The organism is Furfurilactobacillus rossiae DSM 15814, from assembly GCF_000428925.1.
In the GTDB taxonomy this organism is placed as follows: domain Bacteria; phylum Bacillota; class Bacilli; order Lactobacillales; family Lactobacillaceae; genus Furfurilactobacillus; species Furfurilactobacillus rossiae.
The window spans coordinates 230,686-288,356 of sequence record NZ_AUAW01000001.1 but is presented as its reverse complement, the minus strand read 5'-3'; the positions used below and the strand labels follow the sequence as shown (position 1 = coordinate 288,356).

55 protein-coding genes, 1 tRNA gene, 1 other RNA gene, 1 pseudogene and 1 riboswitch (2 of these 59 only partly in view) are annotated in these 57,671 nt (G+C 42.9%); of the genes and pseudogenes, 25 read left to right on the top strand and 33 right to left on the bottom strand.

Annotated elements, in window-relative coordinates; all coding sequences use genetic code 11:
• From G400_RS0101500 to G400_RS0101465, 8 genes are all read left to right on the top strand, one after another.
• A protein-coding gene (locus G400_RS0101500; protein WP_017261879.1) for an iron-sulfur cluster biosynthesis family protein crosses the window boundary here: on the top strand, positions 1–23 show its end. It extends 340 nt beyond the left edge of the window; the window shows 23 of its 363 coding nt (coding positions 341–363); its start codon lies beyond the left edge, outside the window; the stop codon is at positions 21–23.
• A 60-nt stretch (positions 24–83) separates the two neighbouring features.
• Positions 84–533 (top strand): peptide-methionine (R)-S-oxide reductase MsrB, encoded by a 450-nt coding sequence (msrB, locus tag G400_RS0101495; RefSeq protein ID WP_017261878.1) that lies wholly within the window; start codon positions 84–86, stop codon positions 531–533.
• Between the two features lie 23 nt (positions 534–556).
• Entirely contained in the window at positions 557–1,105 is a 549-nt protein-coding gene (msrA, locus tag G400_RS0101490; protein WP_017261877.1) for a peptide-methionine (S)-S-oxide reductase MsrA, read from the top strand.
• Between the two features lie 64 nt (positions 1,106–1,169).
• Positions 1,170–1,274: riboswitch (TPP riboswitch) on the top strand.
• Positions 1,275–1,417: 143 nt separating this feature from the next.
• A complete protein-coding gene (thiM, locus tag G400_RS0101485) occupies positions 1,418–2,221 on the top strand; it encodes a hydroxyethylthiazole kinase (protein WP_017261876.1) in 804 nt (267 codons plus the stop codon).
• Between the two features lie 11 nt (positions 2,222–2,232).
• A complete protein-coding gene (gene thiD, locus G400_RS0101480) occupies positions 2,233–3,042 on the top strand; it encodes a bifunctional hydroxymethylpyrimidine kinase/phosphomethylpyrimidine kinase (protein WP_026017142.1) in 810 nt (269 codons plus the stop codon).
• A gap of 7 nt (positions 3,043–3,049) precedes the next feature.
• Positions 3,050–3,700 (top strand): thiamine phosphate synthase, encoded by a 651-nt coding sequence (thiE, locus tag G400_RS0101475; protein WP_017261874.1) that lies wholly within the window; start codon positions 3,050–3,052, stop codon positions 3,698–3,700.
• A 91-nt stretch (positions 3,701–3,791) separates the two neighbouring features.
• Positions 3,792–4,061, top strand: a complete 270-nt coding sequence (locus G400_RS0101470) for a hypothetical protein (protein WP_017261873.1) — start codon at positions 3,792–3,794, stop codon at positions 4,059–4,061.
• 73 nt (positions 4,062–4,134) lie between these two features.
• Positions 4,135–4,207, top strand: a tRNA-Ala gene (locus G400_RS0101465).
• A gap of 166 nt (positions 4,208–4,373) precedes the next feature.
• On the opposite strand, the gene G400_RS0101460 is transcribed toward G400_RS0101465, so the two are convergent.
• Positions 4,374–5,996 carry a peptide ABC transporter substrate-binding protein gene (locus tag G400_RS0101460; RefSeq protein WP_017261872.1) on the bottom strand — a complete coding sequence of 541 codons (1,623 nt, stop codon included), beginning with the start codon at positions 5,994–5,996 and terminating at the stop codon, positions 4,374–4,376.
• 442 nt (positions 5,997–6,438) lie between these two features.
• On the opposite strand from G400_RS0101460, the gene G400_RS0101455 reads away from it, so the two are divergent.
• The 6 genes from G400_RS0101455 to G400_RS0101430 all read left to right on the top strand — a co-directional run bounded on the left by G400_RS0101455 (position 6,439) and on the right by G400_RS0101430 (position 12,033).
• Entirely contained in the window at positions 6,439–6,987 is a 549-nt protein-coding gene (locus G400_RS0101455; protein ID WP_017261871.1) for a GNAT family N-acetyltransferase, read from the top strand.
• Between the two features lie 209 nt (positions 6,988–7,196).
• Entirely contained in the window at positions 7,197–8,414 is a 1,218-nt protein-coding gene (locus tag G400_RS0101450) for a bacterial Ig-like domain-containing protein (protein WP_017261870.1), read from the top strand.
• A 227-nt stretch (positions 8,415–8,641) separates the two neighbouring features.
• Positions 8,642–9,556 (top strand): ABC transporter ATP-binding protein, encoded by a 915-nt coding sequence (locus tag G400_RS14225; protein WP_017261869.1) that lies wholly within the window; start codon positions 8,642–8,644, stop codon positions 9,554–9,556.
• Between the two features lie 226 nt (positions 9,557–9,782).
• Positions 9,783–10,286, top strand: coding sequence for an ABC transporter permease (locus tag G400_RS14220; RefSeq protein ID WP_017261867.1), 504 nt, complete (start codon positions 9,783–9,785; stop codon positions 10,284–10,286).
• Entirely contained in the window at positions 10,283–11,431 is a 1,149-nt protein-coding gene (locus tag G400_RS15600) for a sensor histidine kinase (RefSeq protein ID WP_017261866.1), read from the top strand. The genes G400_RS14220 and G400_RS15600 overlap by 4 nt, the downstream gene beginning before the upstream one ends.
• The gene (locus tag G400_RS0101430) at positions 11,428–12,033 is read left to right on the top strand and encodes a response regulator transcription factor (protein WP_017261865.1); all 606 of its coding nucleotides are present in this window, start codon (positions 11,428–11,430) and stop codon (positions 12,031–12,033) included. Before G400_RS15600 ends, G400_RS0101430 begins: the two co-directional genes overlap by 4 nt.
• Positions 12,034–12,149: 116 nt before the next feature.
• Here G400_RS0101430 and G400_RS0101425 read toward each other — a convergent pair whose 3' ends face one another.
• Positions 12,150–14,396: a beta-glucosidase gene (locus G400_RS0101425; RefSeq protein ID WP_017261864.1), complete on the bottom strand. Its 2,247-nt coding sequence runs from the start codon at positions 14,394–14,396 to the stop codon at positions 12,150–12,152.
• A gap of 42 nt (positions 14,397–14,438) precedes the next feature.
• On the bottom strand, positions 14,439–15,617 hold the full coding sequence (locus G400_RS14210) for an MFS transporter (RefSeq protein WP_017261863.1): 1,179 nt from the start codon (positions 15,615–15,617) through the stop codon (positions 14,439–14,441).
• A gap of 229 nt (positions 15,618–15,846) precedes the next feature.
• Here G400_RS14210 and G400_RS15595 point away from each other — a divergent pair, with 229 nt between their 5' ends.
• Positions 15,847–17,052 carry a helix-turn-helix domain-containing protein gene (locus tag G400_RS15595; protein ID WP_017261862.1) on the top strand — a complete coding sequence of 402 codons (1,206 nt, stop codon included), beginning with the start codon at positions 15,847–15,849 and terminating at the stop codon, positions 17,050–17,052.
• A 93-nt stretch (positions 17,053–17,145) separates the two neighbouring features.
• On the opposite strand, the gene G400_RS0101410 is transcribed toward G400_RS15595, so the two are convergent.
• The 5 genes from G400_RS0101410 to G400_RS15590 form a co-directional block, all read right to left on the bottom strand.
• Positions 17,146–17,511, bottom strand: coding sequence for a VOC family protein (locus tag G400_RS0101410; protein WP_017261861.1), 366 nt, complete (start codon positions 17,509–17,511; stop codon positions 17,146–17,148).
• A gap of 298 nt (positions 17,512–17,809) precedes the next feature.
• The gene (locus tag G400_RS0101405) at positions 17,810–18,313 is read right to left on the bottom strand and encodes a hypothetical protein (RefSeq protein WP_017261860.1); all 504 of its coding nucleotides are present in this window, start codon (positions 18,311–18,313) and stop codon (positions 17,810–17,812) included.
• Between the two features lie 71 nt (positions 18,314–18,384).
• Positions 18,385–18,870 (bottom strand): hypothetical protein, encoded by a 486-nt coding sequence (locus G400_RS0101400; protein WP_017261859.1) that lies wholly within the window; start codon positions 18,868–18,870, stop codon positions 18,385–18,387.
• 533 nt (positions 18,871–19,403) lie between these two features.
• Positions 19,404–19,607, bottom strand: coding sequence for a helix-turn-helix transcriptional regulator (locus G400_RS0101385; RefSeq protein ID WP_017261856.1), 204 nt, complete (start codon positions 19,605–19,607; stop codon positions 19,404–19,406).
• A gap of 156 nt (positions 19,608–19,763) precedes the next feature.
• Positions 19,764–20,696 (bottom strand): helix-turn-helix domain-containing protein, encoded by a 933-nt coding sequence (locus G400_RS15590; RefSeq protein ID WP_017261855.1) that lies wholly within the window; start codon positions 20,694–20,696, stop codon positions 19,764–19,766.
• 112 nt (positions 20,697–20,808) lie between these two features.
• Between G400_RS15590 and G400_RS0101375 the strand changes: the two genes are divergently transcribed.
• Positions 20,809–22,311, top strand: coding sequence for an ATP-binding cassette domain-containing protein (locus G400_RS0101375; protein WP_017261854.1), 1,503 nt, complete (start codon positions 20,809–20,811; stop codon positions 22,309–22,311).
• Between the two features lie 68 nt (positions 22,312–22,379).
• On the opposite strand, the gene G400_RS0101370 is transcribed toward G400_RS0101375, so the two are convergent.
• The 3 genes from G400_RS0101370 to G400_RS0101360 all read right to left on the bottom strand — a co-directional run bounded on the left by G400_RS0101370 (position 22,380) and on the right by G400_RS0101360 (position 24,213).
• On the bottom strand, positions 22,380–22,829 hold the full coding sequence (locus G400_RS0101370) for a universal stress protein (RefSeq protein WP_017261853.1): 450 nt from the start codon (positions 22,827–22,829) through the stop codon (positions 22,380–22,382).
• Positions 22,830–22,975: 146 nt separating this feature from the next.
• Complete coding sequence (locus G400_RS0101365; RefSeq protein ID WP_017261852.1) at positions 22,976–23,314, bottom strand: DsrE family protein; 339 nt, start codon at positions 23,312–23,314, stop codon at positions 22,976–22,978.
• A 50-nt stretch (positions 23,315–23,364) separates the two neighbouring features.
• The gene (locus G400_RS0101360; protein WP_017261851.1) at positions 23,365–24,213 is read right to left on the bottom strand and encodes an aldo/keto reductase; all 849 of its coding nucleotides are present in this window, start codon (positions 24,211–24,213) and stop codon (positions 23,365–23,367) included.
• Between the two features lie 130 nt (positions 24,214–24,343).
• Here G400_RS0101360 and G400_RS0101355 point away from each other — a divergent pair, with 130 nt between their 5' ends.
• Entirely contained in the window at positions 24,344–26,017 is a 1,674-nt protein-coding gene (locus G400_RS0101355; protein ID WP_017261850.1) for a glycoside hydrolase family 30 protein, read from the top strand.
• Positions 26,018–26,086: 69 nt separating this feature from the next.
• Here G400_RS0101355 and G400_RS0101350 read toward each other — a convergent pair whose 3' ends face one another.
• Both G400_RS0101350 and G400_RS0101345 read right to left on the bottom strand, forming a co-directional pair.
• Positions 26,087–26,605, bottom strand: a complete 519-nt coding sequence (locus G400_RS0101350; RefSeq protein ID WP_017261849.1) for a DNA-3-methyladenine glycosylase I — start codon at positions 26,603–26,605, stop codon at positions 26,087–26,089.
• Between the two features lie 62 nt (positions 26,606–26,667).
• Entirely contained in the window at positions 26,668–27,537 is an 870-nt protein-coding gene (locus G400_RS0101345) for an aldo/keto reductase (protein ID WP_017261848.1), read from the bottom strand.
• A gap of 193 nt (positions 27,538–27,730) precedes the next feature.
• Here G400_RS0101345 and G400_RS0101340 point away from each other — a divergent pair, with 193 nt between their 5' ends.
• Positions 27,731–28,411, top strand: a complete 681-nt coding sequence (locus G400_RS0101340) for a YoaK family protein (RefSeq protein WP_017261847.1) — start codon at positions 27,731–27,733, stop codon at positions 28,409–28,411.
• A gap of 168 nt (positions 28,412–28,579) precedes the next feature.
• On the opposite strand, the gene G400_RS0101335 is transcribed toward G400_RS0101340, so the two are convergent.
• From G400_RS0101335 to G400_RS0101315, 5 genes are all read right to left on the bottom strand, one after another.
• Complete coding sequence (locus tag G400_RS0101335) at positions 28,580–29,035, bottom strand: hypothetical protein (RefSeq protein WP_152323441.1); 456 nt, start codon at positions 29,033–29,035, stop codon at positions 28,580–28,582.
• Between the two features lie 62 nt (positions 29,036–29,097).
• A complete protein-coding gene (locus G400_RS0101330) occupies positions 29,098–29,511 on the bottom strand; it encodes a hypothetical protein (protein ID WP_017261845.1) in 414 nt (137 codons plus the stop codon).
• A 665-nt stretch (positions 29,512–30,176) separates the two neighbouring features.
• The gene (locus tag G400_RS0101325; RefSeq protein WP_017261844.1) at positions 30,177–30,692 is read right to left on the bottom strand and encodes a hypothetical protein; all 516 of its coding nucleotides are present in this window, start codon (positions 30,690–30,692) and stop codon (positions 30,177–30,179) included.
• 830 nt (positions 30,693–31,522) lie between these two features.
• Complete coding sequence (locus G400_RS0101320; protein ID WP_017261843.1) at positions 31,523–32,401, bottom strand: DegV family protein; 879 nt, start codon at positions 32,399–32,401, stop codon at positions 31,523–31,525.
• Positions 32,402–32,563: 162 nt separating this feature from the next.
• Positions 32,564–32,995, bottom strand: a complete 432-nt coding sequence (locus G400_RS0101315; protein WP_017261842.1) for a MarR family winged helix-turn-helix transcriptional regulator — start codon at positions 32,993–32,995, stop codon at positions 32,564–32,566.
• A 206-nt stretch (positions 32,996–33,201) separates the two neighbouring features.
• Between G400_RS0101315 and G400_RS0101310 the strand changes: the two genes are divergently transcribed.
• On the top strand, positions 33,202–34,908 hold the full coding sequence (locus tag G400_RS0101310; RefSeq protein ID WP_017261841.1) for an NFACT RNA binding domain-containing protein: 1,707 nt from the start codon (positions 33,202–33,204) through the stop codon (positions 34,906–34,908).
• Between the two features lie 94 nt (positions 34,909–35,002).
• Here G400_RS0101310 and G400_RS14195 read toward each other — a convergent pair whose 3' ends face one another.
• From G400_RS14195 to G400_RS0101275, 7 genes and pseudogenes are all read right to left on the bottom strand, one after another.
• Positions 35,003–37,591, bottom strand: a complete 2,589-nt coding sequence (locus tag G400_RS14195) for an ATP-binding protein (RefSeq protein ID WP_017261840.1) — start codon at positions 37,589–37,591, stop codon at positions 35,003–35,005.
• The gene (locus G400_RS0101300; RefSeq protein ID WP_017261839.1) at positions 37,591–38,670 is read right to left on the bottom strand and encodes a carbamoyl phosphate synthase small subunit; all 1,080 of its coding nucleotides are present in this window, start codon (positions 38,668–38,670) and stop codon (positions 37,591–37,593) included. Before G400_RS0101300 ends, G400_RS14195 begins: the two co-directional genes overlap by 1 nt.
• A 33-nt stretch (positions 38,671–38,703) precedes the next feature.
• Positions 38,704–39,240, bottom strand: a complete 537-nt coding sequence (pyrR, locus tag G400_RS0101295) for a bifunctional pyr operon transcriptional regulator/uracil phosphoribosyltransferase PyrR (RefSeq protein WP_017261838.1) — start codon at positions 39,238–39,240, stop codon at positions 38,704–38,706.
• 15 nt (positions 39,241–39,255) lie between these two features.
• Positions 39,256–40,182, bottom strand: coding sequence for an RluA family pseudouridine synthase (locus tag G400_RS0101290; protein ID WP_042655411.1), 927 nt, complete (start codon positions 40,180–40,182; stop codon positions 39,256–39,258).
• Positions 40,183–40,387: 205 nt separating this feature from the next.
• Positions 40,388–40,834: pseudogene (gene lspA / locus G400_RS0101285) on the bottom strand (signal peptidase II); the annotation flags it as partial.
• A 48-nt stretch (positions 40,835–40,882) separates the two neighbouring features.
• A complete protein-coding gene (locus tag G400_RS0101280) occupies positions 40,883–42,547 on the bottom strand; it encodes a formate--tetrahydrofolate ligase (protein WP_017261835.1) in 1,665 nt (554 codons plus the stop codon).
• 63 nt (positions 42,548–42,610) lie between these two features.
• Positions 42,611–42,991: an EbsA family protein gene (locus G400_RS0101275; RefSeq protein WP_017261834.1), complete on the bottom strand. Its 381-nt coding sequence runs from the start codon at positions 42,989–42,991 to the stop codon at positions 42,611–42,613.
• Between the two features lie 58 nt (positions 42,992–43,049).
• Between G400_RS0101275 and G400_RS0101270 the strand changes: the two genes are divergently transcribed.
• Together G400_RS0101270 and G400_RS0101265 are read left to right on the top strand one after the other, a co-directional pair.
• Complete coding sequence (locus tag G400_RS0101270; RefSeq protein ID WP_017261833.1) at positions 43,050–43,457, top strand: ribonuclease HI family protein; 408 nt, start codon at positions 43,050–43,052, stop codon at positions 43,455–43,457.
• A 325-nt stretch (positions 43,458–43,782) separates the two neighbouring features.
• Positions 43,783–44,061 (top strand): hypothetical protein, encoded by a 279-nt coding sequence (locus G400_RS0101265; protein WP_017261832.1) that lies wholly within the window; start codon positions 43,783–43,785, stop codon positions 44,059–44,061.
• A gap of 258 nt (positions 44,062–44,319) precedes the next feature.
• On the opposite strand, the gene G400_RS0101260 is transcribed toward G400_RS0101265, so the two are convergent.
• The 4 genes from G400_RS0101260 to G400_RS0101245 all read right to left on the bottom strand — a co-directional run bounded on the left by G400_RS0101260 (position 44,320) and on the right by G400_RS0101245 (position 47,112).
• Entirely contained in the window at positions 44,320–45,468 is a 1,149-nt protein-coding gene (locus G400_RS0101260; protein ID WP_017261831.1) for a THUMP domain-containing class I SAM-dependent RNA methyltransferase, read from the bottom strand.
• A 206-nt stretch (positions 45,469–45,674) separates the two neighbouring features.
• Positions 45,675–46,053, bottom strand: an RNA gene (gene rnpB, locus G400_RS15985) — RNase P RNA component class B.
• Between the two features lie 25 nt (positions 46,054–46,078).
• Positions 46,079–46,483, bottom strand: a complete 405-nt coding sequence (gpsB, locus tag G400_RS14190) for a cell division regulator GpsB (protein WP_017261829.1) — start codon at positions 46,481–46,483, stop codon at positions 46,079–46,081.
• A 68-nt stretch (positions 46,484–46,551) separates the two neighbouring features.
• Positions 46,552–47,112, bottom strand: coding sequence for a DUF1273 domain-containing protein (locus G400_RS0101245; protein ID WP_017261828.1), 561 nt, complete (start codon positions 47,110–47,112; stop codon positions 46,552–46,554).
• Positions 47,113–47,483: 371 nt separating this feature from the next.
• On the opposite strand from G400_RS0101245, the gene recU reads away from it, so the two are divergent.
• Together recU and G400_RS0101235 are read left to right on the top strand one after the other, a co-directional pair.
• On the top strand, positions 47,484–48,098 hold the full coding sequence (gene recU, locus G400_RS0101240) for a Holliday junction resolvase RecU (protein ID WP_017261827.1): 615 nt from the start codon (positions 47,484–47,486) through the stop codon (positions 48,096–48,098).
• Positions 48,099–48,116: 18 nt separating this feature from the next.
• Positions 48,117–50,414 carry a transglycosylase domain-containing protein gene (locus G400_RS0101235; protein WP_017261826.1) on the top strand — a complete coding sequence of 766 codons (2,298 nt, stop codon included), beginning with the start codon at positions 48,117–48,119 and terminating at the stop codon, positions 50,412–50,414.
• 79 nt (positions 50,415–50,493) lie between these two features.
• On the opposite strand, the gene G400_RS0101230 is transcribed toward G400_RS0101235, so the two are convergent.
• The 4 genes from G400_RS0101230 to G400_RS0101215 all read right to left on the bottom strand — a co-directional run bounded on the left by G400_RS0101230 (position 50,494) and on the right by G400_RS0101215 (position 56,110).
• Entirely contained in the window at positions 50,494–51,219 is a 726-nt protein-coding gene (locus G400_RS0101230) for a DnaD domain-containing protein (RefSeq protein WP_026017139.1), read from the bottom strand.
• Between the two features lie 174 nt (positions 51,220–51,393).
• Positions 51,394–52,689, bottom strand: coding sequence for an asparagine--tRNA ligase (gene asnS, locus G400_RS0101225; protein ID WP_017261824.1), 1,296 nt, complete (start codon positions 52,687–52,689; stop codon positions 51,394–51,396).
• A 24-nt stretch (positions 52,690–52,713) separates the two neighbouring features.
• Complete coding sequence (locus tag G400_RS0101220; protein ID WP_017261823.1) at positions 52,714–53,214, bottom strand: cell wall elongation regulator TseB-like domain-containing protein; 501 nt, start codon at positions 53,212–53,214, stop codon at positions 52,714–52,716.
• A gap of 88 nt (positions 53,215–53,302) precedes the next feature.
• Positions 53,303–56,110, bottom strand: a complete 2,808-nt coding sequence (locus G400_RS0101215) for a helicase C-terminal domain-containing protein (protein ID WP_017261822.1) — start codon at positions 56,108–56,110, stop codon at positions 53,303–53,305.
• A 199-nt stretch (positions 56,111–56,309) separates the two neighbouring features.
• Here G400_RS0101215 and mvk point away from each other — a divergent pair, with 199 nt between their 5' ends.
• On the top strand, positions 56,310–57,248 hold the full coding sequence (gene mvk / locus G400_RS0101210) for a mevalonate kinase (protein WP_017261821.1): 939 nt from the start codon (positions 56,310–56,312) through the stop codon (positions 57,246–57,248).
• Between the two features lie 60 nt (positions 57,249–57,308).
• On the top strand, positions 57,309–57,671 hold the beginning of the coding sequence (gene mvaD, locus G400_RS0101205) for a diphosphomevalonate decarboxylase (protein WP_017261820.1). 618 nt of this gene lie beyond the right edge of the window; only the first 363 of its 981 coding nucleotides appear in the window; it begins with the start codon at positions 57,309–57,311; the stop codon falls past the right edge of the window.

Here is a 57,671-nt window from a genome sequence, read left to right as displayed (position 1 = left end):
TGTCTGGTTCAACAGCAGAATAGTCGCACAAACATCATCAGCACTCGGCAATGTTGATTTACAAGGAGAAGGAGACCTGACAATTGGCAAAAGACAAACAAGCAAACATTGATAGATTAAGTCCAGAAGCATACGCCGTTACCCAGGAAGCCGCCACCGAACGGCCGTTTTCTGGTAAGTATGACGCCTTCTATCAAGATGGCATTTACGTTGATATTGTCAGTGGTGAACCGTTATTTTCCTCAACGGATAAATATGATGCCGGTTGTGGCTGGCCGTCATTCACACATCCGATAACGAAAGGAACGTTAGCGGAGCATCGTGACCAATCATTGGGCATGGAAAGAACAGAAGTCCGCAGTAAGGAAGCGGATTCTCACTTGGGTCACGTGTTCACGGACGGACCTCAAACAGAGGGTGGACTTCGCTACTGCATTAACTCGGCGGCTCTGAAGTTTATTCCGGCAGACGAATTGACACGCAATGGTTACGAAAAATATGCTAAACTGTTCCCAAACGTTAAGCAGGTTTAATAATAGTGATGGAGGCGCATTAAATGGCAGAAGAGACGGCAATTTTTGCAGGTGGTTGTTTTTGGTGTATGGTCAAGCCGTTTGAAACGGTAGCTGGCATCAATAAGGTGGTATCAGGTTATACCGGTGGACATGTGCCTAATCCAACATATGAACAGGTATGTAGCCATACAACTGGGCATACAGAAGCAGTTAAAATTTGGTTTGACCCAGAAGTAATGTCCTACGACAAACTGGTTCAAATCTATTGGCAACAAACGGACCCTACAGATGCGATGGGTCAATTCCAGGATCGTGGTGATAGTTATCGTCCCGTTATTTTTGTCAAAGATGAGACACAACGTCGAATTGCAGAGGCTTCCAAAAAGGCACTAGCTGAATCCGGTCGTTTTGATGCACCAATTGTGACGCAAATTGAAGATGCCAAACCATTTTATCCGGCGGAAGATTACCATCAGGATTTCTATAAAAAGAATCCGTTGCGTTATGCAATGCAGGAGAGTGGCGGCCGTGAAGCCTTTATTGATAAGAAATGGAAGACAGCTGAACCGACCTCAAAAACAACTGACTAATGTTAATAAACGTAATCTTACTTCTAATTAGAATACCGAGTATGCTAAAATAATGTCATGTAAACTATTCCACTAGGGGTGTTCGGCAATTGCTGAACTGAGACGATAGATATCGGACCCTTCGAACCTGTAAGTTGAGACTTGCGAAGGAAAGTGGCCAGTGTGTGATTGTTTTTTAGGCACTGAACCTTTTTCCTATGGTTCAGTGCCTTTTTTGTCGCCGTTTAACGTCGCTGTCTATTTATTGAGTTTCTGATCAGTATCATCAATATTAGTTACTGTTTGACACCATTATCGAATTGGAGGATCACAATGAACTTGTCTTTATTGGAAACCATCCGGAAAACTAACCCTGTTGTTTTTACTGTTGCTAACAGTGTCACGATTGCGGAAGTGGCAAACGCCGTTAACGCTATCGGTGCTTCTCCCATTATGTCAAAAGCTAAGGAAGAGGCCGGCGATTTGGTGGGGATTGCTGGCGCAGTTGCGTTAAATTTAGGTACTTGGACGCCTGATCAAATTGGCCAAATGGTGACTGTTGGCAGCCTGGCCAATCAGCATCAACGGCCGGTTGTGATCGATCCGGTAGCGGTTGGGTTACCAAGCCGCCGCCAACAGTTTGATCGACTAATAGCCAATACCCAGCCAACAGTTATTCGAGCAAACGCAGGAGAAATGGCAGCATTGTCAGGAGATTTATCTAACAGTAAGGGAATTGACGCTACGGGTGCTGTGTCTGATCCTAAACGCATTGTTCAGGCTGTGGCACTGCATTATCATTGTGTTGCTGTGATGACCGGAGCTGTCGATTGGATCAGCGATGGTCAGCAGACAGTCAGTCTTCATGTCGGAACACCATTGTTTGCGACGCACGTTGGTTCAGGAGACATGCTTAGCAGCGTTTTAGCTGCATACTTAGCAGTGGAGCCGAATGCGATGACGGCTGCAGTGACTGGTACTGCCATTTTTGGTGCAACCGGTCAATGGGCAGTTAACCAAGCTGATCTAACACTTATGCAGCCTGGTTCGTTTGGTATCGCCTTGATGGATAGTTTTAGTCAAGTGACAGTAGAAGCGCTGTTACCATATCTTAAAGATAAGGTCGTAGATGAATAATGACAGAACAGATGACATCACAATTTCCACAAGCGCTTTCCATTGCAGGATCTGATTCCGGTGGTGGCGCAGGCATGCAGGCCGATTTAAAAACAATCCAAGAACGGCACGTTTTCGCAACAACAGTTTTAGTGGCTATTACCGCCCAAAATACCTTGGGTGTGCAGGACTTCATGGCTTTGCCAACCAAAATTATTGACGAACAGTTTGTTTCGTTAGATGCTGATTTGGCCATTAAGGCTTGTAAGACTGGCATGCTTGCTGACACTATCCGTGTTCATAATGTTGTTGAAAATCTAACCCGTTATGACTTTGGTCCACTCACGGTTGATCCAGTGATGATTGCTAAAGGTGGTGCGCCATTATTAGCCGAAGATGCTATTGCAACTGTTAAAAAGGAACTAATTCCGTTAGCCACCATCGTGACACCAAATCTACCTGAAGCTGAGGCGCTGACGGGGTTAACCATTAAAAATGATGCCGACATGCAGCGCGCCGGACAACAATTGCAGGCGATGGGGGCCAAAAACGTGATGGTCAAAGGTGGTCACGAAGCGGATCCGACAACGGCCAGTGATTTTGTTTTACTTGAAAACGGGCGATCTTTTTGGCTGAGAAGTCCACGCTTTGATACGCACAATACGCACGGTACCGGCGACACGCTATCTGCTTGTATCACTGCAGAATTAGCTAAGGGTAGCGACATTGAAACGGCCATTCGGACTGGTAAAGCCTATGTTAGTGCCACAATTGCACAAGGTATCAAAGTGGGTCACGGTCATGGTCCGCTTAATCACTGGGCTGTGGTATCGGAGGAATAAACAAGCGATGAAATTTCAGAAAGAACAATTAGCAGCCTATTTTGTTGCGGGTTCTCAGGACATGATTGACGGCCGCCAACTGCCAGATGTTTTAAAAACGGCCATTGCTGGCGGTATCACGGCTTTTCAATATCGTGAGAAGGGTCCTCAAGCGCTTTCTGGTGCCGCCAAATTGAAATTGGGCGGCATATTAAGAGAGTTATGCAAACAAGCTAAGATTCCGTTTATCGTTGATGACGACGTTGAACTAGCGAGACAGCTCGATGCCGATGGGGTCCATGTTGGACAATCGGATGAGGCAATTGCTAAGGTCATCGACGAAGCACCAGACATGATTATTGGTTACTCGTGTCACACACTTGTCCAGATTCAAAAGGCTAATGTGCTCTCTGCCGTGGACTACATCGGTAGCGGTCCAATTTTTCCAACCATTTCCAAAGCTGACGCAGATCCGGCCGTTGGAACTGGCGGGCTGACAAAACTGGTTAATGCATCAGTGAAACCCATTGTTGCAATTGGTGGTATTAGTCTGGCTAACCTTGATGAAATTAAGGCTACTGGCGCGGCAGGTGCCGCAGTCATCAGTTTATTAACGAGGGCTAAGGATATCAAAAGCGCTGCAACTACTATTCGACAAGCCTTTTCAAACAAATCTTGAGCCTTGTTTATGAACGTACTTCTACGCTTGCAACACTCTGTGAAAATCGCTACACTAAGTGACGTTTATAAAATCCTTTGGAGGCAGTGAAATGAAAAACAGACCTAAACCAATAAATCCGGCAATGCCGACAAATATTGCGGTGGTAATGCTTACTTTAGGCGTTCTTGTTGGTGGAATTATTGGCTGGCTACTGCCAATCCCATTTGACGGTTCATTTATCTTAGGTGTGGTTAGCATGTTGATTTTTGATTTTGCCTTTTTGGTTATTTACCGACGCGTAACGATTGCCAAACAAAAGGCAGCAAATGCACAATTGGCCGCTATGCAGTCAACTAACCAACCTGCTGAAAAAAAGTAGACTGGTAGATTGCGGTGTTACTAAGTTGTGCTATGCTTGACTGTGAAATAACAGCAGAAATGGCTGTTATTTTGGGCCCGTAGCTCAGTTGGGAGAGCGCCTGCTTCGCATGTAGGAGGTCGACAGTTCGAATCTGTTCGGGTCCATAAAAGTCTTATTAAGAATCAACATGAAATGCAAAGGCATCCTGTTCCCAGAAATTTAGGAACAGGATGCCTTTGTGTTAGGATGGCTTTTAAAGTTTTTGGAACACAAGCTCATTCATTGTCGTTGGTCCTACGTAAGTCAGTGCTACAACCAGTTTAGGTGTGCTCACTTAAGTTCAACATTCTGGTAATTGTAATTAACTCCCGCACTACTGTAAACCAAATTGCGAATGTTGCTACGTTGAAGCGTACCGCCAACCGATGAGCTCCAGAAAAGCGGCACAATACCAACTTCTTTGGTCAGAATGCGTTGGGCATTTAAGAGGTCTTGATAACGGGCGTTGCCATTTAAGGCGTCTTGGCCGGCGGCTAAATCCATATCGTGATCAAACGCTGTACTCGTCCATTTTGCGTTAATTTGTTTATTTTGACTTTGAAAAAGCGATAAGAAGGTTGTCGGGTCGTTAAAATCGCCATTCCAAGTTAAAATCGTGGCGTCATAATTACCCGAAGTAATGTCACTTAACTGCGCCTTTAAGGGAACTGTTTGGACATTAACCGTTACGTGAGGCAGTTTTTGCCACTGGGATTGAAGATATTCTGCCAGCTGTTTGCCGTTGTTTTGATCATTCGCTAATAGCGTAATGTTCAGATTTTGTTTGCCACTTTCTTTGAGACCAGTTGCCATAAGTTGTTTTGCATGTGCCATATCATATGTGGTCACTGCGGTCACCGCTGCTTCACTGGCAAAATCCTTATGTGTCGATGGATTGGTAACCAGTTTTGCCGGGGTAAAGCCAGTTGCGGGAGTAGAACCGTCTTGCAACGTATTCTGCGTTAGCTGCTGGCGGTTAATCGCATTTGACAAGGCCTGGCGCACAGATTGGTTTTGTAGTGGTGACTTTTTTGTTTGATTAAGGCCAACAAAGCCAGAGGCCGCACCACTGCGATATTTATAATCGGCTGCCTGCTTTTCATTAGCGACTTGTGTGCCAGACAGCCTGACAAGGTCGGCTTTGCCTGTCTTATACAGGTTTAATGCCGTGCTTGGGTCTTTGACAACCGTAAAGTGAATACTGTTTAAATGCACAGTACGTTTGGCCCAGTAAGCATCATTGCGCTTAAGTGTCCACGTATTATTGGTACCGTGCCAGCCAGTTACTTTAAAAGCGCCGTTGTAAACTTGATGTTGAGCGGTTAGACCGTATTGCTTACCATATTTTGTGACAACTCGATGATCCTGAGGGAGAAACTGTGGCATTGTTAATAGTTGCTTGAAATAAGGAATCGGTTTATCGAGAATAACCAACAAGTGGTAGCGTGATGTCGCGTGAACGCCTAAACTTTGAACTGGGGCCGAGCCTTTTTGAATCTTATCAGCGTTGTGTACGCCAGAAAACAGGTAAGCATACTGAGAAGCCGTTTTAGGATCATTGGTTCGCTGCCATGCCTGCACGAAATCCTTTGCCGTTACAACATCACCATTTGACCAATGCGTATTGTGCCGGAGTGTGAAGTTCCATTGAAGACCATTTTTCGAAACGGTTGTGTGTGTCGCAAGTGCCTGCGCTGGTGTGCTGTTGGTTGTTTTGTAAAGGCCAGTCATAGTGTTGGCCAATGCGGTGTGAGAAGTGCTGTCCGTAGCCTTTGATGGATCCAAAGTGATCATCTCAGTGGGTGAAACGACGGTCATGGTTTTCTTACTCGTGGTATTACGATGGCAGGCTGCTAAACTCGTGGCCGTTAATAATGAACTGACAATTAATGCAATTTTTGTAAAGCGTTTCATGAATATCTTCCCCTATGAAAGTTTTGATTAACCCAGTAAAAAAGACAGCCCACGCGGACTGTCTTTGGTCAAAAAAACACCAAGTCCGCGGTTTGATACCCATGCAGACTTGATGTCTAAAGCACATCAATGAATAAGCCGGCACGGATACAATTTGAGTATCACACTCAGATTGCATCCGTGTTAACGGCGGTTACGCAACCTGATTACCAGCTTTGCCAAGTATTGAGTTGTTGTGCGCAACGGTTCATGACGCACTTCCTTTCACTTAAACTGTCTTTTTTAACTGGTAACTACGATACAGAATTAAAGATAATCTTGTCAAGTACGTTTGCTAAACAATTTTCTCTAAAAACGATTTAAAATAATCAGAAAAGCTAATTTGACAGGTATTTTTATGGTAAATTGAAAGCCATAAAATGTTTTTATTGAGGGGATAAACATGTTTACACATCAAATTGATGCTCATTTGGCCTTGAAATTATTAAGCACTGAAGATGCCGAGGACTTAATCACCTATATTGCGGAAGATCGCCAGGAACTTAGAAAGTGGATGACGTGGGCAGATAAAATGCAATCTGTTGAGGACGAACAAGACTTTATTCATTATGCCCGTGGTCGTTTTGCTGACAACCTAATGTTGCCATTGACAATCGTCATGGATGGCAAGCCGATTGGCAGTTTAGATTTGCATGAGATTGATAACGTTAACCGGCATGCGTCGATCGGCTATTGGCTAAGTTCTCAGTATCAAGGACAAGGTATTATGACCCGGTCCGTCGAACGTTTACTGACAATTGGGTTTGATGAATTCAATTTACATAAAATCATCTTAACCGCCGATGTGAATAATAAGGCTAGCCAGGCCGTTGCTGAAAGATTAGGTCTTCACCAAGAGGGAACGATGCGTGATCAGGAAATTATCAATGGTCAATTTTGTAGCTTTGTTCAGTATGCAATGTTAGAAGATGAGTGGGCGAATGAAGATTAAATTTAAGGGCATTTAGTGCCTTTTTAACTTCTTTCAGCCAAGTTATCTAGTAACCCCATATCGCATTAACATCACCACCTTTAGTGAATTTTGTGATAAAGAAACATAAATGCTTTAATAGGGCTGTTCAACGCCGTTTTTATTGAGTACAATAGTTTTAGAAAATCTTAATGATTCCAGTTTGCGATAAATGTTTAGGAGTGAGCCCCATGATTGAACCACATCGAAAAACAACTGAACAAAGGGATTCACAGGCACAAAATCAGTTACGTGTGATTACCAATCAGGCCACTGTCATTGCGCAAGACCAAACGACCTATGTAGGTGGACCTCACTACGGTAAGACAAGTTTTGTTAAGGCTGTCTATGACGCTACAGGTCAGGCCGTTGATCCAGCAAAAGTTCAAGTTGATCTCACCAACGTCAACTGGGACCAACCGGCCGATTACCGGATTAATTTGCAGTATACCAATCCTGGAAAAACGGTGTCTGCGACTGCACATTTACATATTTTTGCGTTGGATGGCCGTGACATTACTATTCATGCCGGCGAGCCAATACCTGACAAAACTGCTTTTATAAAACGACTAGTGGATCCAGGTCACATGGCTAACGCGACCCAGAATGTCAAAATTAAATTTGACGATGGTGAGCCTAACATTATGGCAGACAACAGTTACGGGTTAATGCTGACGTATACCGTTAATGGTGTCACAGCTGGTGCGCATCAAGTCCTCCATATTTTAGAAAATATGGTTCACGTCAACACGGCCAACCAGACCACCTATGTGAATGGTCCACGTACTAATCCTGACCGTTTTGTTCAACATCTGTATGATGCGGATGGTAACGCCATTGATATTGAAAAGGCAATTGTGGATATGTCAAAGGTCAACTGGCAGAAGGCTGGCCGGTATCCGGTTACTGTTCGTTACACGGATCATGGCAAAAATGTCTTTGTAACGGCCTACGAAAATGTCTTTTCACTATCTGCTCATAATCAGATTATCGTTGCTGGTGATGGCGACCCAATTCCCGCTCGTTACGTGGCAGATGCGAAGGATCAGTATAATCGTGATCGATCTCGTTGGACGGCCATGAGTTATGACGATCCAACAGCCAATCATAAATTGCCAGGGACGTACAACGTTACGCTCAGCTTTGAAGTTAATGGTTCCACGGCTACGGTGCACCCAACTTTACAGGTTCTGCCCGAAATTTTACGACCACAGGGTAGCGCAGATAATTTAACGATTCACATGCAGAGTCAATCAGCCCGTGAAAATACATCCGCCACCTCACAGGCGGCTGGCGTTCGTCACGGATTACGACACATGACGACTGGTTCACGAGTGGCTAATAATGCAGCCAAGGAAGCTGAAAAGAAAACGCGTGGTTTTTGGGCTCGTTTGTTTGGTCGCAAATAAGTTTCACAGCGCAGTGAGTCATTTGATCGTTTATAAGCTTTAGATAGGCGTTATTTTAAAACAAAAGTTAGCATCGCACCGATTAGTTTAACTAATTGGTGGGGTGCTATTTGTGGTTTCATCAGTTGAAGTGACATTTGTCATATAATGTTGTGACATGTACTTCTATTTTTCGACTTGTGAAGTAACTAAACTAAGCTCATCAAGTAAAAGAGATGGTGAGCAATATGTCGTCAATAATTGAACTAAAGAATGTTTCAAAAAAGTTCAAACAATTATCAGCAATTAGTAACGTTAATTTAAGCGTTGATGAAGGCGAAATCATTGGTTTGGTCGGAGAAAATGGTGCAGGTAAAACAACCTTAATTAACCTAATTTTGGGACTTCAAAAGCCTGACACCGGTCAGATTAAGGTTTTTGGCACGAATCCAGGAACCACCGTTTGCCGTAATCAGATTGGGGCCATGCTTCAGGAAAATGTAAGCATTAAAAATTTACATGTTGATGAAAGTTTTCAGCTTGTTCGAAGCTTTTATACGCATCCATTATCATTGAAAAAATTGTTAACATTAACCGGGTTACGCGAGTTCAGACACCATAACATGAGTGCTTTGTCCGGTGGTCAGCGGCGGCAATTAGCATTTGGTATCGCACTGGCCGGTAATCCACGTGTCATCTTCCTCGATGAGCCAACCGTTGGATTGGACAGTATTGCAAGGACACAATTTTGGCAGAGCATTGAGCAACTCAGGCATCAAGGAAAGACAATTTTCGTGACTAGTCATTATTTGGAAGAAATCGAAGCTGTTGCAGAGCGACTACTAATTCTACAACACGGCAAAATTAAGTTTGACGGTCCATTAGATGCACTGACGTCTTTATATAGTGGGGCAACAGCCACATTTGAATCGGAATTAGCTGTTAATTACTTTAAAACATCCCCGTTGGTTCTTGAGGCTAAAAAACACGGCGATAAAATCACTTTAAAATTGAGCGATGGGGATCTCTGGCTACTTGAAAGCCAACCTTTTCTTGATAGAATCCATCGTTTATCGTTAATGCCTAATTCGTTAAACGAAATTTTTACTGATGTAACACAAACTGGAGGACGCAATCATGAATCAGCTATGCACGCAAACTAAGTACGCAATCAAACGAGAACTGCTTCGTAATCCCAGATTTTTTCTTTTTAATCTCGCAATGCCAGCGTTTTTTTATATTTTGTTTACCAAAATTCTTGTTCAGGGAAGTGCGAGTGAAAAACAACAATTTAACTTAAATTATATGGGTAGCATGATTGCCTACAGTGTTCTCATTAGCATGATTTTTTCAGTTTCGGCTTTTTTAGCGTAAGATCGCCAAGAAAACATGCCAACTTTATTGGCCATTACACCAGCAAAACAACTATATTATTATGTAGGACTGATGCTGACGATGACAGTGATGAACATGCTATCGGCATCTGTAATTCTTACTATCGCGACTATTATTAATGGTGTTCATTTGACACTAAGTTCACTACTTTTAATAGTCGGATTATCCGCGCTAGGTGGGTTACCATTAATGCTGATTGGCGTCCTTGTTGCTAAATCAGGAAGACCATCATCGGTCAATAGTTTATGCAACCTGATTGTCTTTCCAATGGCAATTATCAGCGGTCTGTGGTGGCCTATCGGGCTATTGCCACATTGGATGCAACAAATTGGTAAGCTCATGCCCACATATGCAGTTAATTCTTTGTTGAATGTGGTCACTAAGCAAATGAACTTTAGTTGGTTCTTCATCGTTATTTTAGCAGGCTGGACAGTGGCACTGCTAGCCATCATATGGCTGTTATCGAGGGTCAAAAACGACAGGAGTATTCAAGCATGACCTTTTTACGGCGTTATATTTTGTTTCCATCTAGATTTGGGTTTTACCCTTATTTTTGGTTGATTTTTCTAAGCTATCCAATTGCAATTGGTTTCGCAGAGACCGGCATTCGGCGGGTACTTACGTTATTTTTTCTAGCAATTTTCTTTTTGTGTTATCGAAACAGCTACGAAATCACCAAATTACTGCCATGGTCAATCGCCGGTCAATTAATTGTGTGCGTGTATATGATGTTAGTGGAAAACTACATGGCGCTATTCATTTTCATTGCGTGGGTAGTTGGTTCCTTACCGTTCACGAAACGAGTTCGTTGGCGCTATTTAACGGCTTATTATGGCACTTTCACGGCTTCGGTGATTGCTGCAGTTACGAAACTTGTCGCGGTGACGCCGCATTTTCAACTCACTGATCGGCTTGATTTACTTGTCCTGCTAGCGTTTGCCTATGGTTCACCAATTGCAGCAATGTCAGTGATGAGAACTGCTGACAAATCGCGTGCAATCCAGCAAACTAATGAACGCTTGGAAAACTTCATTCGACAGAATGAGCGGAATCGAATTGCTCAGGATTTACATGATACTTTAGGGCAGTCATTTTCAATGATCACCATTAAGACAGAATTGGCAAGAAAATTACTCAAGGTTGCGCCTGAAAAGGTTGATGAACAGCTTAACGATGTTGAAAATGCCTCACGAGATAACTTGCAACTTGTTCGTTCAATCGTCAACGATTTGCGACAGTTGAACATTGCTGAAGTCATTATTAATCAAAATCGCAATTTGCAAGATGCCAATGTTACACTTTTGACTATTAACGAATCAATTAGTAATACTTGGCCGCGTCAATTACAAATTACTTTAGGTGCTGTTATTCAAGAAGCAATCACAAATATTATTCGTCACGCGCATGCTGATCATTGCTGGCTGACGTTTGGACAGCGAGCAAATTTGTTAACAATTTCAATTCGTGATAACGGAAAAGGCATCCACAAACCACGTGAAAACAGTTCAGGTATAAGCGGTATGATCAAACGAATGGAAACGATTAACGGAACCCTGGATGTTGCTTCTTCATCTGAAGGGACAACCTTGACCATTTCCTGTCCCAAACCTAAGACAAATAAGGAAGAGGAGCTTCAATCATGATTCATCTATATCTGGCAGAAGATCAAGGTATGTTGAATACAGCGTTAACCACCATCTTAAATCTTGAATCTGACATAACAGTGGTCGGTTCAGCGGCGGATGGTCAAACTGCGCTAAATGAAATTCGCCTCAAACACCCTGATATCGCGATTCTTGACATCGAAATGCCTAAACTTAGTGGTTTAGACGTGGCAGATCAGTTAAAGAATGATCAAAGTGCCACTAAATCGCTCATTTTAACAACGTTTGCCCAGCCAGCTTATTTTAAACGAGCATTGGCGGCTGATGTAGCCGGTTATTTGCTTAAAGACAGTCCTAGTGATGACTTAGTGGAAAGTATTCACAAAATTATGGCTGGTCAAATCATTTATGCGCCAGAGTTGGTCCACGGCATGTATACTGCTTCGCAGAATCCTCTGACTAAACGAGAATTGGAAGTTCTTAGTGCTGCTCAAAACGGTGCTTCGACGATGGAAATTGCTAGGATTGTTTCCTTGTCACCTGGAACCGTTCGTAATTATATGTCAGCCGTTCTAAGTAAATTGGGCGCGCATAATCGACTAGACGCTATTAATATCGCCAAGACAAATAAGTGGCTGTGAACAATCAAAAGTCAAAAATGGACAGAAAAAAGCATCCAATTAATTTACTTGATTCAAATAACAGTAAATCAATTGGACGCTTTTAACTTTTGGGTTTATTGATTGCGATTGAAGATTTATTTTTTCAAAGCCGCATTGCTTTGATCGATGAAGGCTTGAACAGCCGCGACGGGGAAGCCGCCAGCAACTAACGCTCGCAGTGGCGTATTAAACAACATCTGTTGGTCAGCAGCACTAGCATCGTCCTGGTTAGTAAATTGTGCTAACTGTTCGCCAAACATCTGCATTAACACAGATTTTGTCGTTTCGTTTGCCAGGAGAACGTTAAGGTACGTATCCATGTTGACAACAAGCGGCTGACTAGCGAAGTGTTTGATGGTTAACTGTTTGGTTAGCGGTAAATCACGCGAAGAGGATCCAACCGCAATTTCGTACAGACCATTGTCAGCCTGCCAAGTCATGTTGTCAGCATCGAACCAACTGAAATCACGAGCATGCAAGGTGAAGGTAACCATTTTAGATTTGCCGGCAGCAACCGCAACTTTATCAAACTGCCTTAGTTCACGAACTGGTTTCTCAACCGGACTGACGAGGTTACTAATGTACAATTGCGGCACTGTAGAACCGTCAACTGAACCAGTATTTTTAACGGTCGCGGTAACCTGCAGATTATCCTCCTGCCAATCACCAATCACTAAATCACTAAATTCAAACGTGGTGTAACTGAGGCCAAAGCCAAATGGAAAGGCAACAGCTTGATGATGCAGATCATAATAGCGATAGCCTACGAAAATGCCTTCGTGGTAGTGCTCGTGCTCGTTACTCTGATCAAATGTGCCATAGCTTGGTGTATCAGCCAGTTTAACTGGAAAGGTTTCCGCTAGTTTTCCACTTGGATTAACGTGACCGGTGAGGATATCAATTGTTGCTTCACCAACGGCTTCACCAGCCAAGTAAGTTTCGACGATCGCATCAACCTGATCTCGCCAGGGCATTTCGACTACTGAGCCATTTGCGAGAACAACACTAACATGAGCAACATGTTGTGCCAACGATTGAATTAAATGCGTTTGATTTTCTGGCAATGATAGGTTCGTTTTATCGAAGCCCTCTGATTCATCATCGTCACGATAGCCTACAAAGACAACAACCTGATCAGCATGTTGTGCCAACTCAATTGCTTGCTTTTCGCGCTCTTCATCAATCGCCGTTTTTGATAACTCGTAGCCGGAGGCAAACTGAACGTCCAAGTCTGCTTGCTTCGCTGCTTCTAGAGCTGACACAACATGGTCTGGCGTGACATGTGAGCTGCCTGAGCCCTGATACCGCGGTTGTTCTGCCATTGCGCCTATAAAGGCAACCGATTTGCCTGACTTTAATGGCAATACATGGTCCTTGTTCTGCAATAACACAATGCCGCCATCAGCAAGCTTTCTTGCAAATTCATGGTGTTCCCCACGATCATACGGAACCTGAGCAGACTTTTTATCTAACAAACTAACGACCATGGCCAACACTCGACCGGCTGAAAGATCTAGTTGTTCATCTGTAATCGTGCCAGCTTTAACAGCATCGACGATTTCACTAGTTGAGGCATCACCTTTACCAGGCATTTCAAGGTCCAAACCAGCTTGAAGGGAAGCAACGTGATCAGCTACAGCCATCCAGTCTGACATGACGACACCGGTAAATCCCCATTCCTGACGTAAAATATCGGTTAACAACCGCTCGTTTTGGACATTGAGGACGCCATTGATTTTGTTATATGACGCCATTACAGCTTCGGGGTGTGCTTGCTTGATGATGCGTTCAAACGGCGCTAAATAAATTTCTCGAAGTGTGCGCTCATCCATATCAGAAGAATTAGTGAAACGGTGGTTTTCACGATTATTGGCCGCAAAATGTTTAACGGTAGCGCCAATACCCTTATCATGCAAACCATTGATATAAGCGGTACCAATTTCACCGGCTACGAGTGGGTCCTCTGAATAATACTCAAAATTACGGCCCCCGAGTGGCGAACGTTTGATGTTTACACCTGGTCCCAAAAGTAAGCTAATGTTTTCAGCTTGAGCTTCTTCACCTAAATGTTGACCTAAATCACGTGCCAACGAGCGATCAAAAGTGCTAGCGACGAGTGCTGCCGAAGGATAGGAAATTGCCTTGACGCTCGCGTTAACACTAAGCGTTTCGCCTTCCTTGGGTATTTGTTTACGCAAACCAGCTGGGCCATCAGTCATCATGATGGCGCTGATGTTAGCCGCGTCTACGGCGGCAGTAAACCACATGTTTTTTCCGCTTACCAGTGCGGCCTTTTGTTCAAGTGTGAGTTGATCAAGCACAGCCAAAACCTTTTTATCCATAATTTGACGCCTCCAAAAATATGTTTAATTAGACAAAGTTTATTACTGAACGTCTGATTGCGGTTTTTTCGGATGATGAACTAACCGACCAACTACAACGATGACGCCGATAATGAGAAACGCGATGCCAGAAATAGTGAGGTTAAAGCTGGGTGTCGTGTTATGAAACAGATTGGCAACCAGACCCCAGAAATAAGGTGCAATGAATGACGCAATGTTAATGCCGATCAGCATCATGGAGGATGCTAGTGTAGCCGAATTAGCCGGTGCAACATCGGCCACCCGGCCAAATAGATAGGGGCCAACAAAAGCAGAAGTAATGCCTAAAAGGGCAGCAATGACAAACGTTAACCACAGCGTTCTGGATAGCGCCAAACCGACAATTAAAATTCCAGTCAGCAATGCGCTACCAGGCAGGACAGACCTTGCAATCCGTTTGTACACTGATCCATACACCAAACCGCCAAGCATTTGACCGCCGCCGACAATGGCTAAAATGAGGCTACCCTGGGCGGCTGTTCCGTATCCACCAGCAATAATTAAGGTTGATGCTTTAAGTGTAACCAACGTGAACAACATCATGATTAGAAACCATAACAATGAGTATCCAATAACGGCTCGGTTAATAGATTGTTTTGGTTGGTCCTCATCGCCTTGTTGATGCCGATCACTTGGTACCACTAACGCAAACAGGGCCAAAATCAGGAACGAAATTCCGTAAACGATAAAGGTAGCATGCCAACCCATTGGCGTTAGCTGAGCAACGACTAGGAAAAACAAGATACTGCCAACCGCCGTTACTGCACCTTGAAATCCAAGTAGGGTTGCACGCTCATCGCCCTCATAATAGATGCTAAAAATACTATAGGCAATAGAATTGAACAGTCCTAAGCCTGCACCAAATCCTAGTCTGGCCGCTAAAATGACCCAGTAGCTATTGGTAAACATTGGTACAATTCCGGCGACTCCGGTAATTAGTAGGCCCAAAAGCACAGTATTTTTCATTCCGATATGATCGCTAATTGTCGAGCTAAAAATGACGAATATTAATACGGTAATACTTGGTGCAGTGATGAGACCCTCAACAGCGGCGTGGCTAACGTGGGGCAGACTGGCTTCCGTCAATGGAATAACGCCAGCAACTGCATTTGCAGCCACTAACACAAGCGAAATCGACAGGATTGCAACCTTAAACAGCCAGCTTTTTGGTGAATGAACCATGATGACCAACTCCTTTAGTATAATGACAACAACGCTAAACACTTCTGTAAGCAGGTACACGAATGGTCTAAAATGGTAACGCTTACATTTGAACTCATTTTATCAACTATTGTCGTAAAAACTGGTAAAATATCTTTGAAAAAAGCACTATTGGAACATTATTTTTTAAATTGGTTTGGTTAGTATTTAAGAATAGCAAACAAACAACGCGACTTAGAAGGAAATAAACATGAATCAAAAACAAACAGCCCAAGTGTTAGCCAATTTTTACGCCTTATCGGACCTTGCCGTCAGTAAAATTACCGGTAAAGGTCGCTGGCTCAGTGCAGGTAACGAGCGTTGGCACGAACTGCGAGATTATCAATTTGAAACGCTTAATCGCATCATTGATAATCGAACCCAACTAATCTATTTTGCTGGCGACCATGGCGAGCAATATCTGTGGTGTCAACGACGCAAGGAGGATGGTATCCTCATCGGCCCGTTTATCAATTCAACAAACGTCGGGCACAAACTAAAAAGGGTGACTGGAGAAGAAATGCACCAGTCACCCTCATTAGCCGAACAATTTGATTATTTTTCTCACACTTATAATGGCCTATTGCCAACGGTTATCAGCCAAGCGCAATTAATCGCTAGCGTGGAACTACTTCTGACTGCATTGTTTGATCAAAAAACGGTCAATACGTTAATTCATCAGCTGACTAGCGGACTTCGTTTGCCACAACCCAAGGTCGACACTACAGTTAAAGATGCATCTTCCTTACAATCGGACCGTGCCTCCTATCAGGCTGAAACTGCCCTCTATAACACGATTAGGGCAGGGCAGGATGATCAGGTCATCGTTGCTTTCCAACGATTCTCCAACAGTGGCAACCCCGGCTTAGTTGTTCCAGGTAATCAGCTACGCAATGAAAAAGACTTAGCCATTGCGGCTACCACGTTAGCAACTAGGTCAGCCATTCAGGGTGGCTTATATGCAGATAGCGCGTACGCCATTAGCGATAAAACGATTCAGATGATTGAGGCCCAGACGAAAACGAAGGATGTTGTTGGGATTTTAATGACCCAAATGATTCGTTTTGCTAAAGAGGTTCGTTCAGCAAAGCAGCACCATTATTCGAAAGACATCAATGCAATCACAGCTGAAATATATGCTCATCGGGATACGGGCATTCGACTGACCACTTTAGCTGCGCAACAGCACAAATCCGCCAAGTATTTAGCAAACCGTTTTCACAATGAAACAGGTCGAACATTTATGAATTATCAAAATCAGTTCAGGCTAACGTTTGCTCAAGAGCAACTGACAACCACTTCGACCAGCATTACTGATATAGCGGCAATGATGAACTTTGAAGATGCCAGTTACTTCACGAAGTGGTTTAAACGATTGTGTGGTCAAACACCTAGACAATATCGTCAGCAACACTAAACTGTGACTTAAATTAAATCGAATAGAGAAAGTTTAACTAGTTGTATTGTACAACTAGTTATGTTAAAACACGTTGCCGTAATCCGAGCGTCATTACTGATTCAACTGCTCAGCAACCACAAAGAAATGGCCTTCTGGATCGGCAAAATTAAATGTTCGCATGCCATTATTAACGATGATATGACCGGTGTTGGGTAATCTTTTGTGAAGTTGCTCAAATTCATCACTGAATAGCATTAATGATGGCGTTGTAAGTGATACTTCAGGCGAATACCGTTTGATGAACGACGTTGTAAATAACGAGATTTCAAGGGCTGAAGTGAATCGTAAGACAATATTTTGACTGTTGTCAGGCATTTCATTTGTTTCAGCAATTTCAGCGTGGAAATACTTGTGCCAGAAATTAGCACAGACAGCAACATTAGTTACATAAAGCATGATGCGATTTTTAACGATCATAATTAAACCTCCGAAAAATTGATTAGATGACGTGACGGTTGTGTCAAAAATTTAGACATATGGACGGCAAAGTGTTCGTGAATCTAAATGAAGTATACGAGACATGAACAGTTACTGTCGAACGATGCGTCTAAAAGACAAGACATTGAGGTTCAAGAGCATGGTTACGTTATTTGAAGAGCTTCTTTTACTACTTTGTATAATATATATTATGTAAACTAGAAAGCAAAAATAAAAGTCAACAGTCTTTTTACCCCATTTTTCTCGAGGTTTACGACAAGGCCTGTCGACTTTTTTGTTATTCTTTATCTAACTTAAAATAAACAATTACATATGACCATTCGCTAATTAACAAACCAACCGCGATGATACTTGTCAGCATAGCTGCCATCAGTATCACAGATATATGAATTGTCGAACCTGCGTTGATAATGCTACCTAATGTTAGCGGAACTGCAACCATAACAATCAACGCAAATAATGTTGTCACACGAGCACTGACATATTGCGCAGTTAACATTAATCGCCATTCGCGCTCATCATTATGAAACATGTCTACTGGTTCACCGTTCTCTTTAACATCAAAAATTTTAACACGATGCTTTAATCCCTTTTGCTGACTTCTTCTGAACATCACTAAGCTAACTAGAAGCACACCCCAGGTTAGGAACATCGTTATCCAAGATATTGCTGTGTCATTATGGGCCCCTTGACTCAATAACGTTAGCATGGGAACAAATGAAATTAAGAGAATTGTTTCCCAGATTGCTGTAACGACCATATTTCTTTTCACATTAACCACAAAAATCCCTCTTTTCTTTGCACTTATTTATTTGCCAAGTCAGTTAATATATTGCTAGCATTTTAAAATTTTTAATTTCTTTGTTCTAATAAAACGTACATAAACAGAGATGCCCATTTCTTAACCAATAAGATCAGAACAATCAAACAAACAATGATAAAGCTGAGCGCGTCAAGTGAAAATAAATTTGGAATCACACTGTCGGCTGCATCTTGAGCAATCTTTGGGAGCATGAAAGCTGTGACCAATGGAACACTAAGAAGTATGAGTGTCACGTTAGTACTGACATAATCGGCTTTCTGCATTACATGCCATTCACGTTCATCTGCTGGTAGCATATTCAGTGGTTGCCCAGTTTCCTTTAGATCAAAGAGTTTCACATGTTGATTTGGCACAAAGTTCGCTTGCGTCATGGATAAAATAGTTAAATTAAATAAAACAAGTAACCAACCAATAAAATTAATAGAACTTCTGGTGTATGTCAGCACAAGTAACTCCAGTAAGATAATGGTCCAAACAGAAGTGTTAATGAGCATGTTACGTTTAGTTTTGGTCATTGCTGATTGTCTCCTTCTTTTTCGAATCAAATATGTAATGCTTTTATTTATTCTGTGAAAGCCAGCTATATAGTGCCAGCATGGTCCATTCCTTGATCAAGAATGCTAACGCAATTAGACAGACCACAATAAATCCGACTTTATCAATGTTTAGTGAGGTCAGCTGACCGGCATTAGAACTTTTAGCGTACTCAGGTATCAGGATTGCAGCAACCAAAGGAAAAATCATTAAGACTATTAAACTCGAGTACTCAAATAGTCTGCCTCAAGTAAATAACTGCCATTCACCTTCATCGTTGGGTAAATTACTCACCGAGTGATTGCTTTTCTGTATTTTAAGCAAACTCCTCATTCGATATACCGGCCGTCCATCTGGCAAAAGAAAATTTCGAGCGAGGATAAAAATGAACAAAGCAAGTATTGCAATGATGCCCCCGCTTGGTTTAAACAGATGATTGTGCCAACTAAAATATATAAACATACATCCCATGACAGTATCCGCAAGTGCGAAGCGTAGCATGTTTTTCTTTATATCAGTCATGTCTGTCACCCCATAAAAATAATTGATCCACTCTTAGCCCAAGTACATCGGCTAACTTAAATGCTAGGTCCAAAGATGGATCATATTTATCGTTTTCAATTGCATTGATGGTTTGCCTTGTTACCCCTGTTTTAGTCGCTAATTCGGCCTGAGAGAGTTTTTGCTGTTTACGTGTTGAATTGATCACATTCTGCACGACCGTCAGCCCCTTCGCTAATTATTCTAATGTCAAACGTCTTTGACACATAAAGTAAAACATCTTTTACATTTTATGTCAAACGTTCTTTACATTTCAGTTCAATAAAAAACACAATCACACTCAAAATTGACTAAGGACGCCCTTTAATTCTGATCAGTGATATCGATGATATTCTTGTGCACGCTTGAGTTGAAACGTAATAATTTCTTTCTCAATGGAGATTTGATGCTTGTTTTTGTCATTAAGCATGCGAAATGTCGTTAACAGCTGATGCGCTTGGTTGATAGCGTCTTGTTGATCATCGGCAAAGTAGAGTGCACCAATGACACGGCTCGTTAATCGCTTCAGCCGGCAATTAAAGTCTGTTGACAAATCGGATAATGCATCAACTTCCTGCCAAACTTCCTTGGCATCGCTAAATCTAGCACCCTTTACATACGTTGGTCGTGTCAGCAAGTCCTGTAAGTAATTAAGCCACAGTGTCTCTCTTAAATTAGCGGCGTATGAACCATTCATGTCTGCATAAAAATGGTAGCAAGTCTCTCCTCGTTCGACTAATGCACGTTTCCGCTTTAATGAACTGACGGTCCAAATCGCTGGACCAGCTAGTTGCAGTTCAAATAAGGACCACCGTGTTAATTTTTCCAAGTGTTCAACGGCAATTAAACTGGGTTCAACCGCCATGTTGAACATGTTCGTTCCGTATGCGCGCACTAATGTATAGATTTCACTGGCCAATAATCGATCAGATCCCAGCCGTGAACTTTGTTTTGCCATATACAATTGCTTTAGTTCATCAAAACGATGCTGTGCATATAAATCGCTTATTGTATTAAGCAAGCAGGCCTCGGACGTGATTTGATGATTACGCCTGAGGTAATCAAATTCGGCTGCGCCAACACTAATCCGATCTAGTAGCCGCCATAAATGAGTTGCATCCACATCGTACTGACCGTGTTCTAAACGACTATAAAAAGAACGTGAAACTATGCCCTGATAGACTTCTTTTTGGGTCAGCCTCCTAGCTTGTCTCAACTGTTTAATCACAATGCCGGCTGGCAAGATTGATTGGTCTTCGTTTTGCATATTCCGTTACCTCTTTTTATAAGCCTTTACATGTGCAGTATACGCCACATTTTCTAAAAATTGCCCATATGTCCGTCTACTAGACTGAGTGACAGACATGGAGGAATTCAAAATGAAAAAGTACATTTTGCAGTTTAAACGACAATTCATCTTTGCAATTGGTTTGTTAACTTTGTCGCAATCGTTGACGGTTTACGCGTCAGTCATCAATGCAAACATTCTAAATGCATTGATTAAACGGCAAGTAATTCTGTTCGTTCAACAGGTAGGAATACTGTTAGTCATCTGGAGTGTTGTCGCGCTTATTCAATATATTTCAGAAGTATTTGAACAGCACCTTATTCAAAACCTCGATATTGTCATTGAAGACATTGCTGGTGCACTTTTAGCTTTAGCTACCCTAGCCTATTTCCATTGGTTGCTGGCTTTAGCAGCTGCTGTGCTGACTGCACTAATCATTTTTATGCCGCGCCTTTTGGATCGCCGACTAAATGTCACGAGTAACAGTTTAACTCGTCAAAATGAGCAATTTGTTAACGCCACACATGATGCGCTTCACGCCTTTGACCTGCTGTATGCTTTTCACTCCTTGCCCTTGCTAATTGTCAAAGTTCGTTCTGCCTCAATAGCACTGAAAAACGCAAACGTTAACCGGGCGGTCGTCCAAACGCAGATTAGTATAATCGGCTTTTTAGGTAATATTCTTTCACAAGTTGTTTTAATTGGTTTAGCAGGTTTATTGGCCGTTCAACATCTTGTCGGCCTTGGCACCATCAACGCGGTCGGCAGTTTGGCGGGCAATGTTTTTAATAGTTTGGGCAACCTGAGCAATACGCTTGGTTTGATTCGTGGCACACGGCCGATTTTTCAAAAATATGTTGATGAGCAGGCCTTCATGACGGCACCGTTTGTCCAATCAAGTAAGGCGCAGAAAAACGTACCAGTCGTTTTTCAATTAAATAAGGTGTCATATCACTATCCATCAAACTCGACGTTGCTATTTGATCATGTCTCTCAAACATTCTATCAGGGTCAAAAAATCTTGTTAACTGGCGCAAGTGGCACTGGCAAATCAACCTTTTTGAAACTAATTGCCGGTTACTTACCGCCAACTGAAGGAACGATTAAGTTATCAGGACATCAAATATCGGCTAGGTCTGCAAACTACGTCCTAACTAAAGTCCTTTACCTAGATCAACGACCATTGCTTATTCAGGGCACGGTTCTAGAAAATTTGCTGTTAAATCAAACATTCACGGATCAACAGCTGATCCATCAACTGTTACTAATGAAATTGGTGACTTCAGAAAAAGATGGGGCTCTTTTTCTTGATTTACAAGTGGGCACTGACGGCAATTGCTTATCTGGCGGTCAACGACAACGGTTGGCATTAGCAAGAGCCTTATTACGTCAACCACAAGTGCTTCTATTAGACGAAGGCACTTCCGCAATCGATCCAGCCACTGCTATTTATATTGAGAAGTTATTATTAAACATGCCCGCTTTGACGCTCATTATGATCAGTCACACGGTTCACGATCAAGTTCTGCCATTATTTAGTCGTGTCATTGATTTTGCAAACCTAACTCGAACTCAGGACACACAGAATAATTAATATTCAGAGCAAATTAAAACGCTTCGACCAAAACGAAGTAATGGCAGAAGCGTTTTAATCAATATTATTCAGGCCTCATCTTTAACTACAAACACGTTAACGGTCGCATGCCGAACAACATAGGCAGTAATTGATCCCATGACCGCCTGACTGATGGCGTTCATCCCCGTAGCCCCAATCATGATTAAATCAATTTTGTGTTCTTCTGGGTAGCTACGAGCAAGTGTAGATTTAATATTGCCTTGCAGTAGCTTTGTTGAAAAGTTTGTAAAACCACTTTCCTTAACTCGCTTGGCAACATCCTCTAAATAATTTTCAGTTGCGAGCCGAACATCCTCGTTAAATACGGTCGCATTAGCGCCACCACCGTAAGCCGCATAGATGTTTGGATCAATGACTCGAACGAGGTGTAAACGGGCCTTGTTTTCTTTCGCCAAAGCAATGGCTGTTGTCAACGCCCGCTCAGCATTTTTGGAACCATCGAGGGGTACCATAATGTCTTTTGGTGGAAATGCCATCTTAATCGCCTCCTTCAAAGGGATTAGGTTTATGAAATCTGACTTATATATACCATAATTTGATTTCATCCACACTTAATCTGCCTTTGAATGTTCAGTGAACATTTATAATCAGTAAATCAGCGATTTTACACAATATCCCGAGCCTATGGTTTGATGTATGCGTACCCAGACTCCTGTAATTTAATGAGATCCAAAACGCCCACGGGAACCACAAGCACACTCTCTGGTAATTGATCAGCGGTAATATTGTGCGTACTCATTGAGTTATGACAGGCGTGAAATTCGACGTCTGTAAAGCGACGGACGACATCCCGACCGTCTTGATCCAAATATTTGGTGATGGCAGCGCCATTGACCAATACAACTACTTGTAGCTGCTCCTTAGGTTCAGATTCGACGTATGTGGTTAAGTTAGCGACATTTTGCATCGTGTGAGCCCAGTGATCAGGCTGATCCACATGAAAGACAACCTTATGGCGCATTTCAACAGCTCCTTTAATTTTTCATTTTTTTATAAAATAGAATTGGCTTGTTAAATCACAGCTAGCGGAATTTTATGTGTTGGCTTTGGAAATGCGGTATTTATCCGTGTCAGTTCTTCATCGCTAAGCACCAGGTCCGCCACAGCAACATTTTCTTTGGCATGGTCAACTGTCCCAGACTCTGGAATTGCCAACACATCAGGCAATTGAATGACCCATGCCAACATAATAGCAAACACCGACACATGGTGGGCCGCAGCAATGCTTTTCAGTGTTTCATTGTTTGCCAAGTTGCCACCCAGTGTATCGCCCTGTGCAATGGGTGAATATGCAAGTGTTGGAATATGATGTTTCTCTTGCCATGGCAACAAGTCAAACAAGGTGCCACGGCTTTGCAAGTTGATAAGCACCTCGTTAACAGCGACCTTGTCACCATCAGGCACGCTTAGCAATTCTTGCATATCATCCACGTCAAAGTTTGATACGCCCCACGCACGAATTTTGCCCGCCTTCTTAGCAGCTTCCATTGCACGAACCGTCTCTGCAAGTGGAATATTGCCCCGCCAATGTAACAGGTATAAATCAAGGTAATCAGTATTCAAGGCTTCCAAAGAACGGTCCAAACTACGGGGTAATTGTCTTACACTCGCGTTTTCCGGCAGAACTTTGGAAACAAGATACAAGTCATTGCGTTGACGTTGGTTTAACACCTCACCAACTAGCCGTTCAGAGCGGCCATTGCCATACATTTCCGCGGTATCAATCACTGTAGCACCGGCATCAAGTCCAGCAGATAGTGCCGCAATTTCGCGCGACCTGGTCGCCTCAGAGTCACCAATATGCCATGTTCCTAACCCGATTGCGGGCAGTACTTGCTGATTGATTGTGACAGTTTTCATCTGTAACACCCTCCCATTATTTCAACCACTTTTACCATACCTGTTTTAAAACTATCTCACCAGTTAAAACGCTTCTCTTCAATAAACACCATGCTATACTTAAAGAAATCGTGGTAAAGGAGCGGTCTACGTGGCAAAGCGGAAACTTGGTTCGTCAATTAAATTAGTCGTTATTGCCATGCTAACCGTGGGCGTTACAAACGTGGTCAGCAGCACTTTGCCTGCATTAACCATGTCGGTGTCGAAGGCTGATTCACGATACCAAACGACGATGACGACTACCAATCAAGCTGGTCAGCATGATCAACGGCATCTTGTGACGGGCAAACATATTGATCACGTTTCCAATGGTACTGGCTTTGTACAAGTCTTTCCTAATCGTCGTCGCCAAACATTTACTGGCGTTGGTGGCGCCTTAACGGACAGTGCTGCCAGTGTCATTCAAAAGAGCCGTCCACAAACACGCCGTCAAATTTTGACGGCCTACTTTGGCGCTCAAGGAGCTCGTTACACGAATTTACGTTTGACGATTGGATCGGCTGATTTTTCGACGTTTGGCTATACGTATGCTAAACAAGCCACGCCAGCGACATTCAGTTTAAAACCTGACGATGTTCACGTCTCACCGGTCTTACAGCAGATTCTCAAGCAGGCGCCCAACGTCCAAATTATGGCAGCACCATGGGCGCCACCAAAATGGATGAAAGTTAGTCACCGACGTGATGGTCAAAACTTTCTCGTCAACAACGCATTAAAGCGTTCTGCTATGCCCGCTTATGCCGACTACTTAGTGAAGTACGTTGACGCACAGCAACGCCGTGGTGTTGCGATTAAGACGTTGTCTCTGCAAAATGAATTACAAGCTAGCTCGCCATGGGAAGCAATGACGTGGACACCGGATGCAGCAGCGACCTTTATTACCCACTACTTAGGTCCTAAATTAAAAGCACGGCATCCACAAACAAAAATTATGGTTTGGGACTACGTTAAAAGTGATGCTACTCAGCCAATCATGATGGGCTTTAATCAATGGACCCAGAAGTTTTACGCGCATCGAGGTGTGCACCAATACGTCGATAGCGTGGGTGTGCACTGGTACGCCGCCAGTTTAAATGCTCAGATGAGCTTGGGCAACCTTAGTGGTCAACCAGCTTGGGATGATAATTTTAACAACCTCGACCGGTTTCATCGTCAGCAGCCACTACAACAGATTATTGCCACGGAAGCCGCACAAGAAAAAGGCGTTTGGCTAAATCAGTGGACGCCAGCAGCTCGTTACGGATATGACATCATCAACGATTTTGAGCACCATGTTCAAGGGTATCTCGATTGGAACTTGGTCCTCAATGGTCAAGGTGGTCCGACCCACGCAGCCGTTAATCCTTGCGGCGCCCCGATCAATGTCTTACACGCTGGCACGTCGAAAGAACAATTGGTGATCAATCCCGCCTATTACGTTCTCAAAAGAGTCAGTCGTGATGTCCAACCTGGCGCCGTGAGTGTTGCTTCAACGACAAATCGCCAATTGGACCACACAGCCATTTTGCAACACGATGGCTCAACGCGACTTCTGCTTGAAAATCGGTCCTCCCAAGTACGAACAGTCCAGGCTGTTATCGGGCATCGTGCTTACAAAGTACGATTAACGCCGCATTCTTTCAACAGTCTGCGGTTACCTAAACAAACGGCAAAAAATTTGAAAACACCACCGATAACACATACGCCAACATCACTGAAGCGCTTGTCGCGGTTCGATAATCACTGGTTAACGCCAATTTATCGTTTCTTAGGCTTACAAGACTAGCAATTTAAAGATAAAGCACCCCATAATTTCGACTCATAGTCGTCATTATGGGGTGCTATTTGGTGTGTTTTAGCTATCCCACACCTGATCTTGAATCATGCCGCAAGCTTTCATAAACATATAAGTTACGGTAGGTCCAACAAACGTAAAGCCGTGTTTCTTCATGTCTTTAGCCACCTTACCAGCAAACGGTGTGCTCGTTTCCACTTCGTCGCGTGTTTCGTAGTTTTTAGTGTGGGGTACCTCGTCCACGAAATTCCACATGTAGTTGGCGAAACTGCCATATTCGTTTTGGACACCGATTATCGCCCGAGCATTTTTGATAACTGCCCGGATTTTTCTGGGATTGCGAATCATGTTTGGATCATTTAATACATTGTCAATATTTTCTAAGTCCATGGCCGCAACTTTAGCAATGTCCATTTGGTAAAAATTACGCCGGTAAGCTGGCAACTTGCTAGCAGCTGCTTGCCAACTCAACCCCACCTGAAAAACGCCAACAGTTAATAATTCAAACATTCGTTGATCGTCATGTGTTTCTTTCCCAAAATCACGATCATATTCGATTACCCCAGCTGATTTAGCCATTCGCCGACTCCTTAATTGCCTGCGCCGCTAGTGATCGATGAGGCAACTTAACGCAAGCTGATTTATTTGTGATTCTGATTATCGTAGGTTGTGGAACGTTTTAGGAACGCTTCATCGTTAGGATCTGACCCAACCCGACCGTTGCGGTCCAATGCTGCAATTGCGCGCATTTCTTCAGGCGTTAACGAAAAGTCAAAAACGTCCGCGTTTTCCTCAATTCGTTGTTGATGAACAGACTTGGGGATGACTACCTCACCGCGTTGAACGTGCCAACGAAGGACAATTTGTGCTGCACTCTTATGATGCCTGGCAGCCAAGTCAACGATTACTGGATCACTGAGCACGTCACTCTTGCCACCACCCAACGGACTCCATGCCTCGTGCACAATATGATTGATCTCACAATACTCGTGAACTTCATTTTGTTGCAGGTATGGATGTGTTTCAACTTGGTCAATCATCGGCGCAACTGTTGCTGAAACCATCAAATGTTCAATGTGTCGTGGTTCAAAGTTGGAAACACCAATTGCCCGAATTTTACCGGCATGGTACAAGTCTTCCATGGCCCGCCAATTTTCTTCATAGCCAGCAGCCGGCCAGTGAATCAGATACAAATCCAAATAGTCAAAACCTAATAGGCTTAGTGACCGGTTAAATTGATCAATTGTTTCCTGATAGCCGCGGATATTATTCCAAACTTTGGATGTGACAAATAAGTCTTGTCGTGGCACACCAGTTTGACGAACACCATCGCCGACAGCGGCCTCGTTTCCGTAAAAACTAGCCGTATCAATATGACGGTATCCCGCTTTCACTGCGTCAACAACACTGTCAACGACGACTTGCGGATCATTGACACGAAAGACGCCTAATCCAATTTGAGGGATTTCGACGCCATTACTCAATGTGATGTTAGGAATGTTTGAACTCATGTTTGTCATCCTTTCTCAAATAAACGTACTCGTCCATTATCTCGTGAATGCCGCCGTGTTTCAAATCCATTTGTTTAAGAAAAAGAATACGCAGTTTTAGTCGTTATCAGCACACGATAAATAATTGACGTAAAATTAAAGATAGTATGTAAATCTGATGAAATGCAATCAACTATGAAAGTTGGTGGTTCTTATGCAAAATGCTACGGTAATTAGCAACCACACATTTATCATGAAAGTCAGAACTGCGATTCTGCTTGCCTTTATTGGTGGGATGATCGATGCCGATTCTTTTTGGTTTCACGGCGGTGTTTTTGCGAGTCTGCAGTCTGGTAACCTGGTTCTTCTTGGTATTAACATTGCTCGCGGACATTGGGTTGGCGTTTGGCAACGGTTGATTCCATTGATGATTTTCTTTTTGGCCGTTGGTGTTACCCGGATCATTCAGCAAACTATTTCTATTCGGTCGCTTCGCCAATGGATACGGATAACAATTGCTGTCGAATCGCTGTTAATTATCCTATCGGCCACGCTTAACTTCCTACCTAATATCGTCATTACATCGGGACTCTCGGCCGTATCCGGGATTCAACTACAATCCTTTCGTAATATCGACGGCGTGACGTTTAATTCGACGATGATGACAGGCAACATTCGTGCTTGTACGGCCTTCTTGTTTGGTGGTCTCTGGCAACGCAATTGGGTAATGGTTAATCAAGGGCTAAAATTGCTCGGCATTTTCTCCGGCTTTTGTATTGGCGCTGTGACGCTTGTTTTTCTAAGTGATCAATTCGGGCAGTTATCGTTGTTGCTAGCGGTAATCGTTCTGATCATTATTTTGGTGGATCTATTATCCACACATCTCACTGATTAAAATGAACAGCAACAAAAAACTTAAACTAGATCCATTTGAAACTAAGACATTGATATGAATACACACAAAAGCATACAGATCACCAGTTAGCTTTATTGGCGCGATCTTCGGTTAGTGATTGCAGCATTTTGATAGTCTTGTTTTCCACTATTTTTTAAAATTCACCGTCTACATGTTCTGCTTGAACATGTTGTAGTCGCTTAATATCAGTAAAATATTTGCGTAGAAGTAATAAAGGGCCGCAAAAAAACAGAGTAAGCCTAAGATAAGATGGAACCAAATTCGGCTGTTTTCAAAAAACAGAAAACTTATTTTGAAAAATTGGCAAGTGGAAAAGAAAAGTGCACCCGCAGATAAAAGCAAATAAAAGATTTTAAAAATTTGAGCAATTTGATCGGTTGTTACGATTTCATAATTTTCCTTACTAATTTTGGGAATAACACGAAGAAAAGCAAATGCAATTAGTTCGCTAAACAACCCCATGACTGTATACCCTATAACATACAGCCTAGTATTTAGGAAAAGTACACCAATAACCAAGAAAATTAAGAACAGTAAAATCCCACGAATGTTTTTTTTCATAATATCCCCTAATTTTTCAAGACTTGAATAATATTTTGTCAAATCCCCATCAACTCTTTTAACCTTGCTTTTTAAATACGTCCACCCATCATTTAGTTGCAAAATTATTGAATGACATTTCTGATTGTGTAAATCATTAGCCGCAAATTAATTTTTGTGCTTACATAAGTCAAAGCCAGGTATGCGAAAATTCCAGTTATCCGAATCACACCCTTATTAAATTGAACAAACTGAATCATCAAAACAACCTGAAGACATAAGATCATAAAAAGAAGCCCTATTACGACAATTATGAACAACAACTTCAATACTTTTTCAACTTCTCTCGTTGTAATTGCTGAGATGCCTTTTTGAGTAAAAAGTAAAATCCAGTTACAAAGAAAAATTGCAACACCTTCAAAAATAGCAATATTAAGTGTTGGTAAAAGTGCATCAACCTTCTCTCCACTTGTGCTGAATCCTAATGCAACTAACACAAATATAACAAATACGAATTTTATTATTTCATTCTTTTTCATCTGTTAACACTACCAATCAAAATTCACAGTGGGATAAGTTATTTTCAAATCTGCTCACCTTACGTACACCTTAGAGTCTAAAAGACACACTAATCATTGAAAAGTTTAAAGCAATAAAATTTCTCGTACGCTTTGTCAAAGTCCTCCTGACTTTGTTCAATCAGATAATTATTACTATTAACAGTACGAGACTATTCTTTTTTCTCCGACTTTATTTCTTTCGTAAAGGACTAGTCATTTACCCATTCTTTTTCTATAAAGGTTTTCATCATTAAAAATAGATCCACTACATATATGCTAAATAAAATCATGTACCCGATTCCGATAGTAATACCTAATCCACCTATATAATTTTGAAAAAATAACCATCCTAGGCTAAAAAATTCATCTGTAGAACTAAGTGCCAATCCGCATGAAACTATAAAAGAACCAGCTTTAAATATTTTTTTACACTACTAGAGTCAGTGATCGAGTATTTTTGTTGGCTAATGTTCGATAATACTCTTAAGAAAAACAAACTTCCCAGTTCAAAAGTAACTCCAGAAATCACCATCATCACTAATGAAAATCTATTATCGCCATTGAAAAAAATAATCCTATGATTGTGAAAACTGATAAGGCCGTTAACATAATTAAATATTTATTTTTAATTTTCATATTTTCTCTCAGTTCTCCCTCAAAATTGGATATGAAACTTTGAGTTTCACACCCAAAATAGCTCCAAATTTAACATTAGACGTTGCCTGATATATCCCCATATGTGGAACAAGCTGTTTAATCTTTGTGTTCTTTTGATTCACACCCGCCATAGCTGTCTCTCCTGCTTGAAGGGTCCCTTTAATTCCAAATAGAGGAACATGATTGTATTTCAAAAATCCAAATCCCACATGTCCCTGAATTGTGTAACCGTCAACTTCTGCCTGTGCGCCATACTCTTGTGATTTTGTTGATGAATAAAAATTCCCCTTCAGATGAACACCTCCAGCTTCTGCCTGTACACCAGACTCAGCATCGACAATTTTATTTTTGGTCTTTTTATTGATTTCTGCCTCCGCCGCATCAATATCTACACTGGAGCTAAGACCCATAAACTTCTTATTTTGTCCGACCCTTTCCTCCATTTTTGGATAAAGCACTTTACTACTAGCTTTAGTTTGATTATCTACGAAATCTGAGTACACAGCGCCAGAAAAAGCACCACCCGAAATCGGTGAATAAGTCTTTCTTAATTAGTTACTGATCAATGTACAAACCAATTAAGAAAGACAATGAGTTCGAAAAAAATATAAGATTAGCGACTGATTATCCCCCACCAGTGCGTCAATAGTTGCATACACGGAAAACACTGTAATGCTCCCCAAAATAATGTGCAGTTCAGGAAAAAATAAGTAAAAACCAAAGAATAAACGCTGCCTTTCAAGAAAAGAAAGTTATTTTCTTCGAGTATTGGTAAAGACAGTTTGAATAACTTGAACATTACGATGAATACACTGACACCTAAATTATAACTTTTGTCATAAGCCTTTGCTTTTGCACTCTTTTGCTGAGATTAATTTACTTGACGTATGTCTCTTTTAATTAGTGCTCCTCCATTATATTTACTGTACTAGTTAAGCATTGCCTGGCCATATTTTTTGATGTCAAATAACATTTCTCGTTTTCCTCATTTATCCTGGTCAGTTAACATTGCTCAGTAGGTATTATCTATTTATTTTCATACTTGATTTTTTTGTTATTGTAAGCATTATTAAAAAGTAATACACATATCAGAAAGCAATGCTTTCAAGATTTTCTAATTATGTTTAAAATAATATAAAAAAGCAAGAACTTTTTTTATTGAACAATTTGTTTTTATAATGATGCACTGTTTTCCAGTCTCTCTTAGAACAAATCTTAATGTCCATGATTCTTATAACTTTAACCGATTAAATTTCAAAAAAGACCATTTTCAAGAAGTCAACAGTCAAATATGACGTTAATTTTCTCGAAAATGGTCCTTATTTAAACCTAATTAGTCTTTATAAGCATGTGTGTAGTCAATTACCCAAGCCAGTGCAAGAGCTTTCTCACCCAAATGAGCACCGATAACCGGCCCAAAATAACTTAGCTCAAACGGCATTTCAGGAAATTGCTTGGCTAGCTTGTCCCGCCATGTTTGTGCGGCAACTGGATCGTTGCCATGGATGACGATGCCTCGTAGCGGATAGTCAACCTTTTGCTGTGCTTCAGTAAACAATGTCTCCACTCTCGCCAGCGCCTTTTTAGTGGAACGCACTTTTTCGAAAGCGACAATTTCATGCGTGTCATCATCAAATGTCAGTAATGGTTTGATTTTTAACACAGACCCAATGAAAGCTGAGGCGTTGGACAACCGGCCGCCACGCACCAAGTTCTGCAAATCGTCAACTACAAAGTATTCACCCATCGTGGCGCGCATTTCTTCCAGCCGAGCAATAATTTCATCAGCATCGGCACCATTTTTAACCATGTGTGCAGCTTCCAGAACCAAGTATCCCATCAACCTAACCGTAATTTGCGAGTCAAACGGAATTACTTTGATTCGATCACTAACTTCGCCAGCTACACCCTGCAATGAATTGACAAAGCCGGAAATGGTAGATGCTAAGTGAATGCTAATTACGGTATCGTAACCCTCATCAGCCAAATGGTTATATAATTCAATCATCTCACCTAATGGTGGTTGCGACGTACTGGGAAACGATTTTGATTCACGCAGTAACTGGTAGAATCCTTCCGTACTAATGTCGACACCTTCGTCAAAGGTCTTGCCGTCCACAACAAACGGAATCGGAACCACGTGAATATTATTTTCATCAACCTCAGTTTGCGACAGGTAACAGGTACTGTCTGTAACCACGGCAATCTTCATAAGCTCTCGTTAGCCTTCTTTTTTCCAAAATGTATTTTTCAATTTTAACACACATCAAAAAAAGCGACTACCACTCATCGACAAAATGATGGCATCGCCCCGATTGAACATAAGTAATAATGTGGTAATAGCAAAAGTCTCTTATTAAACAGCAAATAAACGCTAGTTAACGCCGTTTTTATTTGTCCTGGATAAGCTCGTTTCTAACCGATTCAACAAAATTTGCAACAAGTTTTTCTCTTCGTCTGTCCACTTGTCAAATACCGTGGCGGTCAGTTGTTCGTACCCTTGGTTGATATCAGTCAACGCCTGTTGGCCCTGTTCCGTGACGTGATAAATGAGTTGTCGGTGGTCACGGCCAGTTGCTTCTTTGTCGATCATGGCCTTATTGCCAAGACTCTTGAGCTGACGACTCAATGTAGATGTGTCAAGCGTAGTGGCAGCGGACAACTGTTCTTGCGTTGTGTGACCGTCTGCCAAATTCATCAACAATTGCCATTCTGCGATGGTTAACTGATATTGTTTAGTTAATGCTAATAATTGTGCTCGATGAATTTTCTCACTATCTCGTAAGGCTTCTAAACTCTGTTTCATATGTATGTACCTGCATTCGTTAATATTTTCTTAACCTGTATTGTATTGTACAATATCAAACTTGTGCTTTACAAGCACCATTATTCAATTCTTTATTTTGCCTTGTAAATTAGAGACGCTTATAATGATATGGACTGTTCTATAGTTTACTTAATCAAAAGTACACTAGCATTCATCATACAATTTTATTAAGGAGGTGCTTTGAAATGTCCTTTGATGGCGCTTTTACGCATGCAATGGTCACCGAGTTGCAACAGACCTTAACTGGTGGTCGAGTTTCTAAAATATCACAACCCTATCCTAACGAAGTTGTTTTGACCATTCGCAACAATAGCCAAAACTATCCTTTGCTACTGTCAGCTCATCCAACTTATGCTCGTTTGCAAATCACCCGCATTCCGTACGCCAATCCTGCAACGCCAAGTAACTTCACCATGATGTTACGGAAATACTTGGATGGTTCAATTCTCAATAGTTTGGAACAAGTTGAAAATGATCGGATCGTCCGGTTGGCATTTAACACCCGCAACGAATTAGGTGACCAGGAGACAATTGCCCTCACCATTGAAATGATGGGCCGGCACAGTAACGTCTTTCTAATTGAACAAAGCGATAATCGTATTCTTGATCTTATTAAGCACGTTAATCCTGACCAGAACCGGGTTCGTTCATTACTGCCTGGTGCTATTTACATCGCGCCGCCAAAACAAGACGACGTCAATCCCTTTACGACTAGCGCCAACGTTGACGATCTAGTTCGTGATTATCCTAATGAAGACGTTTTGGCTAAGCAGTTACAGCAAACCTTTCAAGGATTGGCGCGCGATACAGCACTGGGTCTAGCTGGAGCGTTGCATGCGACAGATGGTAGTGTGGAAGATCGTTTCACTCATTTCTTTGCTCAGTTCAATCAACCGGTACCGACATTAAATCGGCTAAAAAATGGTAAAACAAGCTTTAGTGCGTTTGCTATGCCAACGCCCAACCTTGATGACACACAAACATTTGCGACCCTCAGTGAGCTGTTAGACTTTTTCTATCAGGACCGGGCCGAACGTGAACGTGTTAACGAACAGGCGGGTAACCTGATTCACATTGTTCGTAACGAACTTAAGAAAAATCGTAGTAAGTTGAAAAAATTGCAGCAAACCATGGCTGAAACAAACCAGGCCGACAGTTTTCGAATTAAGGGTGAATTGTTGACGACTTACCTCAATCAGGTTAAACGTGGGATGACTGAAATCACCTTACCTAATTTTTACGATGATGAAAAGCCATTAAAGATTAGTCTGTCAAATCAGATTGGCCCGTCTCAAAATGCGCAGAAATATTTCAATCGTTACCAAAAGTTGAAAAACGCGGTTGCTTATGTGACGGAACAAATTCGCCTCACCCAAACTGAAATTGATTACTTAAGTAACATCCAGGCCCAGATTGAGCTTGCTAGTCCCAAAGATATCAATGAAATTCGTTTGGAATTACAGCAACAAGGTTATATTCGGGTTCATCGTAAACGCGGTAGCAAAAAGCCACGCTTACAGATCAGCCAGCCAGAAAAGTTCCATGCTAGTGATGGGACATTGATTTCCGTTGGTAAAAATAATCTTCAAAATGATAAACTTACGCTCCATACGGCTAAAAAGACGGATATTTGGTTGCATGTGAAAAACATGCCCGGCTCACACGTTATTATCCACAGTGCTGACCCGTCCGACGAGACGATCGATGAGGCAGCCAACTTAGCTGCTTACTTCTCTAAAGCCCGTGATTCTGCCAGTGTGCCGGTTGACTATGTTCAAGTCAAGCGCGTTCACAAGCCTAATGGGGCTAAACCTGGTTTCGTCATTTATGAAGGTCAGCAAACAGCCTACGCTACACCTGATGCTGAGCTAGTTAAAAAGTTACGCAGTTAAACTGACAAACGCTATACATTTGACGAAATAAAAGAGGATTCGCGCAAAATTGTGCGAATCCTCTTTTTGTCCCGTTGTACATCAGCTAACCTTGTTAGTTGATGATTTTAAACTCGTACGGAAACTTCACGTTTATTTTTGCACCTAATTTAAACTGAGCACCAACCAATGGTAAATTTGCGTGCCAACGCCTATCAAGATCAGCAGGAATATCGACCATTTCGACATCCCCACGTGTGGCCGTAATAAACGGGCCCTGACTGAAATCACGCCGATCAGCGGCCGTCGTTTTGTCTAACAAGGCGCGCACTAGCATGCGAATCCAATTAATTCCCGTGCCCTTGTTCAGTAAACCAAATTCTGGAAACGGTAAAGCAGTGGTGACCATTCTTGAATGCCCACTGAATGCAGAGAACAATGTATTATAAAAACCACTTTGTCGCATGGAACCAGGCTCCGCGTCAATCCCCGGCACACCTTGATTGTCAACAACCAGTCGATGCGTTGGTGCGTGATAATCCGTTTGAGCAACTTCAGCTGGGTCAGCTACGCCAATTTTATTTGTGTGGTAAACAATCCGGGTCAAAAATTGGTCACCATCTTGAGCCGCCTTGCTGGCCTTGTCCTTGTTAATAACAATGACGTTAATGTGACGCAATCGCAATGCACCAATTAGCTTCAGTCGATTGCCAGGCACAAACACCCAGCGTGGATGTTCCAAGTCAATAATGCCTAAAATATCCGAAATTTCCTGAGGTTCCAAGTACTGTTTATCGGTCAACTGTGGAATTAAGCTGATTGCGTTGGGATTATTATTGACGACTACCGTTTTGATGCCCTGTTGATGCAACTCACTAATCACGGTACTCATCACGTATTCCCCAGCAGCACCGTCGCCAAGTCGAAACGCACCGGTTGTGACTACCAGCGCAGTATTATCAGCTAGCGGTCGGCTTTCATTCTCCAGTTCGTACGTTGAATAGAAGGTTGGCACAACCTCTGAAAACTCACCGGCAGTCGGTTCAACGGTTTTATAAGTTGGGATGATACCAGCAGTGTGTGCCTGATTCATAACGGCATCGGCATTTGTTTGCCATAGCTGAGCGATAAGCCCATCACTAAAGCCATAATATTTTGCCCGTTGTAACCATTCTTCAGAGCCTGAATGAGCCGCAATATCAACTTCCAAATTATAAATATTACGTAATTTGTGAAAGTAAAATTCATCAATTTGCGTCAGTTCGGCTAATTCATCAGATTGATAACCGCGTCGAATTGCTTCTAGCAGCAACATCATACGGTTATCATGGGGGTGAATTAATTGCTGAATCAGATCGTTGTCTGATAATTTGGCCAATGCATCAAAAGCGAAATCGCGATTGTGATAGTGAGCTGCCCGCATCGCCTTTAACATCGCCTCTTCCAGTGAACGACCAATACCAAGCGTGGCACCCACCGATTTCTGTACGGTTGTGAGCTGACGGTCCACCTTCACCCCACGTCGTTCCGCCTCATCAAAAGCAAAGATTGGAAAACGGACAACAACGTGGTCTAATACTGGTTCAATTAACGCCGTCCGTTTTGCAAAACGACTCGACAATCGAACCTCGGGCAAAGAGATGCCCGTCATAACATTAGCGGCCACTAGTGCAATTGGATAACCACTAGCACGCGACAACATGGCTGAAACGCGATCGTAGTAAGGATTTACTTTCATAATAAAGTAATTATCCAACACTGGATCCAACGCAAACTGAACGTGCATCACACCGACGATATGTAACCGCCGGGCAACGCGAAATGCTGCTTGACGCAACTTTTGATACTCGCGATCCGTTAAGGTTTGAATTGGGGTCACTTCAATGGAATCCGCCGCGTGAATGCCAACTGGATCCATATCCTCCATGGCACCCAGTAAAAGCTCAGTCCCGCGTGCATCCCGAAGAACCTCAAAGGAAACCTCTTTCAGGCCGACAATACTCTGATCCACAATCACTTGGCGTGTGCGGGAACGCTCAAATGCAGCTGATAGTGCAGCATCCAATTGGTCCGCATTTTCGGCCAGTACCCGATCACCTTCACCCCGCGGTGCCACCGACTTAACGATCACTGGGAACCCGACCTGACGAGCAATATCAAACGCATCGGACGTGGTGCTAGCTACCTGCGATGTAATCACGGGTTCACCTAAATCACGAAGCGTTTGGTTCATTAACGCCGGATTGTTGATTAACCGGACTGTTGTTAATGGCATTCCTAAAACATTAATGTGCTTGTCATCCAAATAATCATGAGCAATCAATTCCTCAACAGTTCTCATTGCGGTGAGTCCGCCAACCGTTGGCACGATGCTGGTAATATGTTCACTTTCGATTACTTGTCGTACCGTGGCTACATCAGACGGATCACCCATAATCACTGTCGCGCCGCAGGCATTTTCCATTGAAAATGAAAACGGATTGTTATTTAAATAAACCGTATCGTAGTTGTGTTTATGAAGCACACTCAACGTTTGATACGTCGCAGCATCTAACTCTGTTTCGTGACCAAAATCATTTGGTCCATCACCAATCACTAACAAACGCTGGTGAACTGATGCCGTTTTTTCTGCTGAGTGCTCAGCTTGATTAAATGCCGCAAGCTGTGCAGTTGTTTGTGCACCCTGACTTGTTTCCTCTGCCATTAATGCTGTTCACCTCTAATTCCTGTGAGCTCGATGAAGTCATCAAACACCTGGGTTGCTTCCCAAGGACCCGGCGCTGCATCCGGAAAGAATTGAACCGAAAATGCTGGATAATCACGGTGACGTAAGCCTTGAATTGATCCATCAATCAAGTCGATATGCGTAATCAAAAGTTGATCACGGTTGATACTATCACGGTCAACGCCATATTCTTCGGCCTGCGCGGCATACATGATCTGATTCGTAATGATTTCGCGAATGGGATGATTCATCCCCTGATGGGCAACTGGTAGGCGTTGAATCGTTGCACCATTAGCTAGCGCAAATAGTTCGTGGCCTAACCCGATGCCTAATAATGGCACACGCGTTTCCAGTGTTTTAATGGTCGTTAAGATGTCCTTACCTAGATCACGCGGATCCCCTGGTCCACTCGACAAGATAATGCCATCTGGATCGAGGTTAAGAATATCATCAGCTGTTGTCGTATATGGCACCACAGTCACGTTTGCATCGCGAACCGCTAGTTCCCGTAAAATGCCGCTTTTTAGACCAAAATCCATGACCACAATGTTATGACCCATGCCTGGGTTAGCATATGGACGTGGTGTGGCCACCTGTGAGACTTGCTGATTTGTTAGCACAATGGCATTGAGTTGGTCAAACGCGTGCTCATCGGCAACGTCCACGATGCTGGCATTGAGACCATTATGAGTTCTCAGCTTACGGACTAATTGCCGTGTATCAATTCCGGAGATACCTGGAATGTTATGGACACGTAGAAATTGATCCAAACTTAGAGATCGTTGTCGATTGGTGGACACTTCTGCCACTTCACGCACAACGACCCCTTTAGCAGTCGGCAGAATTGATTCATAACTTTCATGATTAACGCCCACAGCGCCAATGGTTGGTGTGGTAAAGACAATTATTTGATTGTGATAAATCGGGTCAGTAATAATTTCTTGATACCCGGTGACACTCGTATTAAAAACGATGGTGCCGCTTGTGGTTGCCGGCGATCCAAACGCTTGACCTTTATAGGCCGTGCCATCTGAAAGAATTAAATAGCGTTCTGTCATCTGCACGTTCCTTTCTATCTGGTACCTTGTTTGCTAATCTTTGCCGGTGATGATTTCAACGCTATCCTTACCATCAACTTCGTTCACTGAGACTTGAATTCGTTCATTTTGGGCCGTCGGAATATTTTTACCGACAAAATCGGCCCGAATTGGTAATTCACGGTGGCCACGATCAACCAGCACCGCCAGGTTAATACTGTTGGGACGGCCTAAATCCATAATGGCATCCATGGCTGCACGAATGGTCCGACCGGTAAACAAAACATCATCGACCAATACCACTTTTTTATCCGTTACAGATGTATTGAGATTACTGATAGCAGCCTTGGTTGTTGGTTCTGAGTTGGCAATATCGTCACGATATCCGCTAACATCCAATTGACCAACAGGAACCACTGTATCTTCCAGCTGATGTAAACGCGATGCGATTCTGTCAGCTAAATAGACGCCACGTGTTTTAACACCGATCAAAACCAAATTTCCAATCCCACGATTACGTTCAATAATTTCGTAGGTGATTCGAGTCAACGCTCGTTGCATCGCCATTGCATCGACAACTTCTTTTGCCATTTTGAGTTACCCCTTTTATTTGTTTTCTTGTTCGTCCAGCTGCTTCAGCATAGCATCAAACCATGCTGGTAATGGAATTTCAAACCGCATTGTTTTACCTGTGCGGGGGTGAACGAATCCCAACGTTTGTGCGGTTAGGTACTGACCATTTCCTGACAGTGTCTTTTTAGGTCCGTATAACGGATCACCAGCCAGTGGATGCCCAATGTACGCCATGTGGACACGAATCTGATGTGTTCGGCCCGTTTCCAGTCGGCAACTAACCAGTGTGTACTGGCGGTACCGTTTAAGCACATGAAAGTGTGTCACGGCATGCCGGCCATCTTTAACGATCGCCATTTTTTTGCGGTCTTTTAGAGAACGACCAATCGGTGCATCGATTGTGCCATCATCTTCGCTAATGACGCCGTGAACGAGCGCGATGTACTGGCGCTCATTCGTTTTAGCCTTAAGCTGTGCAGACAGACTCTGATGGGCCAAATCATTCTTGGCAATCATTAACAATCCAGACGTATCCTTGTCAATTCGGTGAACAATTCCGGGGCGCAGACTCCCATTGATTGTTGACAACGGGCTGTGCGCTAATAACGCATTGACCAATGTATGATCAGGGTGTCCAGGTGCAGGATGAACCACCATTCCTTGCGGTTTATTGACGACAATAACATCGTCATCTTCGTACACAATGTCTAATGGAATGTCTTCAGGAACCAAGGCAATGGGCGTCGGCGTTTTGGGCACAAACGTTACTGTGTCACCGCCGGCTACTTCATCTCGTTTTTTAACGTCTTGTCCATTAACAGTTACCCGGTGATCAATGATGGCATTTTGTGCCTGGGATCGTGTGATACCAGCTAATTGACTTAAAACCTTGTCCAGACGGCCGGTTTGTGTCGTAATGATAAATGTTTGTGTATCCGGTGTAGCGGCTTGAGCTGCCATGTTGTCATATTCCTGACGATGCGCTTTCGCACCGGGTTGCACATCAATGGATGATGCACTGGTTGTTTCATTTTTATTCATAGTTGTGTCGATTAATCCTTAATTATTTTGCTGCGTGTCGGGGACCACTGTGTTTAATTGGTCGATCATCCTTTTTTGGGGTTTTAGCCTTCTTTTTGGAACTTGCCTGACTGTGCCCTGTTGTATTGTCATCACGGTCAAAAATTACCGCAACAATCAACAAAATCACCCCAGCTGTGAGACACCAGTCTGCAAAATTACTGATTGGAAAACTCTTCAGGAAATCCAGTTGAAACATGTCGACGACATAGCCCAAACGAATACGATCAATAAAGTTTCCGAGCGTTCCAGCCATCATAAAACTAATGCCCCACATGTACAATCGTTGGGCACGTAAACGCCACATCGCATAAGCCAAGACGATAACGGCCACAATTGTAATGACAATAAAGATGTCAATTCGGCCCGTCAAAATCGACCATGCGGCGCCATTGTTTCTAAGGCTTGTTAATGATAGCAGTCCGGGGATGAATGTATGCGTACTACCTAACGCTAAATTATTCGCAATATAGTACTTGATACCTTGATCAGCACCAACCAACACAGCAATAAAAATCCAGTAATATATCATTGGCGTAATGTGGCTCTCGGCCACAACTCCTTTTCATCAAGCTGATTTTTAGAAAATTCCAGAAATCTTGCCGTCATCTGTAATCGCCATGTCTAAAGCGGCAGGATGTTTCGGCAGACCGGGCATCGTTAAAATGGAGCCAGTTAGGGCCACCATGAAACCGGCACCTAAACGAGGTTCAAATGCCCGAATATGAATGTCAAAGTCCTTCGGAGCGCCGAGTTGCTTTGGACGATCTGTTAGTGAATACTGCGTTTTTGCCATGCAAACAGGTAGCTTATCCCAACCACGCTTTGCATACCGGCGTAACTGTGCCTTCGCATGTGGTTCCAAGACAACGCCGCGGCCACCATAAATGGTTGTCACAATTTTAGTTGCCTTAGTCACAATATCATCGTCGGCCTCATATAGTGGCTTGAAGTCGGTCGGTTGTTGCGCAGCACGAACAACGGCGTGAGCTAACTCGGTCGTCCCATCACCACCATGTGCCCATTCATCAGCTTCCACGGCCTCTACATTGAATTGTTGACAATAATTCTGAATCAATTTAATTTCTTCCGGGGTGTCTGATGTAAATGCATTAATGGCAACAACAACTGGCACTTGATAACGTTGCATGCTTTCAATGTGTTTACCGAGGTTGGCCAACCCTTTTTGCAATGCATCAAGATCTGGTGTTGTTAAATCAGCGAGTGCTTGACCGCCATGCAACTTGAGTGCACGAACAGTTGCTACCAAAACAACTGCATCTGGTGTTTTGCCAAGAACGGGCACCTTGATATCAAGAAACTTTTCGGCACCCAAATCAGCCCCAAAACCAGCCTCTGTAACGGCGTATTCACCTAATTGAAGTGCTGTTCGTGTCGCCAACACACTGTTGCAACCATGAGCAATATTGGCAAATGGTCCACCGTGAATGATGGCCGGCGTGCCTTCCAAAGTTTGAACAAGGTTTGGTTTGATTGCTTCCTTGAGGAGCAAAGCAATGGCACCACTGACTTGTAAATCAGCAACAGTCACTGGCTGCCGATCGTAGTTTTCAGCCACGACGATGCGGTTGATCCGTGCTTTTAAGTCGTGCAGATCAGTCGCCAAACACAAAATGGCCATCAATTCACTGGCAACAGTAATATCAAAATGATCTTCTCGAGGTGTACCAGAGGTTGGACCCCCCATGCCGATAACCGTATTTCTAAGCGCACGATCGTTAATATCTAAGACACGGTGAAAACTAATTCGTCGTGGGTCAATATGTAGCTCGTTGCCTTGTTGAATGTGATTGTCAATTAACGCTGCCAAAGTGTTATTAGCAGTTGTCAGGGCATGAAAGTCCCCGTTAAAATGCAAATTAATGTCTTCCATTGGTGCAACTTGAGCGTAACCACCGCCAGTGGCACCGCCTTTCATTCCCATCACGGGACCTAAGGAAGGTTCGCGTAGAGCCAAAACGGCCCGTTTACCAATTTTGCGTAAACCATCACCAAGACCGATCGTAACTGTTGTCTTACCCTCACCGGCCGGAGTTGGATTAATTGATGTAACCAACACCAATTTGCCAGATTGACGTTTGCCAGTTAACGGCAAGTCAATTTTGCCTTTGTAACGGCCGTATGGTTCAATTTCATCCTCTGTTAAGCCTGCCGTCTCGGCAATTTCACTAATTTTACGCAATTCAGTTTGTTGTGCAATCTCAATATCTTTTGGTTGTGTCATGAACAACTTCCTCTCCTCAGACCGTTTAGGGTGTCTGTTATAATAAATCTTATTAGGGTTGGTCTAGTCAGCACTAACAATGGTTTTAATCTTCGCCAATGCGTGTTTAGTTACGCGGAATCGATAATGTTTGCCGCCCAAAGAAAAACTCATGGTGTGACCACTAAGCGACAAGTGTTCCAATTGATGAACATTGACAGTTAGTGCTCTGGGCGCCAGCATTCGACGAACAATTAGGTTTTGACCGGTAAAAACCAGTTGACGACCTAAAAGTTCCCAAGCGAGCAATAAAACAAATAAACAAGCGATGATAATCGCTGGCCAATTAAACCGCGCCATTTCATACTGAAAAATCACGCCACCACAAAAGAAAATGGCGACCCATGACCAAATGATAACTGCAGTTAAACCGCTTGGCCGATAAAAAAAACGTTGTGTGTGCATCGACGTACGAAACCCCTTTCTTTCCAACACTTCTATTTTACCAAATTTAAGGACTAAGATGATAATCAAACTTTATACAGATGCGGCAAGCGTCGCAACTCATCCCAAAATAGCTCAAATTCCGAGTGGTGCAGGCATTCTTCTCGTTCAGAACGGTCACCAATATCCCTTCAAACAAATAGTCACCGCCGTTGATAATCATGCCGCTGAATTTCAGGCTGCTATTATCGGCTTTGAAAAAGCACAAAAATTGAGTGAATCGGAGGAAACCGTGATGTTTTTTACGGATAGTCGTTTAGTAGCAGATGCTGTCGGTAAAGGTGTTATGAAACATTACCCAGACCTAACACAAAAGTTATTGGCCCTCCAAGATTCGTTTCCATTAGTCATTACTCAGTGGATTCCCGACCGTCAGAACATGGGTGCCCACAGACTTGCCTTACAGGCACTACATCAAGCGCACTAAGCGTAGCATATCGAAAGATTATCAGAGCCGATTGACGACAATATTTAACGGATTTCAATATTTCGTCCAGTTTCTGTTATTCGTTTAATAACAAACGACCACATGCAATACAGTTACACCCTTTTGACTGGCATTGGTTAATGTGTAACCCTGTTTGAATGTGTTAATTACGATTATTTGAAATAATAAGTCTTAGAGTATACATTAATAACAATTACACAAATGGCTTGTTGATTGTAGACATTCAATCACGATACCTTGTCCAACCTTTTGTACAGCGTTCGGTTGCCACTCAGCTAATTAAGCTGTTTTTGGGGGTGTTGTTATGTTAAATGCAACGAAGCTTGAATCAACTAAGTACTATCCGTCTAATCCACTGAAAAGACTCAGTTTCATCGCCAAATCAGTGTTGCTTGTAACCTCAATTTTTGTTTATAACGAAACTGGATTAGGACTGCTGGCCATTGCTGGAATGGTATCTTTAAACGCTCATTTCATGACATTTGAGGACACTGCCGACAGAAACCCGCTGAATCTTGTCGATTTGGTTGTATCGATTTTGCTTATTATCTTCACAACCATTTTAATGATTATTCGATCTTGATTAAGCTGTGGTTTGACTAGTTGAACTCAACGCAAAATATTCGAAAAAGAGAGCGGGACATAACACGCTTTTGCTTTCTCAGGTAACGCGAATAAGGCATTCATGGTTTTTTCCCATGAATGCCTTATTCGCGTTAGATGAGCAAAAGTCAGTGTTATGTCCCGCGTTTGCGGCAATTTTTCATTAGACATTGAGTTGAGGCATTATGTCCCAGTTTCTTTTTTATGTTCAGATCCCCATGTCTATTCATATGAACTTCTACTTATTATCATGATGCCAAATCGGTTTACCCCAGTATTGGTACAGATCTGTACGTAAAGCCCCGTTATAAAGTTTTCGTTTCTTAGTCGCCCGCTGACCGTACGCGGCCTCGAAATCTAAATCACTGGTCAAAATATATTTACTCCACGTTGTCAGTGGTTTGAATGCCTTTCCCATGCCCTTATATAAGGCACGGACGGCCGTTTGATCGCTCAAACGTTCCCCATATGGCGGGTTGGCAACAATAACACCGTTAATTTTGTCGGTCGTCAATGCTGTTACATCTGCCACACTAAAGTGGACATCCTGGCTCAACCCAGCTGCTTGAGCGTTCTTTTTGGCGATGGCAACCATTTCAGGATCATTATCACTACCAGCAATGTCAAATTCACTATCATAATCTGCTGCAGCATCTGCTTCATCCCGTACTGTGTCGGCCACTTTAGAAGAAACCCATGGCCAGCTTTCACAAATGAAGTGACGGTTGTAACCAGGAGCAATGTTACGTGCAATAAGAGCTGCTTCAATCGGTAATGTACCTGATCCACAAACAGGATCAAGAAATGGCATGTCAGCGGGGGTCCAATGCGTTAATAAAATTAACGCAGCTGCCATATTTTCTTTCAGCGGCGCATCCCCTTTAGCCACCCGGTAACCACGTTTGAACAGTGAATCTCCGGTTGTGTCTAGCGTCAACATTACTTGATCTTTATTGATGGCAACTTCCAGTGGAAATTTAGCGCCCGTTTCTGGTAACCGGGTTCGGCGGTGGTAGACGTCGCTCAACTGAGTAACAATGGCTTTCTTTACAATCGCCTGAGCATCGGGAACACTATGCAGCTGTGAATTATGTGAACGCCCTTCCACTGGAAAATTTGCGTCCATTGGCAAAAGCTCATCCCAGGCCACAGCCTCAGTTTGGTCAAACAGTTCGGTAAATGTTAAAGCAGGGAATTCCTTAACCACAATTTTAATGCGATCAGCTGTCCGTAACCATAAGTTGGTCCGTAATATATCTCTAACAGTGCCGTTGAAGCGGACACGGCCATTTTCGACCTGGGTTTCATACCCTAAATCTCTCAGTTCGCGGCCAACCAAGGCCTCAATACCTGCGGCACAAGTCGCAATTAATTGAAATGTTTGCATCTTTACTCCTTACTATGTTGTGAGTTGACTGTAATTGAGTCAGTTACTACTTTGCAATTACTTGCACCCACCAATTCGTTAACCATCTTACCATTTGCATTAGCAAGGTGCTACCCAATTAGGTAATCAGTACATGGCCGTTGATTTTCTAATGCAAAGCACAAAAAAGTCCTTCTCACACGTGAGAAGGACTGCCTGTTGCAAATTTCTGTAAGCCATGTTTTGTACTTTGTAGATCTCAGGCGCAATCTACTCCGTGGTAATCATCTATCTCAAGGTCAAAGACCTTCCCCCACAATCAGTTCAGTTACCTATGTGAAGCTCCCCTACCGTAGTTTGGGTTTCCCGCTCGAGGGGTTTACCGCGTTCCACCCAGCATGTTTCCATACTGGTTTCGTCACTGTGGCACTTTTCAGGGATACTAGCGCATAGCCGAAGCCTTAGCAACGTTTTCCCGCCGTTACCTTCAAAAGAGAAGGCACCCCAGCTTATTTTTTCACTGAGCACGAACACTACAGGCATCACAGCCTGTGCGAGCATGGACTTTCCTGACACAACATAAGTTATGCCCAATTACCCGAAATTTGCAATATTTGGTTAACAAATAAAATTAGTCGTTCCAACCAGACTGGGAACCGGCACTAAAAGTGTCTTGGCCCTTTTGGTTGTTAGCACCATTATCCAGCTGGGAACCAAATACATGGCGTTCCAAATTGCTAAGCCGTTTTAAAATATCCATGTTAGTTACGCTATTATTAGCTTGACTAGTGGACGTTTCAACGTTGCTTTGAACAGATTGACGAGCGTTAACTTGACGAGTTAAATCATCAACCTTCCCGGACAACTGTTCGTTTTCGGCGCGAAGTTGAGAAATTTCACGATTGAACATCTCGTAATCTTTGATTACAAGGTCCAAGAAACTGTCAACGTCCGTTGGGTCGTAGGCGGTTCCCATTCGTTTTTCCTTAAATTCTTTTTGCAGAATATCCTGCGTCGTAAAGTTGATCTCTTGCATGAACATTACACCTCATCATCTATCTGTCGAAACACGACTTTAAGTATTGTATCGCATGTTGACGAAAATTAAAATGACTGTCGATGATTTTCTTGATATTCATCGGCACTCTCTTGCAACCAGTCAAAATCTATGAGGGTCATTTCATAAGGATGCTGGTCGTTAAAAGCCTTGATAGCTAAGCAATCGTACGTTGGCTTACCCTCGTGTTCTATATCATATACTAAAAGTGCCGCATCTGTATGTGAAAGCATAAAGGCTTGATAATTTTTTAATTGTTGCGGCGATTGATAAGATTGTTTTGAAACTGAATCTGAAAAATCAACCCGTTCACGCAGCGTCGCAAGCTGAGCCTGATTGTTCTCATTCCAATTCTGTCCAAATTCAGCAAATGGTAACATCATGGCCACCTTGAGTTGTGGGTGATCAGCCTTAAGATCGTTGACAACCTCGATCGTCCACTGTTCAACACCCAGCTGACCGCCCGTAATTACCCAGTCAACACCATTGTCAATTTGGTTCGTCAACGTTTGCCGGAGCGCATACTTTATTACTGTGAGCTTGGGATCTTTACTTCCAAATACGCCGAGTTCATAACTACGATAACCAGTAACCCATAATCGACTCATACTAGTAAATGTCCTTCCCAATTAGTTAAAATCAATAAATAAAAACTCACATTAGTAGCCTTAATTTAAATATCATTTTGCCATAAACAAAGTCTGTGACGCAAATTCCTGTAAAAATCCGTTCATTTTCGTCAAAAATTGCTTTTTTTCATCACAAACACATTAAACATAAGTTACGGGTTTGTTAACATCATTACAGTCTCGGAGACTGTTCGGCAAATCTGATATAATGGGAGCAATGTAAGAAAGTGTGGCGAAAATGCCTGCAAGTCTGGTAGTGGTAGGAAATTTTAGATGTTTAAAGATTTAAAATTCAATCATTGTCTGTGCTCTTGCACGCTGTTGCACATAACTAAGGAGTGTGGTCTGTTGTGAACATCCGTTACCCAAACGGAGCAGCTTATCATGGACCAGCAAAACAGTCTGCCCCCTCGCATACCGGCACCAGAACAAATTATGGTGATCGTGGGATGTCTTTGGAGGCGGAGCTAAACGAAAGTAATCAATATTACCTGACGAATGGTATTGCGGTGATTCATAAAAAGCCGACGCCAGTTCAGATTGTGAAAGTTGATTACCCCAGACGGTCCGCTGCAACGATTAAAGAAGCCTACTTTAGGCATCCGTCAACAACCGATTATAATGGTGTGTATCAAGGCCACTACATCGATTTTGATGCGAAGGAAACGAAAAATAAAGTTTCTTTCCCGCTAAAAAATTTCCACGAGCATCAGGTGGAACACCTACGTGCCTGTGTTCAGGCCGGTGGGATTGGCTTTGCAATCATTCGATTCACCAATGAAGGGGATACGTTCTTGTTACCAGCCTCTGTCTTGTTCAAGTTTTGGGACAATCAGGCAAACGGTGGCCGAAAATCGATCCCCCGTGCGGACATTGAAGCAAGTGGATATTCAATTCCCTTTCAGCTTAATCCGCTAGTTCCATACCTAAGTGCAGTCGATTCACTGATTGCAAAAAAGAAGTAACTGTTTAAGGAGAGCAACATGTCTGACAATAATGATCAATCTCAGTCACGAATCGCCCGGTACCATGGCGACGATGGCAGTCTACAAACATCCGGTCCCAAACGAAGACGACCTCTTTGGCGAACCATTTTATACTGGTTACTTGGTATTATTTTGCTGGGTATCTTGGCAGGTGGCGGATTGTTTGCTTACTACGCTTCTAGCGCGCCCAAAATCACGACTGCACAATTAACTAGCCAAAACTCCACCGAAATTTTAGATGACAGCGGTAATGTTATTTCAAACTTAGGTGCTCAAAACCGGACGTACGTGCATTCGCAGGATATCCCAACGACATTGAAACAATCAGTTGTTTCTATTGAGGACCGCCGCTTCTATAAACACCACTTCGGAATTGATCCAATGCGAATCATTAGTGCAACATTGGCCAATATTCACGGTAGTTCATTGGGATTACAAGGTGGATCAACGTTAACGCAACAACTGGTTAAACTGTCCGTCTTCTCAACAGCAGCTTCTGACCGTACGTTAAAACGTAAATCACAAGAAGCCGCGCTAGCCTATTACGTGGAAAAACATTATTCCAAAGACCAGATCTTAGAGTACTACATTAACAAGGTTTATATGGGTAATGGTGTTTACGGCATGGCTACTGCCGCTAAATACTATTACAATCAGCCATTAAAGAAGCTTAACTACACTGAATTAGCAGTTCTTGCCGGAATGCCTCAGTCGCCAACCTACTATGATCCAGTGGCCCATCCCAGTTATGCTAAGCAACGACGCGATACAGTGTTACGAGCAATGTATGAAAACAAAGTTATCAGCAAACAACAACTAACGGATGGGCTCAACACCCCAATCTCTTCGGGATTGTCCGTTAACCATACTGTTAATGGTACAGATTCGAACGATAAAATTTTCGATGCTTATCTGCAACAAGTCATCAAAGAAGTTGAAAAGAAAGGCTACAACCCTTACAAGGAAGGCATTAAGGTTTACACCAACCTTAATATGAACGCTCAGAAACGGTTATACGACATCGTTAACACTGATAAGTACGTGGACTTCCCTAGCGACCTGCTTCAAGTTGGTGTCACGATGACAGATCCTCAAACCGGAGCTGTCACAGCCATGATTGGTAGCCGAAAACAAAACGTTGCATTTGGATTAAACCGAGCCACACAAACGGATCGGTCCTCCGGTTCAACCATCAAACCATTTATGGATTATGGTCCAGCCATCGAGTACAAACAATGGCCAACGTTTAAAACCGTTCAAGACACTAAGTACAATTATCCTGGGACTAACATTCAACTAAATGACTGGGATCAAAAGTATCAAGGGTCTTTAACGATGCGTAAGGCGTTGGTTGAATCTCGTAACATTCCTGCCATTCGGACATTGGAAGCAGTCGGATTGAACCGGGCAACTGAATTTATGGCTCAAAACGGCATGAAGTTTAAATCAGCCTTGCAATATTCAAATGGGATCGGTGCCTATGTTTCCAGTGAACAGGAATCGGCAGCTTTTGGTGCCATTGCGAACGGCGGAACATACCGCGCTCCTCATCTAGTCAATAAAGTCATTACTGCTGACGGTGTTACCCACAAGTTCGACGTGGCCTCACACAGATCAATGACTTCCGCAACAGCATACATGCTGACGGATATGCTTAAGGGCGTGCCAACAGCTACGTGGGCCCCTGGCGCACAAATTCCTGGTTTATATCAGGCCGGTAAAACTGGTCAGTCAGGCTATCCAAGCAGTGTGTCAGGCATTCCAGACGGCGCTGTTATGGATGCTTGGTATTCCGGTTATACGCAACACAGTTCCATCTCCGTTTGGACCGGTTATGATCAACCAAATGAACCAAATCATTACATGACAACAGCACAATTATCAATCGCAGAGTCCATTTACAAGAACCTCCAAATGTACATGGCACAAACACAATCCAATGACAATTGGGTTCGTCCAAGCAGTGTACAAGTTGTGCGTCATAACGGCGTTGATGAACTTGCCGTAGTTGGTTCAGACTGGAAACAATATCTAAATGAGAAGGATCAAAGTAGCTCTACTGGTTCTTCATCCTCCATGGTTTCCTTCTCTTCTTTCTCGCGAGACAACAATTCGAGTTCAAGCACGTCCGATAATGCTGCTTCCAGCCGCGAATCTGAAAGCAATGCTACTCAGGGCGGCAATAATGACAACAGTTCTTCGAATGACGCTAGCTCAAGTTCATCGAGTAGTAACTCCGAGAGCAATAGCTCATCAAACAGTGAAAGCAACAATAGTCAAAGCAGTAGTCACTAACCTATACCACTATATTTAAACCGATTTTAAAAGGGCACCTCTCTTAGTCAGAAACTAAGAAAGGTGCCCTTTTCATTTGTTACGATTGTGTCGGTGGCTCTGAAACCTTAAATAAGGGAATACTTGGCCCCTTCGGTGTCGTCTGTGCCGGCGGCGTGGCCTGTTTTGTGCGTCTTTGTGATAATTCTTTTTCCACCTGCCCCGCGGAAGTTAAATTTTTCTGGCGCCAACTGAGAAGAATTCGATCAATATAACGCAAACTATAAGCTTGGTTTAGCACTGCTTCACGTAAAGCAATTAGAATTAATTCAGGTTTGAAATGGTCTTCATCAAACCAACGTGCGATTGTTTGAAGCTCCGTCGGACTGAGTGGTCGGCCAAACTCAACCTCAATTTTGTTAAACACATCTTCTCTAGCTGACTTTGAATCTGGCGCAGATACGGCAGCAGCGGTTGTATGCACACCGCTGAGTGTATCTGGCAAAGCAGCCAGCTTTTGGTACAGCGGTGAAAAGTCGTAACGATCACGCAATTTGCCGGCCTCATCGGCTTTAGACTCAATCAACAACAAATCCTTCTTGAGCAAATTATCCAACTGCGTATAAACGTCAGCAGTAGTGGTGCCCATTACGTTTGCAACGGCCTCTGCATCAGGAAAATCAATACCACGATCCAAAGAACGTTTATATTGTAAAAACACAATCAGTTCCTCGTTAGTCATATTTAATTCTCGATAATGAGTCAGAATTAAATTATTGATTGTCGTTTCACCAGCCTGCAATAAAGCTGACGCAAAATTTTCCAATTCGTGCACCTTCTTTTCTTCCTGTACTATACCAGTAATTGTGCCTGAACACTATCCAGATAATTAGCGACTGATCACCTCGTATTTTGAAAACAATTAACGTCGCTCACTACACATAAAAATGGTTTTCATGAGATTGTCTCACAAAAACCACTTTAACAAATACATTTAAAATTACGGGTAAATCCGGTTGATCATCCGTGGGAATGGAATCGTCTCACGCAAGTGATCTTGAAGTGTGATCCACGTTAAGAACCGTTCAAGGCCCAAACCGAAACCAGAGTGCGGAACACTACCGTATTTGCGTAAATCGAGGTACCAATCGTAATCCTTAGGATCTTGGCCAGATTCCACAATTCGGTCACGCAAGTAATCAAAGTCAGTATCACGTTCAGAACCACCAATGATTTCGCCGTAGCCTTCTGGCGCAAGTAAGTCAGCACAGATAACCACGTCATCACGGGTTGGGTGCCGCTTCATGTAGAACGCTTTGATTGCCTTGGGATAGTTCAGGACAAACACGGGTTGATCAAAGTGATTAGCGAGGAATGTTTCTTCAGGTGATCCAAAGTCAACGCCCCAATCAACATCGAAGTCGTTTTCTTGAAGTAACTTAATTGCATCATCGTAAGAAATCCGTGGATATGGTAACCGCGTGTACTTCTTCAACGTTTCCACATCACGACCAATAACGGCTAATTCACTTTGACAGTTATCGATTACTGACTGCACTAAAAAGGCAATGTATTGTTCTTGAATAGCCAAACTGTCTTCCTGGTGCATCCACGCCATTTCTGGTTCGATCATCCAAAATTCTGTTAAATGACGACGTGTCTTCGATTTTTCTGCTCGGAAACTAGGGCCAAATGAGAATACCCGACCAAATGCCATCGCTGCAGCTTCTTCATACAGTTGACCAGTTTGAGACAGGAAGGCATCCTGTCCAAAATAGTCTGTCTTAAATAATTCAGTCGTGCCTTCTGGTGCAGAACCAGTCAACAGTGGAGCGTCAATCTTGATAAAGTCACGATCATTAAAGAATTCAAATGTTGCGCGAATGACTTCATTACGGATTTTAAGTAAAGCGTGAGGCTTAGAAGAACGTAACCACAAATGACGATGATCCAACAGAAAATCGATGCCGTGCTCTTTTGGTGTAATCGGATAGTCTTCACTTTCACCAACGACTTCGAAATCTTCAATTTCCATTTCGTAGCCAAACTTGGAGCGACTGTCTTCATGAATTGTCCCAGTCACATACAAACTCGTTTCTTGGCGCAGTTCTTTAGCTTCGTTGAATTTTTCTTCGCTAACGTCATTTTTTCTTAAGACACCCTGAAAAAATGCTGTCCCGTCACGAAGCTGTAAAAACGCAATCTTCCCGCTAGAGCGTTTATTGCTAAGCCATACACCAATACGAACTTTTTCGTCGACGTGTTCCGGTGCGTGAATGATGCTGATTGTTTCCACTGAAATTTCCCCTTTTGTTTAAAATTATAGATTCTGAATGGATTGAACCATGGTGCCATCCTTAAAACGAATTAAGTCGTAGCATAGGTTGCCCTTCTGATTTAGGTAGGTAACCTCCCAAACAGGTTCTGACTTGCGAATACCTAAACCAATATTCAGCACTTTTTTAGGATTGCTCTTTTGCCAAACTTGGCGAAGAATCGCTGTTTTTGAAGTACCATTGGACTGCTTCAAAATCTTCGTTTGCCCGTTTTGCTTTGCCACCACAACGTAAACCGCTTGATTTTTCGCATTGCGACCGCTAACCGAATAATAGGTATGCTGCCGATTGTAAGTCAAAAAATCCCCGGTATTACTGATACCTTTTTGACGTGCAATACTAACAGTCTGTCCCGCAGCAGTTTTAGCTGGTCTCAAGGCCTCGTGAAAAATGATCCCAATGCTGCCAGCAATAAAGGCCACGATTAGCACGGTCCATAAAATAATTTGTGACCACTGGCGCTGCTGATGCTGTTTTCGCTGCATGCTAACCTCCATTCGTTCCGTTAACACGAAAATGTCAATAACCTGATTAATTATAGCAAACATCGCCAATCAAACAACGGTCTACTAGTCATTTAAAGAAATTTTGTGTTTGTTTGATGATTTCTGCCGTTCCTTGGGGAATCACTGGCAATGCATCTGGTAGTGCCTTTTGCATGGTACCACCGTAACGTTTCGTTATCAGCCGTGGATCTAGCACGACAATGACCCCACGATCATTATCCGTGCGAATCAATCGGCCGATCCCTTGCCGTAAACGTAAGGTTGCCTTCGGTAGGGCTGAGGAATAAAACGGATTATGCCCCTTGGCTTCCAACTGAGCATTGGTCGCAGCAACCAGTAAGTCCGTTGGTGCGTCAAACGGCAGTCGTGTAATGACAACTAATTCCAACGCATCCTTAGGTAAATCAATACCTTCCCAGTAACTGGCGGCCCCCAACAAAACGGCGCTATTTTCGGTCGTAAATCGTTTTAAATTCTTTTCACGACTACCGGTAACCCCTTGTGCGTATACAGTATGGTTCTCTGGTAGCAGACCGTGTGTCAAAGCCTCGTAAACAGCGCTAACTGCTGCTAGCGAATTAAACAGGACTAATGTTTGACGGCTGGTCGTTTGGACAAGCCTTGCAATTGTTGAATCCCAGTAATGAATTTGCTCATCAGGATGGTTAAGATTAATCGCTGGTGCATCGGTCGCAACAAACAACCGTGCCTGTGATGCGTAATCAAAACGCTCTGCAAGCCGTTTGGTAGCCGTTTCTTGCCGATCCAAGTCTAACTGATCAATTAGGTAATTTGCTCTGGAGGATGTAAATAACGTGGCCCCTGTGAACGTCGGTTGTTTAAAATGCGCATAAACATTTTGACGAAGCCAGCCAGTTGCAAGCAACAGGCCACCGCTAAGCTCCAAGCTCGACGAATCACCATATTGATTTTGGCGTAACCAGTATACGTTAGCGATTTCTTGATCGTTTAACTGAGTCTTGAAAGCATCAAGTTGGGCCAGCAAGTCTGTGATTCGCCCCACAGTGCCTGCAAATTCATGCATCAACGCTGCATCCGAATTTAACCACTTTTTTGACTGGACCGTAAACCGCTGTTGCAACTTTGTCAGCGCCGTTGTTAACGCTATTTGACCGTTCATTAGTGTCGTAAAAGCACCCTTATCATCATTCATCAGTTGTTTGAGTTGACGATTATCAATCAACTGTTCGACAATGCGTTGACCCCGCGCACTAACTTGGGCACTCAGTAAGAATTGTCGATACATGGAGTGACCAAATTGATCTAAATCTGCATCTAGTTTAATCAAGGTGTTAGACAATGACCGCAATTGCGTAACGGCCACAGCATCCTCGCTAAACATCTCAGTCAGATGATGATCATGTTGATTAAAAATGTTTGCCTGCGCGTGGTGTAACAATGAAACCAAATCGTGAAAACGAACTGTATTGCGATGTTGATTGACAGCGACATCTGGCAAGTGCTGGGCCTCATCAACTAACAAATATGGCTTATTAAGCAATGTGTCCAGTTGATCGGCATGTTGCGTTAAGTACGCGTGATTAACAATAATTAGGTTTGCCTGACGAATACGATGGTCTAAACGTCGCAAATAATCGTCTTCATAAAAAGGATCACTTGGTTTAATGGTTTTTAGACCGCGATGGCAAACTTCTTCAAACAGTTGTGCTCGATAAGACGTTAAATGTAGTTCATCCAAGTCACCAGTTTCAGTTTGTAGCAACCAAACCAAAATACGTGCTTTAAGAAATTGACTCTGTTGAGAATGTTCCGGTACGGTCAATGTATCTGCGAACCGGTTTAAATCAAGATAGTGTTGATTGCCTTTAACAGCCACCACATTGAGGTCAAACGGTAACATGTCTTGTAATTGTGGCAATGTCTCTTGCATAAATTGGCCTTGCAATAGCGTGGTTTGGGTTGAAATGACCGTCGATTGGCCCGTTTGCGATAGGTAAGCAAATGGCACCGCATACCCCAACGTTTTACCAATACCTGTCGGCGCCTCAATAATCAAATTTTTAGTGTTTTCATGACTGTAGTTATTGAAAATTTGATTCATCATTTTGGCTTGCGGATCTCGCCAACTAATTTTGGTGCCCCATAATTTCTGTTTTGATGCTTTTGACTTCGGGTAAGCTTGTGGCTGTCCCAAATCGACTGCCTTAATTGGTGTGGCCTCATGAAGCACCAACCGATCACGAACATATTCGCCAGCTGGTAATTTGCTGGGATGATGACGTGCTTCCTCTAAGGCAACGTTAAAAACTGCCGTTGTGTCCTGTGGTAATGACAGGTTTAAGTTGGTCAATTGACGTAGTGTATTAATCGGTAGCTGGTGCAGTTTATCCAATAATTTAATTAACAAAACAGCTGTTGCATCTGCGTCTGAGTCGGCCGTATGTGGCTGATCATGCTCAATATGAAAATGAGCGCTCAAATCCCGCAAACGGAAACTTGGCAGCGTCGGAAATAAAATTTGGGTCAACGTCACCGTATCAATCGCTTCGATTTGAAGCGCCGGATACCCCACTCTGGCAAATTCGGCATTTAAAAAAGGAAAATCAAAGTTCACGTTGTGTGCAACAAAGACCGTGCCTTGAAGCATGGCATAAAAGGATGCTGCAATATCATCGAAAAAAGGAGCGCTCGCAACATCACGATTCGTAATGCTGGTTAAATGTGTAATGGCGCTTGGAATTGATTTTCCCGGATTAATTTTCGTACTATATTGATTGACGACCTTACCGTGTTTAACAAACGCGCAGCCAATCTGGATGACGCGATCGCCATCTTTTACGCTGGTGCCAGTCGTTTCAATATCAACGACGGCGTAAGTTGTGTCTTTATCCATTAAGTCTGAATACCTTTCTACTAAATAATGACAACACCGGTTTTACATCTTATTCTCAGCGTTTCCAATGTTGAAATTATGATCCTTGTTTCATTCTACTCTGTTTGTTGCAGTAGGCAAAGACCCGCTAAGCATGATAAAGCATTTGTGTATGTGGTATGATGATGGTCGTAAAATATGCCGAAGGAGTGACGTCATCATGCGTGTTGCGACAGGTAGCGCTCATGCGAAAATTATTTTAATTGGTGAGCATAGCGTTGTTCACCACCAACCGGCGATCGCTGTTCCCTTACTCAACGTTGCTGTAACCGCTACATTAAGCGAAACAACGCGCGGTCAACGTCTAATAAGTAGCTACTTCACTGGTTCATTAGTAGACTTACCGGGTGAATTTGAGGGAGTACGCGTCTTACTGCAACGCCTGTTGCGTCGGTTCAACGCTTTATCTTTAAACTTCGATTTAAAAATTGATAGTGCCATTCCTGAGGAACGTGGCATGGGCTCATCAGCGGCGGTTGCGACCGCAGTGACGCGTGCTGTTTATGCTTTTTTTGAAACCGCGTTGGACCCACAACTGTTGTTAGACACGGTAAACATTGAGGAAGTTATCACGCATGGGTCGCCATCTGGTATTGACGCGGCAACGGTCAGTTCTACGCAACCGGTGTGGTTAGTCAAGGGTAGTCCGCTCAAACATTTTCCGATTCACATGAACGCCTTTTTAGTTGTTGGTGACACAGGTGTAACCGGTCAAACCAGCATGGCAGTCAATTCAGTCAGTGAACTGCTTAAAGACGATGAACAGCCTGGCGTTGGTCAACATTTGATCAATCATCTCGGCACGCTAACTACTGCGGCGGCCAAGTACCTCCAACACAATCAAGTTCGATTGTTGGGACAAACATTGACAGCTGCACAACAGGATTTAACCGAACTTGGTGTTAACCACCCTGTTTTACAACATTTAATTAATGCTGCAAATGATGCTGGCGCATTAGGTGCCAAACTAACGGGTGGTGGTCTAGGGGGATGCATGTTTGCACTGACCCAAACCGCCGAGCAAGCCGCTAAAGTGGCCAATGCTTTGGAACAGCATGGTGCTGTGGCAACTTGGATTGAACCATTAGCACAACAGTAACCTGACTCCAGACTATGGATAAGATCAGAAATAAAGCTCGAAAGATAGGACATTAGCAATATGACAATTTCGCAAACACCTGTGGTTGCAAAAGCGCATACAAACATTGCATTAGTTAAATACTGGGGCAAAGCAGATGAGCGGCTTATTTTACCCACAAATGATTCAATCTCCATGACACTAGACCATTTTTACACGACAACCAGCGTTCAATTTGATGAACAGTTGGTCGCCGATGACATCATCTTAGACGGAATCAAATTGCCGACAGATGGTCAGCAACGAATTCGTCAATTCATGGATCTAGTTCGTCAACGTGCTCACACCAACCTATTTGCTCATATTGAAACAAGTAATCACGTGCCGACCACAGCTGGCTTGGCGTCATCTGCATCTGGTTTTGCAGCCTTAGCTGGGGCTGCC

Excerpts from the sequence above, each read along its gene's own strand:
- msrA (WP_017261877.1), top strand. The coding sequence starts at position 557 with ATGGCAGAAGAGACGGCAATTTTTGCAGGTGGTTGTTTTTGGTGTATG.
- thiM (WP_017261876.1), top strand. The coding sequence starts at position 1,418 with ATGAACTTGTCTTTATTGGAAACCATCCGGAAAACTAACCCTGTTGTT.
- thiD (WP_026017142.1), top strand. The coding sequence starts at position 2,233 with ATGACATCACAATTTCCACAAGCGCTTTCCATTGCAGGATCTGATTCC.
- thiE (WP_017261874.1), top strand. The coding sequence starts at position 3,050 with ATGAAATTTCAGAAAGAACAATTAGCAGCCTATTTTGTTGCGGGTTCT.
- G400_RS0101470 (WP_017261873.1), top strand. The coding sequence starts at position 3,792 with ATGAAAAACAGACCTAAACCAATAAATCCGGCAATGCCGACAAATATT.
- G400_RS0101460 (WP_017261872.1), bottom strand. The coding sequence starts at position 5,996 with ATGAAACGCTTTACAAAAATTGCATTAATTGTCAGTTCATTATTAACG.
- G400_RS0101455 (WP_017261871.1), top strand. The coding sequence starts at position 6,439 with ATGTTTACACATCAAATTGATGCTCATTTGGCCTTGAAATTATTAAGC.
- G400_RS0101450 (WP_017261870.1), top strand. The coding sequence starts at position 7,197 with ATGATTGAACCACATCGAAAAACAACTGAACAAAGGGATTCACAGGCA.
- G400_RS14225 (WP_017261869.1), top strand. The coding sequence starts at position 8,642 with ATGTCGTCAATAATTGAACTAAAGAATGTTTCAAAAAAGTTCAAACAA.
- G400_RS14220 (WP_017261867.1), top strand. The coding sequence starts at position 9,783 with ATGCCAACTTTATTGGCCATTACACCAGCAAAACAACTATATTATTAT.
- G400_RS15600 (WP_017261866.1), top strand. The coding sequence starts at position 10,283 with ATGACCTTTTTACGGCGTTATATTTTGTTTCCATCTAGATTTGGGTTT.
- G400_RS0101430 (WP_017261865.1), top strand. The coding sequence starts at position 11,428 with ATGATTCATCTATATCTGGCAGAAGATCAAGGTATGTTGAATACAGCG.
- G400_RS0101425 (WP_017261864.1), bottom strand. The coding sequence starts at position 14,396 with ATGGATAAAAAGGTTTTGGCTGTGCTTGATCAACTCACACTTGAACAA.
- G400_RS14210 (WP_017261863.1), bottom strand. The coding sequence starts at position 15,617 with ATGGTTCATTCACCAAAAAGCTGGCTGTTTAAGGTTGCAATCCTGTCG.
- G400_RS15595 (WP_017261862.1), top strand. The coding sequence starts at position 15,847 with ATGAATCAAAAACAAACAGCCCAAGTGTTAGCCAATTTTTACGCCTTA.
- G400_RS0101410 (WP_017261861.1), bottom strand. The coding sequence starts at position 17,511 with ATGATCGTTAAAAATCGCATCATGCTTTATGTAACTAATGTTGCTGTC.
- G400_RS0101400 (WP_017261859.1), bottom strand. The coding sequence starts at position 18,870 with ATGACCAAAACTAAACGTAACATGCTCATTAACACTTCTGTTTGGACC.
- G400_RS15590 (WP_017261855.1), bottom strand. The coding sequence starts at position 20,696 with ATGCAAAACGAAGACCAATCAATCTTGCCAGCCGGCATTGTGATTAAA.
- G400_RS0101375 (WP_017261854.1), top strand. The coding sequence starts at position 20,809 with ATGAAAAAGTACATTTTGCAGTTTAAACGACAATTCATCTTTGCAATT.
- G400_RS0101370 (WP_017261853.1), bottom strand. The coding sequence starts at position 22,829 with ATGGCATTTCCACCAAAAGACATTATGGTACCCCTCGATGGTTCCAAA.
- G400_RS0101365 (WP_017261852.1), bottom strand. The coding sequence starts at position 23,314 with ATGCGCCATAAGGTTGTCTTTCATGTGGATCAGCCTGATCACTGGGCT.
- G400_RS0101360 (WP_017261851.1), bottom strand. The coding sequence starts at position 24,213 with ATGAAAACTGTCACAATCAATCAGCAAGTACTGCCCGCAATCGGGTTA.
- G400_RS0101350 (WP_017261849.1), bottom strand. The coding sequence starts at position 26,605 with ATGGCTAAATCAGCTGGGGTAATCGAATATGATCGTGATTTTGGGAAA.
- G400_RS0101345 (WP_017261848.1), bottom strand. The coding sequence starts at position 27,537 with ATGAGTTCAAACATTCCTAACATCACATTGAGTAATGGCGTCGAAATC.
- G400_RS0101340 (WP_017261847.1), top strand. The coding sequence starts at position 27,731 with ATGCAAAATGCTACGGTAATTAGCAACCACACATTTATCATGAAAGTC.
- G400_RS0101330 (WP_017261845.1), bottom strand. The coding sequence starts at position 29,511 with ATGAAAAAGAATGAAATAATAAAATTCGTATTTGTTATATTTGTGTTA.
- G400_RS0101320 (WP_017261843.1), bottom strand. The coding sequence starts at position 32,401 with ATGAAGATTGCCGTGGTTACAGACAGTACCTGTTACCTGTCGCAAACT.
- G400_RS0101315 (WP_017261842.1), bottom strand. The coding sequence starts at position 32,995 with ATGAAACAGAGTTTAGAAGCCTTACGAGATAGTGAGAAAATTCATCGA.
- G400_RS0101310 (WP_017261841.1), top strand. The coding sequence starts at position 33,202 with ATGTCCTTTGATGGCGCTTTTACGCATGCAATGGTCACCGAGTTGCAA.
- G400_RS14195 (WP_017261840.1), bottom strand. The coding sequence starts at position 37,591 with ATGGCAGAGGAAACAAGTCAGGGTGCACAAACAACTGCACAGCTTGCG.
- G400_RS0101300 (WP_017261839.1), bottom strand. The coding sequence starts at position 38,670 with ATGACAGAACGCTATTTAATTCTTTCAGATGGCACGGCCTATAAAGGT.
- pyrR (WP_017261838.1), bottom strand. The coding sequence starts at position 39,240 with ATGGCAAAAGAAGTTGTCGATGCAATGGCGATGCAACGAGCGTTGACT.
- G400_RS0101290 (WP_042655411.1), bottom strand. The coding sequence starts at position 40,182 with ATGGCAGCTCAAGCCGCTACACCGGATACACAAACATTTATCATTACG.
- G400_RS0101280 (WP_017261835.1), bottom strand. The coding sequence starts at position 42,547 with ATGACACAACCAAAAGATATTGAGATTGCACAACAAACTGAATTGCGT.
- G400_RS0101275 (WP_017261834.1), bottom strand. The coding sequence starts at position 42,991 with ATGCACACACAACGTTTTTTTTATCGGCCAAGCGGTTTAACTGCAGTT.
- G400_RS0101270 (WP_017261833.1), top strand. The coding sequence starts at position 43,050 with ATGATAATCAAACTTTATACAGATGCGGCAAGCGTCGCAACTCATCCC.
- G400_RS0101265 (WP_017261832.1), top strand. The coding sequence starts at position 43,783 with ATGTTAAATGCAACGAAGCTTGAATCAACTAAGTACTATCCGTCTAAT.
- G400_RS0101260 (WP_017261831.1), bottom strand. The coding sequence starts at position 45,468 with ATGCAAACATTTCAATTAATTGCGACTTGTGCCGCAGGTATTGAGGCC.
- gpsB (WP_017261829.1), bottom strand. The coding sequence starts at position 46,483 with ATGCAAGAGATCAACTTTACGACGCAGGATATTCTGCAAAAAGAATTT.
- G400_RS0101245 (WP_017261828.1), bottom strand. The coding sequence starts at position 47,112 with ATGAGTCGATTATGGGTTACTGGTTATCGTAGTTATGAACTCGGCGTA.
- G400_RS0101235 (WP_017261826.1), top strand. The coding sequence starts at position 48,117 with ATGTCTGACAATAATGATCAATCTCAGTCACGAATCGCCCGGTACCAT.
- G400_RS0101220 (WP_017261823.1), bottom strand. The coding sequence starts at position 53,214 with ATGCAGCGAAAACAGCATCAGCAGCGCCAGTGGTCACAAATTATTTTA.
- G400_RS0101215 (WP_017261822.1), bottom strand. The coding sequence starts at position 56,110 with ATGGATAAAGACACAACTTACGCCGTCGTTGATATTGAAACGACTGGC.
- mvk (WP_017261821.1), top strand. The coding sequence starts at position 56,310 with ATGCGTGTTGCGACAGGTAGCGCTCATGCGAAAATTATTTTAATTGGT.